This is a genomic window from Sphaerisporangium sp. NPDC049002 (assembly GCF_040649355.1).
GTDB lineage: Bacteria > Actinomycetota > Actinomycetes > Streptosporangiales > Streptosporangiaceae > Sphaerisporangium.
Genome location: NZ_JBEZFH010000023.1, coordinates 1 through 52015 on the forward strand (window position 1 = coordinate 1; position 52015 = coordinate 52015).

Consider the following 52015-nt stretch of genomic DNA (forward strand, 5'->3'; position numbering starts at 1 on the left):
AGGCCGTACGCGGGGGTGCTGGGGCAGGACGCGCCGACCAGTGTGCTGGCGATGGCGGTGGTCCCGGCGGTGGGGTACATGCTGACCTGGACCGGCTGGTTCGCCACCGCGTACGGGTACGGCCGCAACTGGGCCCAGGCCACCTCCAGCGGCTGGGCCTACTGGGTGTTCAGCTCGCTGCGATCGTGGGTCGACTACCACATGCAGGTGCTCGGGTTCCACACCGGTCTGGCCGAGCCCCACTCCTACCAGTCGTGGCCCTGGCAGTGGCCCCTGCTCATGCGGCCGGTCGCGTTCTACTACCCCCCGGACGCGAAGGGTTGCGGCGCCGCGTCGTGCTCGCAGGCCGTGCTCGGGGTGGGCACCCCGGTCATCTGGTTCGGCGCGGTCCTGGCGTTGATCGCCCTGATCGCCTGGTACGGGTCCACCCGCGACTGGCGGGCGGGGGCGGTGCTGCTGACCTTCGCCGTGGGATGGCTGCCGTGGTTCTACTACGCCGTGGCCGACAAGCGCACGATGTTCCTGTTCTACATGGCGCCCATGCTGCCGTTCATGGTCCTGGCGCTGGTGCTCGTCGCCGGCCTGCTCATCGGGCCCGCCAGGGTGGGCACGACGCGCAGGGCCGTCGGCGCCGCGGTCGTGGGGGCCTTCATGCTGCTGAGCGTGGTCAACTTCGGCTGGCTGTACCCCGTGCTGTCGGCCGAGCTGATCCCCTACGACGACTGGAACCGGCGCATGCTCTTCCGTAGCTGGATCTAGACGGCCGCCTCCTTCGCGGGCGCGACGGCGGGCCTGCGACGCGGCCGTACCCCGTGGCGGAGCACGACGGCGGCGGCCAGGAACGCCAGGGGGGCCGCGGGCAGCAGGTAGCGGTAGTCGAACTCCGCCGTGGCGGCGGGGGCGACCACCAGGGCGGCGGACGCGACCAGCGGCAGGAGCGCGGGGCCGCCCAGCCGGCGCCAGCGGGCCACGACGCCGGCGATGCCGACCAGCAGGGCCAGGCCCACGCCGAGGCCGGGCAGGTAGAAGACGCGCTGGTAGCGCTCCATGAAGGTCGCCCAGGGCCAGTAGACCCTGGTGCTGGCCCGGCCCTGCTCGTAGGCCACCACGTCGCGGTCGGTGGTGCCCCGGTAGCTGGGCCACTTGGGCACCGACGACATCAGCCGTACGGGATCCTTCCTGCTGACGCCCTTGTTGAAGAACTGGTACTGGTTCCAGGTGTTGGCGTCGGGGAAGACCGGCCGGTCCCAGCGGAAGCTGCGCAGCAGGTCGCCGGTGACCGCCGAGAGGTAGTCGCCCGGCTGGGCCAGGATCGCGCGCTTGGCGAACTTGCCCGCCGCGTCGTTGATCGACCTGTCGAACTTGTCGGTGCCCCAGCGGTGCAGGACCTCGCCGAGGCCGCTGTACCAGAGGTAGAGCTGGGAGAACTCGCTGCGCTCGATGCTCGGGTTGTTGCACAGCGGGATCAGGTCCTGCTCGCGCTGGAGGTCGGGTTTGATCTTCTTGCAGTCGGCGAACTTCGCCGTGCGCATGTAGAGGATGAGCCCGTCGCTCTGGGTCATCGCGAACTGGCCGTTGGCGCTCGCGAACCACCCCATGTACGCCACGACCGGCACCGCGCAGGCCGTCACGACCGCCAAGACCGGCTTCCAGCCGGTGCGCTTGATGAGCAGGAACACCACGACCACGGCGAGGATGGGCAGGCCGATGCTGCGGGTGAGCGCGGTGAGCGCCAGGAGCAGGCCGACGGCCGCGCCCGTCCTCCACGACATCTTCCTGTGCCACAGGACCACCGTCACAAGGCCCACGATCAGCAGCGTGAACATGGTGTCGGACATGATCATCTGCTCAAGCTGGATCTGGTACGCGTCGAACAGCACGGGCACGGCGGCGATGGTCGCGCCCCAGTCGGGCAGCCCAAATTTGCGTCTCAGAAGCACATAGATCAGCACCGCCGTCGCCAGGCCCATGAGGTGCTGCGTAAAGACCACCAGCGCGAAGCTGTGAAAAGGCTTGAGGATCAGGAGCCAGAACCCGTACCCGTCGGGACGGATGGGATGCGGGCGCGGGTGCAGGGCGACCGAGACATACTCGTAGGAGTCGTTGAACCACATCGCCGGCCGGTAGCCGAGCATCGCGACCACTCTGAGCAGTGAGCCCAGTGTGAAGGCGATCACGAAAAGGCGCCGCCGCCTCAGGAACCCGAGAAGGCGCGCACCCTTGCTCGGCGTCGGCACATCCGCCTGCGCCGGTTCGGCAACGGTCACCATGGTTTACAGGATGCCAGCCCTTTCACGGACTTGACCCGAGCATCTGGGGGCAGAGGGCATCATGGTCTAACTACGCACCGGATGATCGAGGCGCAAACGAGGGGTTTCGACGTGGAACTGACCGTGGTCATGCCATGCCTGAACGAGGCGGAGACCGTCGAAACGTGTGTCCGCAAGGCGCTGGCCTGCATGGCGGAGCATGGCATCGAGGGCGAGGTGGTGATCGCCGACAACGGCAGCACCGACGGATCCCAGCAGCTCGCCCGCGACGCGGGAGCCCGCGTGGTCCACGTCGACGCGAAGGGGTACGGCAACGCCCTGATCGGCGGCATCCGCGCCGCGCGCGGCCGCTACGTGATCATGGGCGACGCCGACGACTCGTACGACTTCACGGCGCTGCTGCCCTTCGTCGAGGAGCTGCGCGCGGGCGCCGACCTGGTCATGGGCAACCGCTTCCGGGGCGGCATCGAGCCGGGAGCCATGCCCCCGCTCCACAAGTACCTCGGCAACCCCGTGCTCTCGTTCATCGGACGGCTGTTCTTCCCCAGCGCCATCCGCGACTTCCACTGCGGCCTGCGCGGGTTCCGCCGCGACTCGATCCTCAAGCTCGGCCTGCAGACCGGCGGCATGGAGTTCGCCAGCGAGATGGTCGTCAAGGCCACCCTGCAGGGCCTCGACGTGCGCGAGGTCCCGACGACCCTCGCCCGCGACGGCCGCTCCCGCCCGCCGCACCTGCGCTCGTGGCGGGACGGCTGGCGTCACCTGCGCTTCCTGCTCCTCTACAGCCCCCGCTGGCTGTTCCTGATCCCCGGCGCCGTGTTGATGGCCCTCGGCCTGGTGGCGGGCGCCGCGCTGACCTTCGGCCCGGTGTACATCGGCAAGCTGGCCTTCGACGTCGACACCCTCGTGGGCGCGTCGGCGATGGTCGTGATCGGCTTCCAGGCGGTGCTGTTCGGCCTGTTCACCAAGGTGTACGCCGCGGAGGAGGGCTTCCTCCCGGAGGACCGCCGCATCAAGCGCCTGGTCGACGTGGTCACGCTGGAGAAGGGCCTGGTCGCGGGCAGCCTGCTGGCGATCGGCGGTCTCGCGGGCATGGTCGCGTCGCTGGCCCACTGGCAGGTGCGCAACTTCGGCGAGCTGATCCCGGCCGAGTCGCTGCGCCTGGTCGTGCCGTCTGCGACCGCCCTCATCATGAGCTTCCAGACCATCTTCGCCGCGCTGTTCATCAGCATCCTCGGCATCCGCCGCACCAAGGAGACGCCGGTCGACGTCGCCGCCTCCGCCGCCGAGGAGGCCGCCGAGGCCGTCAAGCGCGAGGCCACCCCCGCCGCCTGACGTCCCGCGGACCGGCGGAAGATCGGCTCAACCTTCGTAATCTGTTCGAGACGCCATTCCCGGCCGTCTAGGCTTGTCCCATGTCCCAGCACATTTTGACCGCCGTCGCCTGGCCCTACGCCAACGGCCCCCGCCACATCGGGCACGTCTCCGGGTTCGGGGTTCCGTCCGACGTCTTCAGCCGCTACCAGCGGATGGCGGGCAACAAGGTGCTGATGATCAGCGGGACCGACGAGCACGGCACGCCCATCCAGGTGCAGGCCGACAAGGAGGGCGTGAGCGCCCGCGAGCTGGCCGACCGCTACAACCGGGTGATCACCGACGACCTCACCGCCCTCGGCCTGTCGTACGACCTGTTCACCCGCACCACGACGGGCAACCACTACGCCGTCACCCAGGAGATCTTCAAGGGTCTCTACAACAACGGCTACATCTTCCCGAAGACCACGATGGGCGCGGTCTCCCCGTCCACCGGCCGCACCCTCCCCGACCGCTACATCGAGGGCACCTGCCCCATCTGCGGGTACGACGGGGCGCGTGGCGACCAGTGCGACAACTGCGGCAACCAGCTCGACCCGATCGAGCTGATCAACCCCAAGAGCCGGGTCAACGGCGAGACGCCCAAGTTCATCGAGACCGAGCACTTCATGCTCGACCTCCCCGCCTTCGCCGAGGCGCTGGCCGGCTACATGCACGCGAAGCAGGGCGAGTGGCGGCCGAACGTCCTGAAGTTCGCGCTCAACCTGCTCGGCGACATGCAGCCCCGCGCGATCAGCCGCGACCTCGACTGGGGCGTGCCGATCCCGCTCGACGGGTGGAGCGACCGCGGCGACAAGCGCCTGTACGTCTGGTTCGACGCGGTCATCGGCTACCTCAGCGCGTCCATCGAGTGGGCGCGCAGGTCCGGCGACCCCGACGCCTGGCGGCAGTGGTGGCAGAACCCCGACGCCCGCGGCTACTACTTCATGGGCAAGGACAACATCGTCTTCCACGCCGAGATCTGGCCGGCGATGCTGCTCGGCTACAACGGCGAGGGGGCGCGCGCCGGCACGCCCGGGTCGCTCGGCAAGCTGGCGCTGCCGTCCGAGGTGGTCTCCAGCGAGTTCCTGACGATGGAGGGCCGCAAGTTCTCCTCCAGCCGCCAGGTCGTGATCTACGTCCGCGACTTCCTGGAGCGCTACGACGCCGACGCCCTGCGCTACTACATCTCGGTGGCGGGCCCCGAGAACCAGGACACCGACTTCACCTGGTCGGAGTTCGTCAACCGCAACAACGGCGAGCTCGTGGCCGCCTGGGGCAACCTGGTCAACCGGTCGATCTCGATGGCGGCCAAGAACTTCGGCGTGGTGCCGGAGGCCGGCGAGCTCACCGACGCCGACCGCGCGCTGCTCGCGCGGAGCCGGGCCGCGTTCCCGGCCGTCGGCGCCGAGCTGGGCAGGTCGCGGTTCAAGAACGCCATCACCGAGGCCTTCGACGTCGTGCGGGACGCCAACCGCTACCTCGCCGAGCAGGAGCCGTGGAAGATCAAGGACGACCCCGACCGGGTGAAGTCGATCCTGCACGTCTCCCTCCAGATCGTCGACGACGCCAAGACCCTGCTCACCCCCTTCCTGCCGGCCTCCTCGAACAAGATCTACTCGATGCTCGGCGGCGAGGGCGTCTGGTCCGGGATGCCCGAGATCCACGAGGTCGACGAGGACGGCGGCACCCCCTACCGCGTCATCACCGGGCAGTACGACGGCGCTGCCGTGTGGGAGTCCAGGCCGATCCGGCCGGGCGTCCCGCTGGCCCCGCCGACGCCGCTGTTCCGCAAGCTCGACACCAAGGTCGTCGACGAGGAGCTCGCACGCCTCGCCGAGTGAAGCCGTTGACGCGAGCCGTTCACGCGAGTCGTCTACGCGAGTCGTTCACGCGAGCCGTCCGCACGATGGGGAGTCGAAAGTGACCACCGTTCCCGCCCCGCCGCCCCTGGGCGCCGAGGTGTTCGACAGCCACTGCCACCTGGACATCATGGTCGGCGACCGCAAGGCGTCGTCGGGCGATCAGGTGGCGCTGGCCGCCCAGGCGTCCGAGGGCACCGTCGGGCGCATCCTCGGCGAGGCGCGGGCGGTGGGCGTCACGAGGCTGGTGACGATCGGGTACGACCTGCGGTCGTCCCGCTGGAACGCCGAGGCCGCGCGCGACCACGAGGGCGTCTACGCGGGGGTGGCGATCCACCCCAACGAGGCGCACGCGGCCACGCCCGAGACGCTCGCCGAGATCGAGAAGCTCGCCCGCGAGCCGCACGTGCGGGCCGTGGGCGAGACCGGCCTCGACTACTACCGCGACTGGGCCTCCCGTGCCGACCAGGAGGCCTCCTTCCGCGCGCACATCGAGATCGCGAAGCGCACGGGCAAGGCGCTGGTGATCCACGACCGTGAGGCCCATGACGACGTGCTCCGGGTCCTGGCCGAGGAGGGGGCTCCGGATGTCGTGGTGTTCCACAGCTACTCCGGCGACGCCGCCATGGCCCGCAGGTGCGTCGACGCCGGATACTTCATGTCCTTCTCCGGGCCGGTCACGTACAAGAACGCCGCCGACCTCCGCGAGGCCGCCCGGGTGGCGCCGCGGGAGCTGATCCTCGTCGAGACCGATGCCCCCTACCTGCCGCCCACGCCCCACCGGGGAAAGCCCAACGCGCCCTACCTGATCCCGCTCACGATGCGCTGCCTCGCCCAGGTCAAGGCCATGGACGTCGACGACCTGGCCCGTGCGATCAGCGCCAACGGCGAACGGGTATTCGGCTCCTGGTAAACGGCGCCGCTCGTGATCGTCATGGCGGTGCCCCCTCCCCGGCAGGCGAAGGCCGATGAAGCCTGGTGACCCAAAGCGACCGTCAAGTGACCGACTGTTTTCGGTGATCCGGTTGAGGCGTCCGGAAGGCGGCGCTAGCGTCATCAGCCGGTCTACCCCGAAGGACGCGCAGTGGATTCATCACCGGCCCCGAGACCCGCCGCCCGGCGTGCGGGGTCGCGTCGTGCCCCACGCCGCCGCTCCCGCCTCGTGGCCGGCATCCGTTCGCCCTGGACGGCCGTGGCCTGCGGCCTCGTGGCGGGCGTCTCGCTCGGCCTGCTCACCGGGGTCGTGCTGACGAAGGAGGTGCGTCTCGCGGTCGACGGGGGCGAGACGACGGTCCGCAGCTTCGGCGGCACCGTGCGCGACGTGCTCGCCGAAGCCAAGGTCCGGGTCGGCCCGTACGACAAGGTGTATCCCCCGGGGTCCGCGGAGGTGCGCGACGGCACCTCGATCGTCGTACGGCACGCCAGGCCGCTGGTCCTCACCGTGGACGGCAGGAAGAGCACCCACACGGTCACCGCGCTCAACGTGGGCGAGGTCCTCCAGCAGTTCAACCTGAGCGGGCGCAGGGCGATGCTGTCGGCGTCCCGCATGCGGCAGATCCCCATGTCGGGCTTCTCGCTCGACGTCCGTACCGAGCGCCGGGTGACCGTCGTCAGGGGCGGGGTACGGCTGGACGCGGTGACCACCGGCCGCACGGTGCGGGCCGTGCTCGCCCAGCAGAAGATCACCCTCGCCAAGGGCGACAGGGTGCGCCCGCCGATGGGCGCCTTCCCCGAGGACAGCGAGGTGATCCGCATCATCCCGGCCGCGCCGCCGCGACCGGTCCACCTGGTGGCGGTCAACCCGTCGGTCGCCTCGCTCAACTGGACGGCGCTGGCGCGGTGCGAGACGTTCGCCAACCCCAAGTCGTTCAACCCGCGCGGGCCCTACTACGGCATGTACCAGTTCAGCCTCCCCATGTGGCAGGCCGTCGGCGGCAGCAGGACCCCGCTCGACTGGTCGGCGCCCGAGCAGACCTACCGGGCGCAACTGCTCTACCAGAGGGTCGCGGGCCGATGGCGCGGCCAGTGGCCGAGCTGCGGCGCCCGCCTGTTCACCCGCTGACGCGCCGGGTCACCGGCCCGGGCGGACGACCGGCATGGGCGGTCAGCCGCTGACGGAGGCGCCGAAGTCGGCGGGCGAGCCTTCTGGCACGCCCGGCACCCCGCCGCGTCCGGGCCCCAGGAGCCGGATGGGCCTCCCTTCTCGCATGATCGCGACGGCGCCGCCGGGGGACGAGTGCTCGTCGGGCACCCCGGCCAGCAGTCCGGTCCCGGCGCCGAACGGGTCGGTCGCGCCGAAGGAGGCGAGGGACCAGCCGAGGTGGTCGTGCGCGTGCGGCTCGTCCAGCCGGGCGGGCGGGGCGCCCTGGTCGCCCGTCAGCAGGACCCCTCTGATCACCCCCGCCTCCGTGCCGTCGCCGGAGTCGAAGGGGCTGCCGATGGCCAGGGAGAGGGAATCCGGGCCCGCGACCATGGCGAGCGACCAGCCGAGTGCGGCCTTCGCCACGGCGGGCTGGTCAGCGAGGCCCTCGGCGCCGAGCCGGACGGTCCTCGCCGGGCGCAGGTTCCCCGCCTGGTCGGCCTGGAACGTCTGCACCAGCCCGGAGTCCGCCACTCCTCCCACGTCGGCGAGGGGAGCGCTTGCCGCGAGGTATGGCCTGCCGTCGAACTCCGCGTAGGCGAGTGCGTAGCCGTACCGGTCTCCCGGGTGCTCCTCGACACCCTTGACCGAGTCCGGGATGCCCCACTTCACGCTGGTGTAGGTCTCGCCCGCCTCGGCGACGTCGAAGATGACCTCCACGGCTCCGGTGTCCGCCTTGCCGGAGTCCGCGCCCTGCTGGCCCGCCCCGTCGTCGTTCTCGTACGGAATGCCGATCGCGAGGTCGGCGGAGCCGGCCTGTCCGCCGAGGTGGCCGAACACCAGCGACCAGCCGAACAGGTCGCCTTCCTCGCTGTTGCCCACGACGCCCTCGCCCTCCTGGGTGACGCGCTTGGGTGTGCGGGGCCCGGTGTCCGCCTGGGCGGGGTACACGTAGACCGCGCCCGCGTCACCGGTGCTGTCGGCGTCCTCGTACGGCGCTCCGACCGCGATCACGCCTCCGGGGCCGTCCTTCGGCCCGGCGGCGGCCAGGGCCCAGCCGAAGTGCGCGTTCACCTCCGGCTGCGGAGGCGGGAGCTTCTCGACGGCCTCGGGAGGCACCTGGCCGCCCTTGGCCCCGCCATGGATCACGTACACGGCTCCCGCGCCGGCCGTCCCGTCGACCTCCGCGTAGGGGGCGCCCACGACGACGTCCAGGCATCCGTCGCCGTCGACGTGGGTCGTACGGACCGTCCAGCCGAAGGCGGCCCCGGCGCCCGCGTCGGGTGCGGTGACCACGAAGCCGCCGCCGCTCCCGTCGGCGGGCAGGATGTGGACGGTCCCGGCCCCCGGCACGCCGGCGGCGTCCGCGAGCGGGTCGCCCACGGCCACGTCGTCACGGCCGTCGCCGTCGAAGTCGGCGGCGCCGGCCTTGGAGCAGTCGGCCGCCGCGTCGGCGCGCGAGGGGGCCGCCCCGGTCAGGGAGGCCGCCAGAAGCCCGGCGACCAGCGGGGACACCAGCAGCGGGCGCCAGGTCACAGCCGTACCTCGATCGTTTTCGTGTCGGAGATCCGCAGCTTGAGCACGGCGGCGTCGCGTGCCGGGGGCACGTCGTAGACGAACACCCCGTCGATCTTGTCGCCGGGATAGAGGGTGTCGGGCACGGCCGTGGAGGACTGGTCCACCTCGTGCTCGCCGCCACGGTCGTCCACCAGGACCGGCGGTTCGGCGGGGGGTGTGGCGGAGACCCCGCCGGAGTTCATGAGGGTCCATCCGATCACGCAGAAGCGGCCCTTCGAAGGCGTGGCGTCCTCGTACGAGGTCAGCCCGCACCTGGCGGGCCTCGGGATGACGAACTGCGCGTCCTCGACGAACGAACCCGTCGTGAAGCGCCTGCCCACGTCGGTTTCGGGCGCGGCGGGGGTGGTGACGGCGGCCGCGCCGGTCGCGCGTACCTGTGAACGGCCGTGGAGCACCATCGCCAGCACCCCGCCCGTGACGACGAGCCCCGCGAGCACGGTCAGCGCCGGCAGCAGCCACCTGCGGGACCGTCTCGGCGCCTCCTGCTCAGGATCGGGCACCAGGGACGGCACGGTGGCGGCGGTCGTGCCGGTCTGAGGATGGGTGTCGTCCGCCCGCGCGCCGGAAAAGGGCGGTTCTGCGAGGACGGAGGTGGCCGGGACCAGGGTCTCCTGAACCGGAGCGCCGGGCGGGGAAGCCTCGGGGGAGGGCGCGGCTCCGGAGCCGCTGCTGGGGACGCTGTCGGCGGCCGCCGCGGTGACGGCGGCGGCGACGTTCGCGGGGGGCTCCCACGACTCGCTCAGCATCTCGGTGGCCACGAGCGTCGGAGGATCCGCCGGCGACACCGGCGAGGGCGCCGGTCCCGGCCGCGCGATGTCGCCGCCGACCAGCGCGATCAGCAGGTCCTGCGCGGAGGGCCTGCGCCGGGGATCGGGATCGGTGGCCAGCCGCACCAGACGGTCGAGCGGCGCGGGGAGGGTGCCCAGGTCGGGCCTGCCGGTCAGCACGCGGGACGCGAGGGTCATCATGTCGCCGCGCCCGTACGGATGCCGCCCGTTGCCGGCGTAGGCGACCAGGCACCCCCAGGCGAACACGTCGGCCGCGGGGGAGATCTCCTCGCCGCGCACCTGCTCGGGGGCCCACCAGCCAGGGCTGCCCAGCAGCTCGCCGGACTTCGTGACCCCCTGGGTCGCGTCCAGGGCGCGGGCGATGCCGAAGTCGATCACGCGGGGGCCCGACATCGAGAGGATCACGTTGGCGGGCTTGAGGTCGCGGTGTACCAGGCCCGCGACGTGGATGGCCGCCAGGGCCGCGGCCACGCCCAGCGCGACGCCGTGCAGCGTGCCGGCCTCCAGCGCGCCGTAGCGGGAGATCTGCGCCGACAGCGGGGTCCCCGCGATGTACTCGGTGACCATGTACGGCCGGCCGTCCGCGGCGTTGCCGTTGTCGAGCACCTGCGCCGTGCAGAACGACGCGACCCGGCGCGCGTTGGCCACTTCGGAATGGAACCGCACCGCGAAACCCTCGTCGACCGTGAACTCGGCCTTGACCACCTTGACGGCGACCGGTCTCCCGGTGGGGGCCTCGGCGAGGTACACCGTGCCCATGCCGCCCTGACCGAGCCGGCCGAGTAATCGGTACGGCCCGATCCGTGGTGGATCGAACGGTTGTAACGGTTCCGCACCGGCACGGTCCACTGACGACGCCTCCTCGCTTCCGGGCGCGGCCAAACTACCCATGCCCACTTTCCTCCTGCTTGAAGATCAGTTACGGCTGGTGGGGCGCTTGAGGCGATTTGCCGCCTTCCGCTGGAGACCATTCGGTGCGGGACACTGGGTGGATGGGGAGTTCAATTGTTAGCCTGCTCGGTCCAGTTGAAATACGTAATTTGGCGGACAAGCTCGACCTTCGTCCGACCAAGCGGCTCGGGCAGAACTTCGTCATCGACGGCGGCACCGTGCGGCGCATCGTCAGGGTGGCCGAGGTGTCCTCCGACGACGTGGTGATCGAGGTCGGGCCGGGGCTCGGGTCCCTCACTCTCGCACTTCTCCCCGAGGTCCGTGAGGTGATCGCGGTCGAGATCGACCCCGTCCTCGCCGGTCAGCTCCCGCTGACGGTCGCCGACCGCGCCCCCTCGCTGGCCGGCCGGCTGACGGTCGTCGAGGCCGACGCGATGCGCGTACGGCCTGAGCAGCTCGGCCGGGAGCCCACGGCCCTGGTGGCCAACCTGCCGTACAACGTGGCCGTGCCCGTCGTGCTCCACCTGCTGGAGGTGCTCCCCTCGCTGCGCCGGGGGCTGGTGATGGTCCAGTCGGAGGTGGCCGACCGCATGGCCGCGGGTCCCGGCTCCAAGGTGTACGGCGTGCCGTCCGTCAAGGCCGCCTGGTACGCCGACGTGCGCCGCGCCGGGCCGGTGGGCCGCACCGTCTTCTGGCCGGCGCCCAACGTCGACTCCGGGCTCGTCGCGATGTCGCGCCGGGAGCCGCCTGCGACCACCGCCTCCCGCGAGGAGGTCTTCGCGGTGGTCGACGCGGCGTTCGCCCAGCGCCGCAAGACCCTCCGCGCCGCGCTGGCCTCCTGGGCGGGCACGGCCGCGGCGGCGGAGACGGCGCTGCGGGCGGCGGGGGTCGATCCGTCGGAGCGCGGGGAGCAGCTCCGCGTCGAGGACTTCGCCAGGATCGCCGAGAGCCGCCCTTCTCCCAAGTAGCCGCGACCCGGCGGACGGTAGCCGCTACCCGGCGACGGCCGCGCCGAAGTCGGTCCCCTTCCCGGGGCCCGGGAACGGAGTGATCCTCCCGTCGCCGGGGCGGAGCATCCGGACGTCGCCGCCCGAGGCCGGGACGAGCGCGACCGCGCCGATCCGCTCCCGGTCGGGGACGCCGATGACCAGACGGCCGCCGCCCGCGCCGCTGACCGACCAGCCGAAGTGGTCGTAGGTCTGCGGCGTCTTCGCCCGGATCAGGCGCCCGGGCGGCCGGGGCGGGTCCTGACCGCCGCTCGTGCCGGCGAGACCGGGTTCCGCGAGGGGGATCACGTGGACCGCGCCCGTCTCCGGGCGCGTGCCGTCGCCGTCGAACGGCACTCCGACCACGAGGTCCCCTCCCGAGAACGCCAGCGAGAAGCCGAACGCGTCGTGCGGCTCGGAGACCTCCGCGACCCCGCCGGCCCCCTGCCACAGCGTCCCGGCGGGCTGTGGGTCCTGGCCAGGACGGCCCCGCCGCATGAGCTGGACGATCCCGGCGTCCCGCACGCCGAGCGGATCGGCGTGGGGGGCGCCGGCCGCGAGGAATCCCACGCCGTCCTTCTCCCCGTAGGCCAGGGAGTATCCGAACAGGTCGCCGGCCCGCGCCTGCTGGGTGAGCTCGGACAGGCTCCATCCCCTTCCGCGGTAGCCCGTCCCGGTCCCGGGGTCGTACAGGACCGTCACCGCTCCCGCGTCGGGAGTGGCCGTCGACCCGCTGCCGGTGTCCTCGTACGGGGCCCCGACGGCGAGGTCCGGAGCGGGCCCGCCGCCCAGCGCCCCGAGGGCGACCGACCATCCGAACAGGTCACCGGCCTCGCCGTCGCCAGGAACGCCGGGCGACTCCTGGGTGACGCGACGGGGCGCCTCGGGGGTGCGGCCGTCGGCGCCGCCGAATCGGTACAGGTAGACCGCGCCGGAGTCGGGGACGCCGTCCGCGTCCTCGTAGGGCGCGCCCACGGCGAGGGCGCCGGAGGACCCCGAGGACCCCGAGGACCCCGAGGACCCTGAGGACACGGCCAGCGACCAGCCGAAGTGCGCGCCGTTGCGCTGCTCGGGCGCCCGCAGCTCGACGCGGCCCGCGTTCGTACGGCCGAAGCCGGCGCCGCCCCAGTAGACGTAGACGTTGCCGGCCCCGGGAACCGAGGTGGCCCCGCCGCCGGAGCCCTCCGCGGCCGAGCCCGTCCAGTAGGGGTTGCCGACGACCAGGTCCAGGCAGCGGTCGCCGTCGATGTGGCCCGCGCGGACGACCCAGCCGCCCAGGCCGCCGCTGCCGTCGAAGGGCGTGCCGCGTACGGCGGGGAACCCCTCGCGGGTGCCGCGCAGGAAGAACAGGCGCCCCCCTCCCGTCCACGTGCCAGGAGGGTCGCCGAGCGGGTCACCAGCGACGACGTCGTCGAAGCCGTCGCCGTCGAAGTCGGCGGCACCGGCGTTCGCGCAGTCATCAGGGGCGCCGTACGCGGGGGCGGGGCCGAGGACGCCGAGCAGCAGGGCCAGCACGGGCAGGATCCGTCTCACACGCGTACCTCGATGCTCTCCCCGCCGCTGACGACCTGTCCGACGAGCGCGACGGCCACCCGTCCTTCGGGGACGGCGTACTCCCCGCCGAACGCGAGCACCTGGCCGGGCTGGATGTCGACGGCCCCGCCCCGGGGCACCGGGCCCGCGCCGGCGGGCAGGCGGTCGTCGGCGCGCAGGACGCGGGCGACCTTGTGCCGCCGGGCCTGGTCGTCCACGAGGTCGAGGAAGCCGGCGAGCTTGATCGTCGTCCCTCCCATGTTGAGGACGAACCAGGAGGCGCGGCACGACCACGGCTCCGCGCCGCGCCCACCGTTCGCGCCGGGCGGCCCGCCGCAGTCGGGAGCCTCGGGGACGACGATCTGCAGGCCCTGGTCGCCGACGAGGATCCGCCGCCCGACGTCGTCCGCGCGGATGGGGGTGTCCGCCTCTCCCGTCCAGGTCGCCTCGCCCGTGGCCGTACGGTCCCACCGGGCCACCACGACGGCGCCGGTAACGGCCAGCGCGGCGGCCAGCGCGGCGAACGCCCACGCCCTCCGCCTCCCGCGAGGACCGCTTGGACCGCTTGGACCGCGCTTCCCGCGTAGACCGTGCGGGAGCTTACCGGGGGCGGCCTCCGGACGGGCGCGCAGGTTGTCCGGGGGCTCCCACATCGCCTCCAGCACGCGCGTCGAGGGGCCGTCCGAGTCGGTGCCGCCGGCGATGAGGGCGAGCAGGAGTTCCTGCGCCGTCGGACGGGCGGCCGGGTCGCGGTCCAGGGCGCGCGGGACCAGACGGTCGAGCGGCGCGGGCAGGCCGCGCAGGTCGGGCTCCTCGTGCAGGACGCGGTAGGCCACCGTCATCGGGTCGCCTCCGCCGAAGGGATGACGCCCGCTGCTCGCGTAGGCGACCAGGCATGCCCAGGCGTAGACGTCCGTCGCCGGGGTGACCGGCCGCCCGTCGATCTGCTCGGGAGCCCACCATCCGGGCGTGCCGACGACCTCCCCGGTCAGGGTGGGGCCGGTGAGGCCGTCCAGCGCGCGGGCGATGCCGAAGTCGATCACACGCGGCCCGGTCGTCGAGAGGATCACGTTGCCGGGCTTGAGGTCGCGGTGCACCAGCCCCGCCGCGTGGATCGCCGCGAGCGCGGCGCAGACGCCGAAGGCCAGGCCGACCAGCGGGGACTCCTCCAGCGGGCCGTACTCGGCTATCTGCGCCGACAGGGGGGTGCCGGCGATGTAGTCGGTGGCCATGTACGGGCGCCCGTCCTCGGCCACGCCGTCGTCGAGGACCCTGGCCGTGCAGAACGACGCCACCTTGCGCGCGCTGGCGACCTCCGAGCGGAACCGCGCCGCGAACCCGGCGTCCTCGGTGAACTGCCGCTTCACGACCTTGACCGCCACCTGCCGCCCCGTGGCCGACGTGCCCAGGTAGACCGTGCCCATGCCGCCCTCGCCGAGCCGTCCGGTCAGCGTGTACGGCCCGATCTCGGCGGGATCGTCCTTTCCCAGAGGGGAGGCGATGTTCTGGCCGTCGATCGATGCTCTCCTTCACCGTCACCCCGAATCCCCCAAACGGTCACCGTACAGACATTCGATCCGCCTTGTCCGAGCGTTCGTCCGAGCATTCGGGACATGTCGTTCATGGTTGAGGGGTCGTTCGCCGGATCGGGCGGGCCGGAGCATTACGATCGGGTTCCGTGACTTCCGTGACCGTCCGCGTGCCCGCCAAGGTCAACCTCCAGCTCTCCGTGGGCCCGCCGCGCGACGACGGCTACCACGACCTGGTGAACGTCTTCCACGCCGTCTCCCTGTTCGACGAGGTCACGGCCTCGGACGACCTGTCGGTGCTGCCCGGTGACCTGGTCGGGGGCGTCGTCTCCGAGCAGGTCACGATCATGGTGGGCGTCGAGGGCGAGTCCGCCGACCAGGTGCCCGTCGACGCGAGCAACCTCGCGGTGAAGGCCGCGTTCGCCCTCGCCGAGCGCGCGGGACGGCCGGTGAGCGCCCGCCTGCTGATCCGCAAGGCCATTCCTGTCGCGGGCGGCATGGCCGGGGGCAGCGCCGACGCCGCCGCCGCGCTGGTGGCCTGCGACGAGCTCTGGGGGCTCGGCCTGCCCAGGCAGGAGCTCATGGAGATCGCCGCCGGCCTCGGGAGCGACGTGCCCTTCGCCCTGCTCGGCGACACCGCCGTGGGCACCGGCCGGGGCGAGATGCTGGTGCCCGCCCCGGTCACCGGCCGCTTCCACTGGGTCTTCGCACTCGCGGAGGGCGGCCTGTCGACCGCCCGGGTGTACGCCGAGTGCGACCGGCTGCGCGAGGCCACGGGGGAGCAGGTCGCGTGGCCCCAGGCCGACGAGGGCCTCATGGAGGCGCTGAGCGCGGGAGACGCCGAGACGCTCGGCAAGACGCTCTCGAACGACCTTCAGCCCGCCGCGCTGATGCTGTGCCGCCCGCTCGCGCGCACCCTCGAAGCGGGCCGGGAGCACGGCGCCCTGGGCGCGCTGGTCTCCGGATCGGGCCCCACCTGCGCCTTTCTCGCCGAGTCCGACACCCATGCCGCGAGTCTGGCGATGGCCATGGAGGTCGCGGGCGTCTGCCGCTCGGCCGTCACGGCCTTCGGCCCGGTCCCCGGTGCCACGATCGTGCGCCCCCTGCCCTGACTCGCGCGTGGCACGGCGCGCATGGGCTGCCGATAGGCTTGAGAGGCGATGAATCTGGTAAACCTCGAATCGGTCTCCCATGCCTACGGGCCGAAGCCACTGCTCGGTGACGTCTCCCTCGGCATCGAGGCGGGCGACCGCGTCGGCGTCGTCGGGCGCAACGGCGACGGCAAGACCACCCTCATCTCCGTGATCTCCGGCACGGTCAAGCCCCATGGCGGCCGGGTGACGCACACCCGCGGCCTGCGCATCGGGTTCCTGTCCCAGCGCGACGACCTCGACGCGGCGCACACCGTGCGGCAGGTCGTGCTCGGCGACCGCGCCGAGCACGAGTGGGCCGGTGACCAGGGGGTCAGAGAGATCCTGGCCAACCTTCTCGGCGACATCGAGCTGTCGGCCAAGGTCGGCGAGCTCTCCGGCGGCGAGCGGCGGCGCACCGCCCTCGCGCGCATCCTGATCGAGGAGCACGACCTGGTCATCCTCGACGAGCCGACCAACCACCTCGACATCGAGGCCATCGCGTGGCTGGCGGGCCACCTCTCGGCCCGCAGGTCCGCACTGCTCGTCGTCACCCACGACCGGTGGTTCCTCGACGCGGTGTCCACGCGCACGTGGGAGGTCGTCGACGGCACCGTCCAGCGCTACGACGGCGGCTACGCGGCGTACGTCCTGGCGAAGGCCGAGCGGGCGCGCGTCGCCCAGGCCACCGAGGAGCGCCGCCAGAACCTCATGCGCAAGGAGATCGCCTGGCTGCGCCGCGGCCCGCCCGCGCGCACGTCCAAGCCCAAGTTCCGCATCGAGGCGGCCCAGGCGCTGATCGCCGACGAGCCCCCCGCGCGCAACACCGTCGAGCTGGTGAAGTTCGCCTCCGCCCGCCTCGGCAAGACCGTCTACGACCTCGGCGACGTCACCCTGCACGCCGGTGGCCCCGGCCAGGGTCCGCTCGTGCTCGACCGGTGCACCTGGCAGTTCGGCCCCGGCGAACGCGTCGGGCTGATCGGGGTGAACGGCTCGGGCAAGTCGTCGGTGCTGCGGCTGCTCGCCGACTCGGTGAAGCCCGACTCCGGCACGGTCGTCAGGGGCAAGACGGTGCGGCTGGCGCACCTGTCGCAGGAGCTGGCCGAGCTCGACCCCGGCCGGCGCGTGCTGGAGACCGTCGAGGAGATCCGCAAGTTCATCCAGGTCGGCAAGCGCGAGTGGACCGCCTCACAGCTGCTTGAGCGGCTCGGCTTCCGCGGCGACGCCCAATGGAAGGTCGTCGGCGACCTGTCGGGCGGCGAGCGGCGGCGGCTGCAACTGCTCCGGCTGCTCATGGACGACCCGAACGTGCTGCTGCTCGACGAGCCCACCAACGATCTCGACATCGAGACCCTCAACGAGCTGGAGGACCTGCTCGACGCCTGGCCGGGCACGCTGATCCTCGTCAGCCACGACCGCTACTTCCTTGAGCGGGTGACCGACCGGTGCGTGGCCCTGCTGGGCGACGGGAGCCTGTCGCTGCTGCCCGGAGGCGTCGACGAGTATCTCCAGCGCCGCTCGACGGGTGCCGCCCTCACCGCGCGTGCCGGTTCCTCCACGCCTGGCACGGCTCCCGCCGCCGAGGCGCGCGAGGCCGCTCCCTCGGGGCCGTCCGCCAAGGAGCTGCGCGAGTCCCAGAAGGAGCTGTCCAGGCTCGAACGCCAGCTCGACAAGATCAGCGGGCGCGAGGCCACGCTGCACGCCGCCATGGCCGACGCGGCCTCCGACTACGGCCGGCTGGCCTCCCTCGACGCCGAGCTGAAGGACCTGAAGGCGCAGAAGGAGTCCATCGAGCTCGAATGGATGGAGCTCGCCGAGAAGCTCGGCGAGTGACCCTCCGCAGGGGGGTCAGGTGCCGTTCCCTGCGGAGTCGAAGGGCACCAGGATGGTGCGGAGCAGCCCGGCCAGCGTCCGCTGGTCGCCCGGGTCGATGCCCGCCAGCAGGGCGCGCTCGCGCCGGAGCAGGTCGGCGAAGGCCTCGTCGACGCGCTCCCGTCCAAGCTCGGTGAGCGACACCAGCACGCCGCGCCTGTCCTCCGGATCGGGGCGCCTGCGCACCAGCCGGGCGGCGGCGAGCCGGTCGATGCGGTTGGTCATCGTGCCCGAGGTGACCAGGGTGGCCCGCAGCAGGGCGCCGGGGCTCAGCTCGTACGGCTCACCGGAGCGGCGCAGCGTGGTGAGCACGTCGAATTCCCAGGGCTCCAGGCCGTGCTCGGCGAAGGACGCCCGGCGGGCGCGGTCGAGGTGCCGCGCGAGGCGGGACACCCGGCTCAGCACCTGGAGAGGCGACACGTCGAGGTCGGGACGCTCCTGCCCCCAGGACATGACGAGCTGATCCACCTCGTCCCGCAGGGAGTCTTCGGCGGCCCCATCGCTTCGGCGCGTCGTCATGCGGCCGAGTCTATCTCTCTTGACATCGAGACATCTCACCTTATAAGACTTATCTTGATGTCAAGAGATATTTGGGACCCCACGGTCTACGGCCGGTACGCCGACGAGCGTGCCCGCCCCTTCTTCGAGCTGGTCGGACGCGTGCGCGCCGACAGTCCCGGCCTGGTCGTCGACCTCGGCTGCGGGACGGGCGAGCTCACCGCCGAGCTCGCCCGCCGCTGGCCGGACGCCTCCGTCCACGGCGTCGACTCCTCGCCCGCGATGATCGCCAAGGCGCCGGAAGGGCCTGCCTTCAGCGTGGTCGACGTGCGTGCCTGGCGTCCCGAGCGGCCCGTCGACGTGATCGTCTCCAACGCCCTGTTGCAGTGGGTGCCCGAGCACCGTGAGCTGCTTCCGCGCTGGGCTCGGGAGCTCGCCCCCGGAGGGTGGCTGGCCTTCCAGGTGCCGGGCAACTTCGACGCCCCGAGCCACAAGATCGTCAGACGGCTCTGCCGCACGGCCGCCTGGGAGGACGAGCTGGGCGACCTGATGCGCCAGGACCCCGTGGACGGCCCCGAGGGCTATCTGGCGCTGCTCGCCGGGGCCGGCTGCGAGGTCGACGCCTGGGAGACCACCTACGTCCACCTGCTCCAGGGTGAGGACGCCGTGCTCAACTGGATCATGGGCACGGCGCTGCGGCCGATGCTCGACCGTCTCGGGCCCGGCGACAGGCGCGAGGCGTTCCTGGCCGACTGCGCGCGGGAACTGCGCGAGGCATACCCGCGCGAGCCGTACGGCACGGCCTTCCCGTTCCGTCGCGTCTTCGTGGTGGCGCGCTCACCGCGATGATCGTCGTGCCGCGCGGGGCTCACTTGAGCACGCGCAGCCAGAGGTTGGTGGCACCCGGCGAGTGGGTCAGGCTGACGCGTTCGAGCTTGATGTTGGTCCCGCCTGGGTGGTCGAACAGCCGGACGCCGTCGCCGAGCAGGACCGGCGCGATGAGCACGAGGATCTCGTCGAGCACGCCCGCTTCGAGGCACTGCCGGGCGACGTCGGCCCCGAGGATGTTGACGTACTTGCCGCCCGCGGCGGCCTTGGCCGCGGCGACGCCGCTGTGGAGGTCGCCGACGAAGGTGACGTCCGGCGGCGAGACGTCCGGGGCGTGATGGGTGAGGACGAACTGCGGTCCTTCCCACCCTCCGCCGAACGGCTTGCCTTCCTTGTCGGTGCCCCTGTGGGGGTCGTCGCCGCCGAAGGTGCGGTTGCCGACCAGAAGGGCCCCGATCCGCTCGATGACCTCGCCCACCAGCGGGTTGGGCCCGAGATGCTCGGTGAGCCAGGACATGTCGCCACCTGGGCCCGCGATGAAGCCGTCCAGCGACATGGTGACCGAATAGAGCAACTTACCCACGATCTGACCTCCATCGAGGAGTGGATCTTCCTTCGTCCGCCCGCCACGACCTCTGGTGCATCTCAAAGTGACATTATGGTCGAAAGTCGGCTAGCTGCGGGGTACGCATGGCGATCGAGATCGAAGACAAGTTCGATGTTCCGCCGGAGTTCGAGACTCCCGAGTTCACCGGCGTTCCCGGGTGCGCGGAAGCGGTCGACCTGGTGAGCCACCGGCTGACCGCCCTCTACTTCGACACGCCCGACCTGCGGCTCGCCGCCCGGGGGATCACGCTGCGCAGGCGGCGTGGCGGCGAGGACGCCGGCTGGCATCTCAAGCTGCCGAAGGCCAAGGGTGTGCGCGACGAGATCGCCCGGCCGCTGACCAGGAGCGCCAAGATAGTTCCCCCGGAGCTGGCCGACCTGGTCCAGGCGTACACCAGGGGAGAGCCGCTCGTCCCGGTCGCCGAGCTGGAGACCCTCCGCAAGGTGACCAGCCTGCGCGACGCCGGGGGACGGCCGCTGCTGGAGGTCGCGGACGACCACGTCAAGGGCACGGTGTTCGGCGCTGTGTTCGGCGAGGACCGGCACGTGGACCGCTGGCGCGAGGTCGAGGCCGAGCTCGTCGGCGGGGACGCCGACGTGCTGAAGCGGGTCGGCAAGATCCTGCGCAGGGCCGGCGCCACCCCGGCCGGCTCGGCGAACAAGCTCGCCCGCCTTCTCGGCCCCCGCCTCCCGGTCACGGCGCTCCCCGAGGCCGACGACGGTACGGCCGGACGGGTCGTGGTCGGCTACCTGAAGTCCCAGGTGGCCGCGCTGGTCGCCCAGGATCCGCAGGTGCGCAGGGCGGGCCCCGACGCCGTGCACCAGATGCGGGTGGCGAGCCGCCGCCTGCGCAGCGCGCTGAAGTCCTTCTCCGGAGTGGTCGCCGAGACCTCCGGCCTGCAGGACGAGCTGCGGTGGATCGCGAACGTCCTCGGCGAGGCGCGCGACCTGGAGGTCATCCGCGAGCGGTTCGCCGGGCACCTGGACACGCTCGACCCCGGTCTGGTCGTCGGCCGGATCCGCACCCGCCTCGGCGACGACCTCGCCGGCCGCGAGCGGGAGGCGCTCGCGCGCGTCACCGAGGTGATGAGCGGGGAGCGCTACTTCGCCCTGCTCGACAGGCTCGACACGCTGGTCGCGAACCCGCCGCTCACCCCGCTCGCCATCAAGGACGCGGGCAGGACGCTCTCCAAGGTCGCCGCCAAGAGCTGGAAGCGCGTCGTCGGCAAGTACGACAGGGCCCAGGCCATCGAGGACGCCGAGCAGCGCGAGATCGCCATGCACGACGTGCGCAAGGCGGCCAAGCGCGCCCGCTACACCGCGGACGCGCTGACGCCCCTGCTGGGAGACCCGGCGTCCGTGCTGGCGAAGCGGGCGAAGGCCGTGCAGGAGGTGCTGGGGCTGTACCAGGACGGCATCGTCGCCCAGCAGATCCTGCTGGAGGAGGCCCAGCGGGCGCGGGAGGCGGGCGAGGACACCTTCACCTACGGCCTGCTCCTCGGCATCGAACGCGCCGACGCCGAGCGCTCCCACTCGGAGTTCCCCGCCGTCTGGGCCGGCGTCACCGGACCGGGCAAGTCCTGAAAGGACGGGCCTGAGAGGACCGTCCTGAGAGGACCGTCCTGAGAGGACCGTCACGAGGGGACCGTCACGAGGGGACGGGCCTCCGGCTTCTCGCGTCAGGTGAGGTAGCGCTCGACGGCCACGACGCGCCCGCCCGTGTGGTGCAGGACCGCGATCGCGCCCTTGCGGAGGTGGGTGTCCTCCGCGTGGCCGTCGAAGCGGTGCTCGCACATGCCGGTGATCAGCTCGGGCAGCACCTTGCCGTGGCCGCACACCGCCGTCGGCCTGCCCTCGTCCAGGATGGACAGCACGAGCGACAGCGACAGCGAGGTGTCGTACTCGGTCTCGGTCAGCAGCCGCTCCGTGCGGATCTTGAGGACCTCCCTGGCGGCGTACGGCAGGAGCGTCTGCACGCACCGCCTGCTCGGGGAACTGACCAGCGACGCCGGCCGGTAGCCGTACAGGATGTCGGCGATGGTCCTGGCCTGCGCCTCGCCCGCCTCGTCCAGGGGGCGCAGGTCGTCGTCGCCGGTCCAGTCCTGGCGCGTGCCCGCGTACGCGTGCCTGGCCACGACGAACGGCGTCGTCGCAAGGGGCGCCGCGCCGAACGCCCGCAGCAGCCCGGCGTCCCACTCGTACGTCAGCCGGGCGCGCGCCTCCTCGACGGGAAGCCACACCAGCGCGTCCACCTCGTCGGAAGGCTCCTGGGCCACCTCCTCGATGGCCCGCGCCACCCAGTAGTCGACCCGCTTGAGCCGGCCGCCCTTCATGTAGTGGACGGGGGGCAGGTGGCGGCCGAGCGCGACGCTGAGCCCGGTCTCCTCGGCCACCTCGCGCAGGGCGCCCGCGATCACGTGCTCGCCGGGCTTCAGCTTGCCCTTCGGGAAGGACCAGTCGTCGTACTTCGGGCGGTGGACCACGGCGACCTCGGGATCGCGGCTGTCGCCCCGCCACACGACCGCCCCGCCGGCGCGGATGAGGTCGGTCGGATGCTCAATGCATTCAGTCATCGATGGACCTCCACCGGCGGGTTCCGACTAGATGGGACTGGAGGTCGAGCAGGGGCTCGCCGTTCTCGCCGAGGTGGTGGCGCACCCACGTGCCGTCGCCGTTGAGCCACCAACTGCTGGTGGTGTCGGCCATGGACAGGTCGAGGAGCTCTGAGAGGTACGCGCGATGCTGCGCGCTGCTGACCTTCACCAGCGACTCCACCCGGCGCTCGATGTTGCGGCGCATCAGGTCGGCGCTCCCGATCCAGATCTCCGGCCGGCGTCCGCCGCCGAACTCGTAGATCCGCGAGTGTTCGAGGAACCGTCCAAGGATGCTCCTGACCCTGATGTTCTCCGACAGACCCGGAATGCCCGGCCGGAGCGTGCACACGCCTCTCACCACGAGGTCGACGGGCACGCCGGCCTTCGACGCCGCGTACAGGGCGTCGATCAGCGGCTCGTCCACCAGCGAGTTGGTCTTGACCCGGATCCGGGCGGGGCGGCCGGCCACGTGGTGGGCGATCTCCCTCTCGATCCGGGTCAGCAGCCCGCCGCGCATGGAGTGCGGGGCGACCAGCAGCCGCCGGTAGGCCGAGTGGTGGGAGTAGCCGGTCAGGTGGATGAACAGGTCGGTGAGGTCCTCGCCCACCAGCGGGTCGGCCGTGAGCAGGCCGAAGTCCTCGTACTGCCGGGCGGTCTTGGGGTTGTAGTTGCCCGTGCCGATGTGGCAGTACTGGCGCAGCTCGCCGGAGGGCTCCTGCCGTACGACCAGTGCCAGCTTGGCGTGGGTCTTCAGGCCCAGCACGCCGTAGACCACATGGCAGCCGGCGCGCTCAAGCTTGCGCGCCCAGGTGATGTTGGCGTGCTCGTCGAACCTCGCCTTGATCTCCACCACGACCACGACCTGCTTGCCGGCCTCCGCGGCGTCGATCAGCGCGTCCACGATGGGCGAGTCGCCGCTGGTGCGGTAGAGCGTCTGCTTGATCGCCAGCACGTTCGGGTCGGCCGCCGCCTGCTCGATGAACCGCTGCACGCTCGTCGAGAACGAGTCGTACGGGTGGTGGACCAGGATGTCGCGCTCCCGCAGGACCGAGAAGATGTCGTCCTCGGCGTGGACGGCCTCCGCAGGGACGAACGGCGTGAAGTTCAGCTCTCCCCGGTCGAGGTCGGCGATCGCGTGCAGGCCCGTCAGGTCGAGCGGGCCGGGCAGCCGGTAGATCTCGTGGTCCGAGACGTCCAGCTCGTCGACGAGGAGGTCCAGGACCGCCTGGCTGATCGTGTCCTCCACCTCCAGCCGTACGGGCGGCCCGAACCGCCGCATCAGGAGCTCCTTCTCCAGCGCCTGCATGAGGTTCTCGGTGACGTCCTCGTCCACGTCGAGATCCTCGTTGCGGGTCACCCGGAAGACGTGGTGCTCGACCACCTCCATGCCCTTGAAGAGCTGGCCGAGGTGGGCGGCGATCACGTCCTCCAGCGGGACGAAGCGTTCCCTGGAGGCGGAGACGAAACGTGGAAGCTGTGAGGGGACCTTGACGCGCGCGAAAACGGTGTGCCCGGTGCTCGGGTTGCGCACCGTGACCGCGAGGTTGAGTGAGAGGCCCGAAATGTACGGGAATGGGTGGGCGGGGTCCACGGCGAGCGGGGTCAGCACCGGCCTCACCCGCTCGCGGAACAGCTTGCGCATCGCCGTGCGCTCGTCCCTGTCGAGGTCGTCCCAGCGCACGACCTCGATCCCCACGTTCGCGAGCTGAGGGCAGACCTGCTTGTGGTAGGCGGCCGCGTGGCGCTGCGCGAGGTCGTCGGCGATGGCGGCGATCCTGGCCAGCTCCTCGCGCGGCTTGAGCCCGCTCTTCGTGCGAAGCAGCAGGCCGGTCGCCATCCGGCGTTTCAGCCCCGCGACGCGTACCCGGAAGAACTCGTCGAGGTTGCTGGCGAAGATGGAGAGGAAGCGCACCCGTTCCAGCAGCGGCACGGAAGAATCTTCGGCAAGCTCCAGGACCCGTTCGTTGAAGTGGAGCCAGCTCTCCTCACGATTGAGGAAGCGCTCTTGGGAAAGAGGCAGGTCATCGTGTCCTTCAGGGGTCGGTGGCACGATCTCGGCGGACATATGTCCAAAATGCCCTACTTAATTGAACGGCACGTTAACTTTTTAGCAACGACGGTTTTACTTACCCGGATGCCGGGTCCCCGTCCTGCCGCCGTCCCCCGCCCTGCGCCTGTTCCGCGCCCTGCTCCCCGCCCGCCGCGAGCTCGGCACGTTCCACCAGGGGGACGCGCTCCACCAGATCGACGCGCTCGACCAGCTCCACCCGCTCGGCGCTCCCGGAGGCGAGCCGGGCCCGCCGCTCGGCCTCCCGTTCGGCCTGCTTGGCCTTCTGCTCCAGCAGCTTGAGCTCCTGCGCGCGGATCTTCTCCTGTTCGCGGCGCTCCTGGGTCAGCAGCCTCTCGTGCTCGCGCTGCTCGCGTGCCCGGATCTTCTCCTGCTCGCGGAGGATCTTCTCCTGCTCACGCTGCTCGCGCGCGCGGATCTTCTCCTGCTCCTTGAGCTCCTTCTCGCGGGCCTTCTCCTGCTCCTTCAGCTCCTTCTCGCGAGCCTTCTCCAGCTCTTTGAGCTCCTTCTCGGAGGGCCGGGTCAGGCTCCGGAGCTCGATGACGGGAGGAACCTCAAGCCGGCCGCCGCGCGTGGAAGCGGCGGTGAGGCCGGGACGCGGCTCCAGCCCCGTGAGACCGTTCCAGGCGAGGTTGACCAGATGGGCGGCCACTTCCTCGCGGTCGGGCTTGCGGGCGTCGAGCCACCACTGGCCGGTGAGGGCCACCATGCCGACGAGCATCTGCGCGTACATCGGCGCGAGCGTGGGCGCGTACCCCCGCTCGGCGAACTGGTCGGCGAGAACGTCCTCGACCTGGCTGGCGATGTCGTTGATGAGGCTCGCGAACGTGCCGGTGCCCGAGGCGGCGTGGGAGTCGCGCACCAGGATGCGGAAGCCCTCGCTGGACTCCTCGACGTACTGGAGCAGGGCAAGGGCGGCGCGTTCGAGGCGGATCCTCGGGTGGCCGGCGTTCAGGGCGACGCCCACCAGGCTGAGCAGCCGCTGCATCTCTCTGTCGACGACGACGGCGTAGATGCCCTCCTTGCCGCCGAAGTGTTCGTAGACGACCGGCTTGGAGACCTTCGCGCTGGCGGCGATCTCCTCGATGGAGGTGCCGTCGAACCCCTTCTCGGCGAACAGGGTGCGGCTGACGCGGATCAGTTGTTCCCTGCGCTCCTTACCGGTCATGCGTACGCGCGATCGCGGTTCGGTCATGGGTCTAATAATGGCTGGCCCGGTGGGCCCGGCAACCGCCAACGTCCCAGTTTGCCCGGATATATCGTGATTTGAAGGGTCGGACGCGGCGGAAAAGGGGGTTCGGGCCGCCGACCGGCGGCCCGACATAGGGGCTGAATCACCCAAGCCGCTTCGCCGCCAGACGCTCAGGGGTCGGCCACCTGACGTCGGTCGCCCAGCCGGCCTGCTCGCACCAGCGGATCACGCGGGCGCTCGGGTCGAGTTGGCCCTTGAGCGCGCCGTGACGGGCGGAGGTCGGGTCGCAGTGGTGCAGGTTGTGCCACGACTCGCCGAAGGACGGGATGGCCAGCCACCACACGTTGCGGGACTTGTCGCGAACCTCGAAGGTCTCGTCGCCGAACACGTGGCAGACCGAGTTGATCGACCAGGTGACGTGGTGGAGCAGGGCGATGCGCACCAGGCTGCCCCAGAAGAACGCGGTCAGGGCGCCGGTGAACGACCAGGTCACGAGGCCGCCGATGACGGCGGGCAGCACCAGGGACGCGAAGACCAGCCACGGGAACGCGCGGTGGATGCGGGCGACGTCCTTGTCGTTCATCAGGTCCTTGGCGAAGCGCTCCTGGTTCGTGCGCTCGGAGGAGAACATCCAGCCGATGTGCGCGAACAGCAGGCCCTTGGTCAGCGCCTTCCAGTCGTTGCCGAAGCGCCACGGCGAGTGCGGGTCGCCCTCCTTGTCGGAGTACTTGTGGTGGCGGCGGTGGGTGGCGACCCAGTCGATGACGCCCATCTCCAGTGACATGCTGCCGGCGATGGCGAGCACGATCTTGAGGGGCCTGTTCGCCTTGAAGGACCCGTGCGTGAAGTAGCGGTGAAGTCCGACGGTGACGCCGAGCCCGGTGAACACGTAGAAGAACGCGCTGATCGCGACGTCGCTCCAGCCGAGGAAGTGTCCCCAGGCCATGGGCACGGCGGCGAGCAGCGCCAGGAACGGGACCGTCACGAAGACGACCAGCAGGACGCGTTCGAAGTTGCTCTTGGGCTCGGGTTCGAGATCGGGCCGCGGGGGTGGCGGCGGCGTCGAACGGTCTACGACGACGGTCATGGGCTACCTCACGTGATTCTCGACGAAGTACTGACGATCTGTAGCTACGTAACCGTAACCTACGCCATCGTAAGTTAGGAATCCCTAAGCTCGGAATGTGGAGAAGATGACGCTTCGGGCGTCATCCGGTGGCGGATCCACGCCTTGCGCATACATGCCCGTATCTGTTAGAGGAACGCGCGCGGCAGGCCAAAAGGGGGGCCTGGATGTCCCAAGGATGCGTGCCCGTCCCACGGCGCGCCCGCGCCGTGACCGGCGCCCCACGAGGTTGGGGGAAATGCGTTGAGCGCCGAGAGGCTCTGATGGGTATCCTTGTCACCGCGGTTTGGGAAGGTCTCGAATCGATCCGGCGTGGGGTAATTGGCAGCCCACCTGCCTTTGGAGCAGGGTTGTCCTGGTTCGAGTCCAGGCGCCGGAACTCTTCCCGCACAAGTCAAGCGCGGACCCTGCCAGAAGGCGTCCGGCCCCTTCGCCGAGGGGGCTGGATCGCTCCGGGGAGGCGGCGGGTATTCTCACGGTGTCGGGCGGATGGCCGTGCGGTGCCTGGGTGATGGCCGTACGTCGTACCCGTACTGACATGTCTCAGCCGCGACGCCGAGGGAGCCTCAGTCCGTGAGTGTGCCGCGCCCGGCAGCCGTCATCGTCCTCGCAGCCGGCGAGGGAACCCGGATGAAGTCCAGCAAGCCCAAAGTCCTCCACGAGCTATGCGGTCGCGCCCTTGTCGACCACATGCTCACCGCCGCCAGAGGCCTCGCGCCCGAGCGCCTGATCGTCGTGCTCGGCCACGCGCGTGAACAGGTCCAGGCCTACCTCGCCACGACCGGCCCGGACGCCCACGCGGTCGTCCAGACCGAGCAGAACGGCACGGGCCACGCGGTCCGCACCGTCCTTGAGTCGGTCGGCACGATCAACGGCACGATCCTCGTGACCTACGGCGACACACCGCTGTTGCGCACCGAGACCCTGGCCGAGCTGCTCGCCACCCACGGGGCCGAGGGCAACGCCGTCACCGTGCTCACCGCCGAGGTGCCCGACCCCACCGGGTACGGCCGCATCATCCGCGACACCACAGGTGCCGTTCTCGCGATCGTCGAGGACAAGGACGCCTCGCCCGAACAGCGGGTGATCAAGGAGATGAACTCCGGCGTCTACGCCTTCGACGGCCTGCTGCTGGCGGACGCCGTGAAACGGGTCTCCACGGCCAACTCCCAGGGTGAGGAGTACCTCACCGACGTGCTCTCGATCCTGCGGGAGGACGGCCACCGGGTGGGCGCGTACGTCGCCGGCGACCACGTCGAGGTCGAGGGCGTCAACGACCGCGTGCAGCTCGCCTTCGCCCGCACGGTCCTCAACACCCGCGTCCTCGAAGCCCACATGCGCGCAGGGGTCACGATCGTCGACCCCGCGACCACCTGGGTCGACGTCGAGGTGACCATCGAGCCCGACGTGGTGGTCCAGCCGGGCACCCAGCTGCGCGGACGTACCGCCATCGCCTCCGAGGCGGTGGTCGGGCCCGCGACGACCCTCACCGACACGGTGGTGGGCGCGGGGGCCGTGGTGCGCAACTCCGTCTGCGAGGGGGCCGAGATCGGCGACGGGGCCACTGTGGGCCCGTTCGCCTACCTCAGGCCCGGCACCGTGCTCGGCCGCGGCGCCAAGGCCGGCACGTACGTCGAGATGAAGAACGCCCGCGTCGGCGAGGGCTCCAAGGTGCCGCACCTCACTTATGTGGGCGACGCGACCATCGGCGAGGGCACCAACATCGGCGCCGCGAGCGTGTTCGTCAACTACGACGGCGTCGAGAAGCACCACACGACCGTCGGCGACCACGTCCGCGTCGGCAGCGACAACATGCTGGTCGCTCCGATCACCATCGGCGACGGCGCCTACACGGCCGCCGGCTCGGTCATCACCAACGACGTTCCTCCGGGGGCGATGGCGGTGGGCCGGGCGCACCAGCGCAACATCGAAGGGTGGGTCGCGCGCAGGCGCGCGGGCACGGCTTCGGCGGAGGCCGCGCTGCGCGCGACGGCCCAGGCCGATGAGGCGGAACAGGACGACCCGGTCACGCAGTCCGGGGAACAACAGCGGGGGAGCACCAAATGAACGAGCACGCTGAGCCTGCCGAGAGGCACGGCGGTGCTTTCGCGGACGCGTCGGGCCACGCGCCCGGCGAGGAGGGAAGCATGACCGGCAAGAAGACCACCGGCGAGAAGCACCTGATGTTCTTCTCCGGCCGGGCCTATCCCGAGCTCGCCGAGGAGGTGGCGCAGCACCTCGGCATCGACATCACTCCCACCAGGCTGCACGACTTCGCCAACGGTGAGATCTACGCCCGCTACCTCGAATCCGTACGGGGCAGCGACGCGTTCGTCATGCAGAGCCACACCGAGCCGATCAACAAGTGGATCATGGAACAGCTGATCATGGTGGACGCCCTGAAGCGGGCGTCGGCCAAGCGGATCACCGTGGTCCTGCCGTTCTTCGGCTACTCCCGTCAGGACAAGAAGGGCCGTGGCCGCGAGCCGATCACGGCGCGGCTGATGGCCGACCTGTTCAAGACCGCGGGCGCCGACCGGCTGATGTCGGTCGACCTGCACACCCCGCAGATCCAGGGCTTCTTCGACGGGCCTGTGGACCACCTGTTCGCCCTGCCGGTGCTCCACCGCTACCTCAGCGGCAAGCTCGACGCGGCGAACACCACGATCGTGTCGCCGGACACCGGTCGTGTGCGCCTCGCGGAGCGCTGGGCCGACCAGCTCGGCACCGCGGTCGCGTTCATCCACAAGCGCCGCGACCTCGACGTGGCGAACCAGGTCAAGGTGCACGAGGTGGTCGGCCAGGTCAGGGGCCGCACCTGTGTGCTGATCGACGACATGATCGACACCGGCGGCTCGATCTGCAAGGCGGCCGACGCCCTGTACGAGCAGGGGGCGACGAACATCATCGTGGCCGCCACCCACGCGATCTTCTCCGACCCGGCCGTCGACCGCCTGAAGAACTCCCGCATCTCCGAGGTGGTCGTGACCAACACGCTGCCCATCCCCGAGGAGAAGCGCTTTGACAAGCTGACCGTGCTGTCGATCGCCCCGCTGATCGCCCGCGCCATCAGCGAGGTCTTCAACGACGGCTCCGTGACCAGCCTCTTCGAGGGCGACAGCTGACCTCACCGTCGCCGTACGGCCCCCGGCCAGATGGCCTGCCGGGGGCCGTACGGCTTCGACGCGGCTCTCTCTCGCCCTGTCCGCCGGCGGTGGACCGTCGCATCTGGCGGACAGGTAGTCTTTGAGGGTTGTTCGCGCTCGTAACGCCTTCCGCTAGGGCGGGTGAGGGTGAGCGCCTTCCATTCCTGAGACTCCCTAGGAGATACGCCGTGTCCGAGGTACGCATCGCCGCCGAGCCCCGCACCGAGTTCGGCAAGGGCGCCGCGCGCAAGATCCGCCGCGAGAGCAAGGTCCCCGCCGTCCTGTACGGCCACGGCATCGAGCCCAAGCACCTGACCCTGCCGGGCCACGAGCTGCTGCTCGCCCTTCGCACGCCGAACGTGCTGATCCGCCTCGAAGGTGAGGGCGTCGACGAGCTCGCGCTGCCCAAGGGCGTCCAGCGTGACCCGATCAAGGGCTTCTACGAGCACGTCGACCTGCTCCTCGTGAAGCGCGGCGAGAAGGTCACCGTCGACATCCCCGTCACCCTGACCGGTGACATCGCCCCGGGCGGCCTGCTCGACCAGCAGCTCATCACCGTCTCGGTCGAGTCCGAGGCCACGCACATCCCCACGGGCGTCGAGGTCGACATCGAGGGCCTGGAGGTCGGCGCCGTCGTCACCGCCGGCGACCTGAAGCTGCCGAAGGGCACCTCCCTCATCGCCGAGCCCGAGACGGTCGTCCTGCAGGTCATCAACGTCCCGACCTCCGCCGAGGCCGAGGGGGCCACGGAGGGCGAGGCCACCGAGTCCGCCGAGGCCGCCGAGTAGTCTCCCGTATCGTCGGCAGGGCAGCCAGGAGGCCGGTCACCGGTCACCGGGCTGCCCTGTCCTGTATCAAGAGCATTCGAGGGCAAGGCGCCGAAGTGGAACGGAGAGGTCTGTCGTGGACCGCTGGTTGATCGTCGGGCTGGGCAACCCCGGGCCCGAGTACGCCGGTAACCGGCACAACGCCGGGTTCATGGTGCTGGACGAGCTCGCCGCCCGGGTGGGCGGCCGGTTCAAGGCGCACAAGGCCCACGCGGAGGTCGTCGAGGGGCGCCTCGCGGGCGCCCCCGCCGTGCTGGCCAAGCCGCGGACCTACATGAACCTCTCCGGCGGGCCCGTCAAGGCCCTGGCCGACTTCTTCAAGGTCGCCCCGGCGAACGTCATCGTGGTCCACGACGAGCTGGACATCCCGTACGGGGCGCTGCGCGCCAAGCTCGGCGGGGGCGACAACGGGCACAACGGCCTGCGGTCGATCAGCAAGTCGCTGGCCACCAGGGACTATCTGCGGGTGCGCTTCGGCGTCGGGCGCCCGCCCGGCCGCATGGACGCGGCCGACTTCGTGCTGCGCGACTTCGCCACGGCCGAGCGCAAGGAGCTGCCGCTGCTGGTCGACCGCGCCGCCGACGTCGCCGAGTCGCTGATCGTGTCGGGCCTTGAGGCCACGCAGAACACCTTCCACCCCTCCGACCTGAAGCCGGTCAAGCCGCCGCGCTAGCCCGGGTTCCGCGGAGTTTCCTGATTTCCCCAAGATTCGCTCATGGGGCCGCTAGCATCCCTCACGGACAGTGTCCGATCGGTTGCGGGGAGGATGCCTGGTGGACGGCGAGCGGCCGGCGGTCACCGTCCAGAAGGCGTCCGCGGCTCCGGGCCGTGCCGCCTCACCCGGCCGTCCGTCCCTTCCCGGGTGGGCGCTGCGCTACCGCCTCCAGGCCATGGCGGCCGACCTCGGATGCGGCCTGCTCGCCGGGGCCGCCGCGGTCGTCGTGCGCTTCGGCGAGGTCACCCCGTATGTCACGCCGTATCTCCTGCTCAGCCTGGTCCTGCCGGTGCTCTGGGTCGCCATGGTGGGGCTCAACCGTGCGTACGAGGCACGGCTGATCGGGGTCGGGTCCGAGGAGTTCCGGCGCATCACCCAGTGCGGCTTCTTCCTCACCGCCGGAGTGGCGATCACGGCGTACGTGACCAAGACCGACCTCGCCCGTGGTTACGTCGTGCTGGCGCTCCCGCTGATGACGGCCCTCACCCTCTCCTGCAGGTACGGCCTGCGCCAGCGGCTTCACGTGATGCGGGCCAGAGGGCTGTGCATGCGGCGGGTGGTGGCGGTGGGTCACCACGCGTCCGTCGCCGATCTGGTCCGCCTGTTCCGGCGCGAGCCGTACCACGGCATGGAGATCGTGGGAGCGTGCCTGCCGCGCCACGACGTCACAGAGGACGTGGACGGCGTCCCCGCGCTCGGGGACTTCTCCGACATCCCCCTGGTGGTCTGCCAGGCCTCGGCGGACACCGTTGCCGTGCTCGCCTGTCCCGAGCTCGACGGCACCGCCCTGCGCCGTCTCGCCTGGCGGCTGGAGAAGACCCGCACCGACCTCGTCGTCGCCCCGGCGCTCATGGAGGTCGCCGGGCCGCGCACGACGATCAGGCCGGTGGCGGGGCTGCCGCTCCTTCACGTGGAGCATCCCGAGCTGTCCGGGGTCCGCCAGTTGCTCAAGAACGTCTTCGACCGCACGGTCGCGGCCGTGGCGATCGCCGTCCTCGCGCCCGTCCTCACCGTGCTGGCGCTGGCCGTACGGGCCACGAGCCCCGGGCCGGCGCTGTTCCGGCAGACCCGCGTCGGCAGGGACGGGGTGGAGTTCACGATCCTGAAGCTGCGCACGATGAGCCGCGACGCCGAGCGCCACAAGATCCACCTCGTCAGCGACGGCGACGGCCTGCTGTTCAAGATCCGGGGCGATCCGCGCGTCACCCCGCTGGGTGGCTGGTTACGGCGCCACTCCCTCGACGAGCTGCCGCAGCTCCTCAACGTCCTGCTGGGCCACATGTCACTGGTCGGGCCCCGGCCTCCCCTTCCCGAGGAGGTGGCCGGGTACGGTGACGATGTCAGGCGGCGGCTGGTCGTCCGGCCGGGCATGACAGGTCTGTGGCAGGTGAACGGCCGGTCTGATCTCTCCTGGGAGGAATCGGTACGGTTGGACCTACGTTATGTCGAGAACTGGTCTCTCATGCTGGATCTTCAGATCCTGTGGAAGACCTGGTCCGCCGTGGCACGCGGCTCGGGTGCTTACTGACCCGGCGCCAGAAAACTCGGGGTGCGGCATCAGGAAGGGCAACGTGACGATACGCGACGACCACGTACTGGCCAGGGATCTGGCGGCCGAGGCCGGCGAGAGGCTGCTCGCGCTGCGCTCCCGCCAGGGGTTCGACGATCCCGTGGCGTTGCGCCAGGCGGGTGACCGCGAGGCCCACGCCTACCTGGCCGAGTCGCTGTCGCGCCTGCGCCCGAGCGACTGCGTGCTGTCCGAGGAGGGCACGCGCGAGGAGCGGCTCGACCCGCGCCGCCAGTCCGCCGACCGCGTATGGATCATCGACCCGCTCGACGGCACGCGCGAGTTCGGCGACACGGGCCGCTCCGACTGGGCCGTCCACGTGGCCCTGTGGCAGCGCGCACCACGCTCGGGTACGGCCGCGCCGGTGCGGGGGGAGCTCGTGGCGGGGGCTGTGGCGCTGCCGGCCCAGGGCCTGACGCTGTCCACCGTCCAGCCGCCCGCACTGCCCGTGCCGCCTGTGCCGCCGTCCGGGGGCCCCGAGAGCAGGGTGCGCATCGCGGTCAGCCGCACCCGGCCGCCCGAGTTCGTCAGGAAGCTGGCCTACCTCGTCGGCGCCGACCTCGTGCCGATCGGCTCGGCGGGTGCGAAGATCGCGGCGGTGCTCACCGGGCAGGTGGAGGCGTATATCCACGCCGGAGGCCAGTACGAATGGGACTCGGCCGCGCCCGTGGCCGTGGCGCAGGCGGCGGGAGCCCACGCGAGCCGCATCGACGGCTCTCCGCTGATCTACAACCAAGGCAACCCCTCGTTGCCGGATATCCTGGTCTCCCTACCGGATCTGGCGCCAACGTTGCTCGCCGGCATCCGCGACGTGCACCGCTAGGGCGAGACTCCCGGAGGAAGAGTAGATGCTTCAGAGCGACTACACGACGTCGCAGCTCGACGTCCTCGAAGCCGAGGCCATTCACATCATGCGTGAGGTCGCGGCCGAGTTCGAGCGCCCCTGTCTCCTCTTCTCGGGCGGCAAGGATTCGATCGTCATGCTGCGCATCGCCGAGAAGGCGTTCTGGCCGGCGCCGATCCCCTTCCCGCTGATGCATGTGGACACCGGGCACAACTTTCCCGAGGTGATCGAGTTCCGCGACCGGCGGGCCACCGAGTTGAGCGCCCGCCTTGTCGTCGCGTCCGTACAGGAGTCGATCGACGCGGGCCGGGTCACCGAGGAGACCGGGCGGCGCGCGAGCCGCAACCGCCTCCAGACCACCACTTTGCTCGACGCCATCGAGGAGAACGAGTTCGACGCCGTCTTCGGCGGCGCGCGGCGCGACGAGGAGAAGGCCCGCGCCAAGGAGCGCGTGTTCTCCTTCCGCGACGACTTCGGCCAGTGGGACCCGAAGAACCAGCGTCCCGAGCTGTGGAACCTCTACAACGCGCGCATCCGCAAGGGCGAGCACATCCGCGTCTTCCCCCTGTCCAACTGGACCGAGCTGGACATCTGGGACTACATCCGCCGCGAGGGCATCGAGATCCCGTCGATCTACTTCGCGCACACCCGCAAGGTCTTCGAGCGCGACGGCATGCTGCTCGCCGACGCCGACGTGGTCAACCGCGACGAGGACGAGCCGACGTTCGAGACCGTCGTGCGCTACCGCACCGTGGGCGACATGACCTGCACCGGCGCCGTCCAGTCGAACGCCGCGACGGTCGAAGAGATCATCGCCGAGATCGCCGCCACCCGCATCACCGAGCGGGGCGCGACGCGGGCCGACGACCGCGCCTCCGAGGCCGCCATGGAGGACCGCAAGAAGGAGGGCTACTTCTGATGCCCCTTCTCGCCCCTGTCCCGGGTCCGTTCCCCCGCCGCGCCGGCCGCACAACCGATGGAGAGCAGTTCTGATGGACATCCTGCGTTTCGCCACGGCGGGTTCGGTCGACGACGGCAAGTCGACCCTCATCGGACGACTGCTCTTCGACTCCAAGGCGATCTTCGAGGACCAGTTGGAGGCCGTCGAGCGCACCAGCCGTGACCGCGGCACCGAGTACACCGACCTGTCGCTGCTCACCGACGGCCTGCGGGCCGAGCGCGAGCAGGGCATCACGATCGACGTGGCCTACCGCTACTTCGCCACGCCGAAGCGGAAGTTCATCATCGCCGACACCCCGGGCCACATCCAGTACACCCGGAACATGGTCACCGGCGCGTCCACGGCCGACCTGGCGATCGTGCTGATCGACGCGCGCAAGGGCGTGGTGGAGCAGTCCCGCCGCCACGCGTTCCTCACCACGCTGCTACGGGTGCCGCACCTGGTGCTCGCGGTCAACAAGATGGACCTGGTCGACTACTCCAAGGACCGTTTCGAGGAGATCCGCGAGGAGTTCACGGCCTTCGCGGCGAAGCTGAACGTCTCCGACCTGACCTTCATCCCGATCTCGGCGCTGCACGGCGACAACGTGGTGTCCCGCTCGGAGAACATGCCGTGGTACCAGGGCACGTCGCTGTTGCACCACCTGGAGAACCTCCACATCGCCTCCGACCGCAACCTCGTCGACGTCCGCTTCCCCGTGCAGTACGTCATCCGTCCCCAGCGGGCCACCGACCCGGCGTTCCACGACTACCGGGGGTACGCCGGCCAGGTCGCCGGGGGCGTGATCAAGCCGGGGGACGAGGTGATGCACCTGCCGTCCGGCCTGTCGACGCGCGTGGCCGCGATCGACACCTTCGACGGGCCCGTCGAGGAGGCCTTCGCGCCGATGTCGGTCACCCTCCGCCTGGAGGACGACATCGACATCTCGCGCGGCGACATGATCTGCCGGCCCAACAACCGGCCGCAGGTCGCCCAGGACCTCCAGGCGATGGTCTGCTGGATGACCGACGGCCTCAAGCTGGGCCCCCGTTCGAAGCTCGTCATCAAGCACACCACCCGCACGGCTCGCGCGCTGGTGCGCGACCTGCACTACCGGCTCGACGTGAACACCCTGCACCGCGACGAGGCGGCCACTTCCCTCGGGCTCAACGAGATCGGCCGCGTGTCGCTGCGGGTCACCCAGCCCCTGTTCGTGGACGACTACGCAAGGAACCGCCTCACCGGCGGTTTCATCCTGATCGACGAGACCACGAACGGCACCGTCGGCGCCGGCATGATCGTCGACGCCCGGTGAGAACGGTCGGCTGATGCCCGGTGAGAACCGTCGGCACCGGCATGGGCCTCAACGGCCGGTGAGAACTGTCGGTGCCGGCTGGCAGACTCGCCCGGCATGAGTGATGACGTGCGGCTGAGGGCCGTCGGAGAGGCCGATCTGGAAGTGTTCCTGGCGCAGGAGCACGACCCCGAGGCCGTCCGGCGGTCCAAGTTCCCTCCCCGCGAGCGAGAAGCCTTCATGACCCACTGGAAAACGAGGGTCCTCGGAGACCCCACGGTCCTCGTGCGTGCGGTCATCGTCGGCGGGGAGCTCGCCGGCAACATCGTGTCCTGGTGGGAGCAGGAGCGGCGCTTCACCGGCTACTGGTTCGGCCGCGCGTTCTGGGGCCGGGGCATCGGCAGCACGGCGATGACGCTCTTCCTCCAGGAGGAGAAGACCCGCCCGCTCTACGCCGACCCCTACATCGGCAACACCGGCTCGGTGCGCCTGCTGGAGAAATGCGGTTTCCAGCGCACCGGCACCATCATGCACGGCGAGAACGAGCACGTCATGCTCGTCCTGTCCGAGAGCTAGCCGCTGCTCCGGAGGCACGGCGCAGCGGCCTCGCCGGGCTCATCGGTGAGCGAAGGCGCGGCCGGGATCTCGCACCGTACGGTCCAGCCGGGGCCGTCGGGGTTGGAGCGGAAGTCCCACCGCCCACCCGAGAGCATGTCGACGATGGCCAGCCCCCGCCCGCCCTCCGCGAGCAGAAACGCCGGCTCCGTACGGCCGCGCGGGCTTTCGGCTGCCAGGCCCGTGTCCCTGACCTCGACGCGCAGCCGGTCGTCGTGTGCCGACAACTGGAGGACCAGTGGCTCGGACACGGCGGGCCCATGGGCTGCCCCTGCCAACTGGTGCCGGGCGTGCCTGAGGGCGTTGGTCACCAGCTCGGAGACGGCCAGGCGCACGGGCTCGTACGCCGGATGCTCGGCTCCGAGCCAGTCGCGTACCTCGGCACGGGCGCGAGCCGCCGATTCGGGATCACTTGGAAGACGAATCTCTTTGAGAGTGTCCGGCGTCATTGATATGCCTTCCCAGTCCGTATCGGCTGAATTCCTGTTTCACTCGGCTCGCCGGCCGAGGCGCCGCCGTGTCTTCGGCGTGTGCCCCATACGGTGGCAAACAATCGGGGGAGTGAAACGATTATTCGGGTTCGCAATGTGTTCACAATCGCGTGAACCCTCTCGACCGGCTTTGTGAATGCCCAGCATGATGGCCGTGACGCGGTATCAGGCGGCACGAGAGGAGCCCGGAGATGACGGTAAGCCTGGAGCCGGATCCGTCCATATCCCCGCGTATTCAGTTCGGGACAGAACTACGTAAATTCCGACTTTCCGCAGGTTTCTCCCAGCGGAAACTCTGTGATGCGATCCACGTGTCGATCAGCCAGCTCAGCATGATCGAGAACGGTCACCGGGCGCCGACCATGGACCTGGCCCGCCAGGTGGACGAAACCTTGGGACTGGGAACGACGCTCACCGGCCTCCTCGACCGCCTGAACCGCGCGGCGGCCCAGCTTCCCCGCTGGTTCCGCCCCTGGCTCGACTTCGAACGCGAAGCCGAGGCCCTGCGAATATGGGCGCCGTTGATAGTTCCCGGTCTCCTGCAGACCGAGGACTACGCGCGAGCCATCCTGAGCCGCAAGCCCGGCATCACTGTCGAGGAGGTCGAGGAGCAGGTCACGGCCAGAATGGATCGGCAAAGCATTCTGAGACGGCCGATGCCGCCGATGCTCTGGGTCATCCTGGATGAGAGCATTCTCCACCGGCCCATCGCCGGACCGGAGGTCATGAAGGGCCAGTTCGAGCACCTGCTAGAGAGCGGTGAAAACCGTCGTATATCCCTTCAGGTGCTTCCCTACCGGGCGTGTAGCGTGGTTGGGTTGCTGGGCGGATTCGTCATCGCCGAAATGCCCAAAGGTGCACCTCCGGCGGCCTACATCGACTCACAAAGCACGCAAGACCGAGTGAGCGACAGATCCGAGGAAGTGAAAGGCCTGGCATTCCTGCACAACATGATCGGCCCGGACGCCCTGCCTCGGCGAGCTTCGCTTGAAATGATCAAGGAGACGATACGGAGATGGACTTGATCCAGGAACTTCGCGACGCCCAGTGGCACAAGTCCAGTTTCTCCGGTCACGACGGAAGCGACTGCGTCGAGGTTGCCCCCCTGGCCGACGGCCGCCGGGCCGTACGCGACAGCAAGGACCGCAACGGCCCCGCCCTCGTCTTCACCCCTGTGGAGTGGACTACCTTCCTTGACCACGTGAAGACCCTCCACTCCGTCTGACCCAGGACATCGGGTAGATCCTTTACTGTTTCAGCACCCGGTGATTACTCTCCGCGATAATGTCGGCACGTTTCGTGTTGACCGTCCCGGGGGGCCGTGCCAGTGGCTGTTCGTGTGATCTTCATAGGTGGGCTGGGGCGCAGTGGCACGACCCTGCTGGAGCGATTGCTCGGCGAGGTGCCCGGCATCGCACCTCTCGGTGAGCTGGTGCATCTGTGGGAGCGTGGGGTCACCGCCCGTGAGCCGTGCGGGTGCGGGGAGGCGTTCACCGCCTGTCCCTTCTGGCGCAGGGTCGGCATCCGGGCGTTCGGAGGATGGTCGCCCGGCCTGGCCGACCGCGTGCTCACCCTGCGCCACAGGGTCGACCGCACCCGCCACATCCCCTCCATGGCGGCGCGGCAGTGCCGCGTCGGCCTCAGCGGGTACACCCGGGCCTACTCCCGGGTCTACGAGGCGGCGGCGCAGATCGCCGCGTGTCCCGTGGTGGTCGACTCCAGCAAGCACGCGTCCCTGGCCTTCTGCCTGAGCACATCCCCGGTCGTCGATCTGAGCGTCGTCCACGTGGTCCGAGATCCGCGCGCGGTCGCCTACTCCTGGCGTCGGCGGGTCAGAAGACCCGAGGACGGCACCCCGATGACCCGCTGGAGACCCCTCCGCACCTCCGTTCACTGGGTAGTGCAGAACCTCGCTTTCGAGCTGCTCGCCCGCCGGGGCGGCACCGTGATCCGCATCCGGTACGAAGACCTGCTGGCCGACCCCCACGCGGTCCTGTCCGCCCTGCTGGTCCGGCTGGGGTTCGGCCAGGCCGACGGCGGTGGGCTGGCGTTCCTCCGTCCCGGTCTGGCCGAGCTGTCGGTGGCGCACACCTGCGCCGGCAATCCGATGCGGTTCACCGCCGGGTCCCTTGAGCTCACCAGAGACGACTCCTGGTGCGACAGCCTGTCCCGCCGTCACCGATGGCTGGTCACCGCGCTGACCTGGCCGCTGATGATCCAGTACGGCTACCGCGTACGCGATCGGCGGGCACCGGAGGCGGCTCCCTCCCCGCTGCTCGCGGCAGGGCTTCCCGCCTCGGAGTGCAGATGAGCCCGACCGTCGGTGTGGTCGTCCCCACGCGAGGAGACCGTCCCGGCCTCCTCCGGGCCGCGCTGCGTGCGGTGCTGGGCCAGCGTCATCCGGGCGGCGTCGACGTCGTCGTGGTGGTCGACGGCGGCCCCGTGGAGCCGGTGGTCGCGCAGGTGGCCGGGGTCGTCACCGAGGCACCGGGGAGGGTCCGCGTCCTGCCGAACCGTTTCAGCCCCGGGCTGCCCGGAGCCCGCAACACCGGCATCGCCGCGCTCGCCACCGACCTGGTGGCCTTCTGCGACGACGACGACCTGTGGCTGCCGGGCAAGCTCGCCGCCCAGCTCGCCGCGCTCGCCGCCGACCCGGCCGCCGAGTTCGCCGGCTGCGCCATCGAGGTCGAGTACGACTCGCGGCGCGTCGCCCGGCTCGCCGGCACGAGCCAGGTCACCACGCGGCACCTCACCCGCTCGCGCATGGTGATGGTCCACTCCTCCACGTTCCTGTTCAGGCACGGGTCCGTCTGGCCGGACGAGAGCGCCCCCGCCGGGCAGAACGAAGACTGGGACCTCGCCCTCCGCGCCGCCGGTCGCCACCCCCTGGCGTACGTCGACCGTCCGCTGGTGCGGGTCCGCTGGGGAGCTTCCGCGTTCGTGGCGCGGTGGGCCGACCGCATCGCGGGCCTTGAGTGGATGCTCGCCCGGCACCCCTACCTGGCCGCCGACCCGCGCGGCGCCGCGCGGATCTACGGGCAGCTCGCCTTCCACAATGCCGCGCTGGGCCGCCGCCGTGAGGCGGGCCGCTGGGCCGCTCGCGCGTTCGCCGCCCGCTGGGGGGAGCCCCGCGTCCCGATCGCGCTGGCCGTCGCGCTCGGCATCGTGCCGGCCCGCGTGGTGCTCAGCGCACTGCACACCCGAGGGCATGGAATCTGATGGCACCTCGGACACAGACCCGTGAGGGCGCCGCGCCGGCGATCATCGGGAGCCGCCCCCGAGTGACGGTCGCGGGCGTCGAGGTCGACGCTCTCACGGAGGGGGAGGTGGTAGGCCACGTGGTCGCCGCCCTCGCGCGGGGGGAAGGCGGACACGTGGTCACCCCCAACGTCGACATCTGCCGCGCCTGCTCGCACGACCCCGAGGTACGGGCGCTGGTGGCGGCCGCCGACCTCGCCGTGCCCGACGGTATGCCGCTGGTGTGGGCGTCCAGGCTGCTCGGCACGCCCGTGCCCGAGCGCATCACCGGAGCCGATCTGATCTGGTCGCTGTCGGAGGCGGCGGCGTCCTATGATCTCCCGGTCTACCTGCTCGGCGGGCCTCCGGGGGTGGCCGTACGCGCGTCCGAGGTACTGGCCGACCGCTATCCCGGCCTGCGGGTGGCGGGGGTCATCTCCCCTCCGCAGGGGTTCGAGACCTCGGAGGAGGGCCTGATGGCCGTTCGTGAGGTTCTGTTCGTGGCGCGTCCCCGCCTGGTGTTCGTCGGGCTCGGCTTCCCCAAACAGGACCGCCTGATCGCCGCCCTGCGCGACGATCTGCCCGGGGCCTGGTTCGTCGGCTGCGGCGCGGCGATCGCCTTCACCGCGGGATCGGTCCGGCGGGCCCCCGAGTGGATGCGACGCTCCGGCCTCGAATGGCTGTTCCGCCTCGCCTGCGAGCCCGGCCGGCTCGCGCGCCGCTACCTCGTCGACGACCTGCCCTTCGCGCTCCGCCTGCTCACTGTCTGCCTGCTGAAGCGCCTGATCAAGAGCGCGATGTCGCCTTCGGCGTGATCACGCGACGCTTCGGGTCCGTCCTTCGACGTACGCGGGTGCGGGTCGGTCCTCAACCTCCGTGGGCGTAGGTCGGCTCCTCAACGTACGCGGGTGCAGGTCGGCTCGAAGTGGAGGCTCCGGGTCACGCCGTCCTCCGACAAAGATCGCTTTATGGGGAGCGGGTCAGGTGGCGGATGCGGGTGATCTCCTCGGGGGTGAGCTGATCACGATAACGGTCCAGGGCCTGGCGCGAGTCCATGGGCCGGTAGGCGGTGCGTGACAGGCCCGACCAGGCGAAGCCGCCGTCCTCCGTGCCGCGCGGCGGGCCGCCTCCGTTCGAGCCGTCCGCCGGGACGTGTCTCGTCCCCGCCGCGTCCGTCCGGCCGTCTCCCGCCGTGCAGGCCCGCTCGATCCGCCTTTCGGCCGAGGCGGACCAGGTGAGCCCGCACCACTCGTACAGATCCCGGTAGCCCGTAACCGGGTCGGTGGCGAGGTGCTCGTAGCGGGCCAGGCGGATGGACGGGTGCCGTCCGGCCAGCGTCTCGGCGACGGACCGCGCCACCCGCCACAGGGCGGCGGCCTTGGCGAGGCGGTCCTGCGAGCCGACGAGCGGGCGGAGCGCATCGACGGACGGGTGGTCGCGCACCAGGAGCGGCTGTTCGAGCAGTTCGTGGAAGTAGACGGTCCACCCGAGCCGCTGCCAGCTCGCCACGAAGGACACAGGTTCGCGCACCAGCAGGACCACGCGGCAGCCCAGGCGCTCGGCGAACCAGCCCGCCGAGAACAGCGCGAACGGGTCGTCCAGCAGCGCCCGGCGCCCCAGCAGCCTGCCCAGCGTGAAGGCGGCGGCGTTCTTCGCCAGGCGTGCGAGGTCGCCGGGCGACCTGTTGCGGCGCAACTCGGCGGCGTAGCGGTAGCGCAGGGCCACGGTGTCGGCGAAGGCGCGCAGCCAGGGCCCCTCGTTGTCGCGGCAGATGTACTGGAACCGGTGGCTCACCGTGGCGTTGAGGATTCCGGGAGAGCGGCCGGGCGGGCGCTGCGGGTTGAGCGGCTCGTTGACGTAGATCACCTCGCCACCGGCGGCGAGCATCTTCCCGGCCCAGCTCGTGCCGCTCCTCGGCAGCCCGGTGACCAGAATGGGCCCGCTGCCTCTCACCGGGATGGGCACCGGGATGGGCCCGTCGTTCACGTGGCCTCCTCGACGCGCGAGGGCCGCAGGGAGGGCAGGCTGTGGACGCCGAACGGGCGCAGCTCGTACAGGCGGGCGATCTGGAGCAGGGGGAGCACGTTCTTGGCGAGGACCCCGCCCGACCAGCCGAGAACGGCGCCGAAAGCGCCGTGGGCGGGCACCAGGAGGACGTCGAGGGCGACGGTCACCGCGATCGCGCCGAGGATGTTCATCATGCTGGAAGCGGTGTGCCCGGCGGCGATCAGCACGACGTCGACCATGCCGCAGGAGGTGGCCAGCATCATGGTCGCGGCGAGCACGGCCGCCACGGCGGCCCCGTGCCGGTAGCCGTCGCCGAACACCCGCAGCAGCCATGGCGCGAGCGCCGCGTACGCCAGCCACAGGGGCCAGGTCAGGACGACCAGCCACATCGTGGTCGTCTGGTACAGCTTGCGGGCGAGGGAGAGATCACCCTCCGCCAGGGCGCGTACGAGCCGTGGTTGCACGGCCTGGGCGAGCCCCTGGTTGACGAGCTGGCCGACCACCTTGAACCGCGTGGCGGCGGTGTACAGCGCGGCCTCCTCCGGCCCGGCGAGCATCGCCACGATCACGATGTCGAGCCGCTGGAACACGGCCTGGACCGCGCCGCCGAGCGCACGGGGCGCCGCGTAACGCCAGAACTCGCCCGCCGTTCCCGAGACGTACGGCCCGGAGGGCACCCGCCGGCGTAACCAGAGGGCGCTCAGTACCAGCACGGGCAGCGCGGGCACGGCCCAGGCGGCGGGGAGCGTCCAACTCAGGCCGGAGGCCGCGCCCGTCAGGGCCAGGCCTCCCACGAGGACGAACTGCGCCCCTGGCTGGAGCACCCCGCTCAGCAGCGCGGTCGGGCGCATCGAACCGAGACCACGGGTCGCGGAGACCAGGACGTCGGCGCAGACGATCACAGGAAGCGCCACCGCGAGCGTCCGAATCGCCGCGCCGAGCATGACCGTGACCGCGCCGGACCCGGCCATGACCCCGCCGGACCCGGCCGTGACCGAGTCCGGGCCGGGTGCGGCTGTGACCGCGCCGGACACCGCCGGGGCCGGGTTCGGTAGGAGGACCGCTGTGATCGCGTCTCCCCAAACGATCACGATGATCGCCGTGAGGATGGACAGCACGATGACGGGTGCCAGCGCCGCACGGAAATATCGGGAAATGTCCTGCTCGCCGTGCCTGCGGGACCGGGCGATGAAGTAGATCAGCCCGTTGCCCGAGTCCAGCCGGAGGATTCCGGCGACCATCAGGCAGAGCGTCGTCGCGGTGAAGACGGCGCCCGCCGTGCCCGTGTCGAGGCCACGGGTCAGGGCCACCACGATCAGGAACTGCGACCCCGCGTTGACGACCGCCCCGGCGAGCCCCGCCATACCCCCCTTGACCAGCGAACCAGCCCCACCGGCCACCGGGCCCGGGACCTCTGGTGAGGAGATCGCACCGTCGCCGGTCATCTGCGCCAGGAGGGGTCGCCGCCCAGCCAGGGGCGGAGTCGCTCGTCCCACGGGGCGAAGTGGTCGGACAGGGAGTCTCGCAGCGAGGCCGGCATGTCGGCGGGCCGGGGGCGGGCGTTGTGGCGCTCGAAGACCGGGTCGTCGAGGCGGGGGAGCCCGAGGAACTCCAGCACCTCGTCGTACACGCACTCAGGCGAGGTGAAGAACCGCCCGCTGTCGATCACCAGGATCCGGTCCCGGCCGACCAGAGGCTCCAGCCGGTCGAGTTGCTCGGCGTACCGGCCGCGGGCGAGGTAGGCGTGGTGGCGGTGGGCGTGGCTCAGCGCGTACGGGTGCTCACACAGCCGCTCCGCCTCCCCGGCCAACCGGTGGGGCTCCAGCTCGATCGCGCGCTCGAACGCCGGCTCGGTCTCGAAGCCGCGTGCCACCTCGTGCGCGTGAGCCGAGTAGGCCCGTTCGACCGGATCGCGGACCAGCACGATCAGCTTCGCCCCCGGCAGGTCACGGGTGATCCGGGAGGCCGCCAGCGGGTGGAACATGTAGTACGGCGAAGATTCGAAGGCGAGCGGGCGTATGCCGTACCTGCGCTCAAGGCGGTGGGCCGTGGCCTTCAGCGGGAAGTGCGCGCGGTACCACGACAGCCCCTTGCCGTACGCCGTGTCGAAGTAGTGGACGCCCTTGCGGAGCACCGGTTTGAGCATCAGGGGATGCTGCGAGAGAGCACGGTAGAGGGAGGTCGTGCCGCTGCGTTGCGCACCGACGATCATGAACGTCGGGAGGAGGCGCCCGCTGACGGTCAGCCGCCCCGCCGTATGGGAGACGACGTGCGCGGACATCTTCACAGTGCGGTTCATGGCAGGACCTCCTGGTGATCGACGAGGGGATTGAGCCATTGGGAGGGAGGCCCGAGCGGCTGGTGACCGTCCCGCTCATACCGGTCGGTCAGGGCGATCAGGTAGCGGACCGCCGTCTTTCTCGCCTGGGCCGCCGACACCCCGAAGGGCGCGAGCGTCCGTACGGCCTGCGCCAGGCACGCCTCGGCGGCGACCGGGGGTGACATCCGTCGCAGCGCCCTCTGGAAGAAGAGGTGGAGTGCGTCGAAGCCCAGGGGCACGCCGGTGGCGAAGCGTTCCCAGTCCCAGACGAGCAGGCGGCCGTCGGGAGAGGGCGCCATGTTCCACGGGGAGAAGTCGCCGTGCCAGGCGTGATCGCCGCCTCCGCCCGGCTCCGGCGAAAGGCTCGGTGGACCCTGGCACGGGTCCCGCCGGCCGGCTCCCGCGTGGTCCGCGCGCGCCAAGCCCAGCGCGGCGATCTCCGCGACCGTGCGGTCGAGCAGAGCCGGAGAGACGCGGCCGCCTCTCACCGGCAGGGGGGAAAGGACCAGCACCTCCAGGCCGTTCCAGATGCCGTGGTGCAAGACGGTGGGGCTCACCACGACCTCCAGGGGCGTGGCCGCCAGCAGTCCAAGCGTCGCGCTCTCGTGCCGGATCAGCGCCCGCGATCGGTCGGTGTCGCCGATCTTGACGAAGGCGAGCGGCTCCCCGGTGGCTCCGTGGATCTCCAGGACGGGTTTGCGGTTGGCGCGCAGGGCCGGTCGTACGTAGGAGGTGGCCCTGACAGGCTCCCCGAGCACCTCGCTGAGGTGACCCTCGATCGTGCCGGGCCCGTGGGGAAGGAGCCGCCGCCCCGGCAACCATCGCGACCGGGGCACGAGGCGGCGCGGCAGGAACCTGCTCGGAACCAGGGCGTACGCGGTGTAGGAGGCGTGCCCTGCGGAACCCCGGCTGGGAACGGGACCGGAGGCGGGGTCCGAGGGCGGAGGGGGGTAGAGCTGGGGGAGCACCTCGTCGAGGTAGTGGAGGCGGGCGCGGTAGTCCCTCATGGGCGTGCCTCCACCGCCGGAGCTCCGGCGCTCCGGCCGTTGCGCCAGAGCAGCGCGAACGAGATCAGATAGAGGCTCAGCGCGGTAACCAGGCCGTCGTAGACGAACATGTAGAGCAGCACGAGGATCATCACGAGCGTGCCGGCCTGGCCGATCGGCGTGCGGTCGCGCCAGAAGCGGCGGATGGCTCCCGTGAAGAACGCGACATACAGCGCCGCCCCGGTGAAGCCCTGAGTGATCAGCAGCAGCCAGATCTGCCCGTCGCTCCCCAGCGGGGGATGGCCGCACTCGGCGCACCAGCCGGTCCTGCCCGTGGTGATCGTCTGGTAGTTGCCGAAGGCGTTGCGGGTGTTGCCGTACCCGATGATCGGGGAGTGGGTGGCCGCCTCCAGCGTGCTCGCGACCGTGAACGCCCTGATGGCATTGCTGTGCGGGCTTTCCAGGCGCTGGGCCACGATGGTGTTGAGCGGACCGGCGGCGAACACGAGCGCCGCCGCCGCGAGGGCCGTGCCGATCGCGAGCCCCGTGCGCGGACGGGCGCGCATGAGGACGTACGCGACGGCGACGGCGAGGCCGATCCACAGGCCCCGGTTGAGCGAGTAGACGATCGGGATCGTGGCCAGCCCGGCCACGGCCACGCACACCACCCGTCGCACCGGCCCCCCATAGGTCCACCAGCCGACGACGAACCAGATCAGCAGCACGGAGATGTTGCTGCCCCAGGCGTTGGCCCACTCGAACGGCGCCTCAGGGCGCGGCGAGGCGTGCCCGAGGACGTGCTGGACCTGGGCCGCGGTCGGGTGGATCAGGTTGCGGACGAAGGAGTTGCCGCTGATCCAGTCGGGGAGGAGCATCTCTAGGGGCGAGGTGAACTCGAAGCGCGGGGCGACCACGCCGAGCAGCCCTCCGGCCACCGTGGTCACGAACAGCACGCCGAGCATGGCCACCAGCGTGCGCTGAGGCAGCTCGCGATCGGTGAGGTTGCCCAGGTAGAGCACCATGATCAGCAGGGCGACGTAGAGGGCGAGCCGCATGACGTAGCCGAGGACGCGGCCGGTGCCGAGCTCGCCGTACGTGCCGGGAGGCGTGTCGCCGAGCATGAGCGCGCTCACGAGGTAGCCCGCGAGGAGCAGCATCCACAGGCCCATGCCCTTGGGGACCGTGATCGGCCGCCGCTTCCAGAGCACGAACGCCATGGGCACCGCGACGACGATGATCGACAGCCCGCCGAAGCCGAGGGCCCACCAGATGGGGTATCCGACCAGAAGCGCGGCGATCGGCCAGGTCACGGGGGGAGGCATCTTCACGACGCCCGTGCCGTGGGATCGGTGGGACGGCGGCAGGTTCACGACGCCCGTGCCGTGGGGTCGGTCGGATGGCGGCGGCCATGACCGTGGTGGGACTCGCCACGCGGGAGCGAGGCGGGCGTGGTCAGCAGGATCACGCCCAGCGCCGCCGTGTCCGTGCGCCGGAGCTGCCGTACGGCCTGGGCGAGCTGTTTGGAGCGCGCCGCGCGGCTCTCGACCACCAGCAGGGCGGCGTCGGCGCGTGCCGCCTGGTCGGTGCGCACCCAGATCGGCGCGAGGCCGGTGAGCGCCACCCGCAGGTCGTCGGCGATGGGCTCGGGGTCGGTGCCCGGCGACACCCCCCGTACGAGCAGCTCGCCGCCGTCGCGCAGGTGCCGTGCCACGGCGATGGCGAGCTCGCGCAGCTCACGGGCGTTCTCGCCCTCGCAAAGGACGGGGAGCCCGGTGAGGCGCTCGACGTCGGCCGCGGTTCTGAGCCGGGTGTCGAAGCGGTCGCGGACCATGGCGGCCCCGGCTCCGGCCAGCAGGCCGAGGAACAGCCCGCTGCCGAGGTAGAGCGACGGGCTCGGCTGTGCGGGCGAGGCGGGCGGGCGGGCGTCGCTGATGACGCTGCCCGGGGTGATCGCGATGGTCCTGAGGGCGTCGTACTTCACGGTGAGGTTGTAGACCTGCTTGCTCAGGACGTTCTGCCGCTGGGCGGCGATGGTGCGCGCCGCCGAGCCCGGCGCCGTGCGGGGCAGGCCGGTGACGGTCGTGCCGAGCGCCGCGTCGACCTCGCGCAGCTTCCCGGCGAGCACCTTGAGCTGGGCGTCGAGCGCGCGCTTGGCCGTCGCCTCGCGGTTGGCGAGGTACGCCTTCGCGAACGCCTCGGCGCCAGCGGCTGCTGTGACCGGGTCACGGGCGGTGTACGACACGGCCAGCACCGCGGAGTTGGGCGGCACGGTCACCGTGACCTGGTCCCTGAGCGTGTCGGGGTCCTTGACCTTCAGGGCGCGCGCGGCCCGGGAGGCGACGACGGCCGAGCGGGCGACCTGGGCCTCGGTGTCGAGGTTGAGCGGCTCGCGCTGGCGCTGGCTCGTCTGGTTCGTCTGGTCCTGGACGCCGGTGGAGGACACGAGCACCTCGGCGGTCGCCGTGTAGGACGGCGGGGTCATTGCGAGGACGATGCCGCCGCAGCAGAGGCCGGCGAGCAGGAATCCGGCGAGCGCGACCCTGCGCCGCAGCAGCATCGAGCCGAACTCGGCGAACTCGCGCCCGGTGGCCGGGCCGGGGACTGAGGACGCCGGGTGGCTCATGGAAACGGCAGACCTCTCAATGCGGGATTGTTATGCATATCTGTCCCTATAAGTCGCGTGTGTTGCTCGGAGTCGTCGCCATGGACGCCGACCCCCTGGAACAGATGCTGTGAACTATAGGCACAACCCAAGATTCCTCGATCGCATACAGGCGTTTTTGAGGGTGGTGGATCCGCCCAGCCGGCGCACATAACCGGATATTTCCATAATTAGGAAGCCGCAGCTCGGCGCCGGGTATCCAGTTTCCGGCGGCCCGGCGCCGATTAGTGGGAAGGTGAATACCAGCCTTCAGGAGAATTGATTAGAAGGGGGTTTGACCGCCTTGCGCAAACTGACGGGGATGTGGGTTTTCGGCATGGGGATCGCCACCGGCTGCGGGCTGATCGTTTACGCCGTGTCGTCGGTGAGGCCGCACGAGGAGGTCGCGACCGGAGACCGCGCGCCCGCCGTCGCCATGACGGTCCCGAGCGGTGCCCCCGGCTGCGTCGCGACGGCCAAGCTCATCCCGAGTTGCGGCGCGTGGTGGGGCATGGCCCCCGACGTCTTCGGCGGCCGGCCACCGTCACTGGCCATCGCCGCCGCCGAGGAGCGCATGGGCCGCAGGGCCGACATCGTGCACGTGTACCACCGGGGCGGGGACCCGTTCCCCACGCCCGAGGAGCGGCAGCTCGCCAAGAAGCGGCTCCTGCTGATCAACTGGAAGCCGTCCGTCCACGACACCTGGGCCGAGATCGCCGACGGCGCGATCGACGCCCGCATCGACAGGGTCGCCGAGAGGATCAAGCGAAGGCTGCGCGTCCGGTTCTTCCTCACCGTCCACCACGAGCCCGAGAACGACGTGCGCGCGCACCCCGGGTCGGGGATGACCGCGGAGGACTACGCCGCGATGTACCGCCACGTGGTGCTGCGCCTGCGCGAGCGCGGCGTCAGGAACGCCGTCATGGTCATGACCTACATGGGCGCGCCCAACTGGGCGACCAAGCCGTGGTTCGAGCACCTCTACCCCGGTGACGACGTCGTCGACTGGATCGGCCTCGACCCGTACGCCGACCGCCGGGTGACCGACTTCGCCAACCTGGTCGACAAGACCCGTGGCGACCACGCGAGCTGGCCGGGGTTCTACCGCTGGACGCAGTTGCGCTTCCCCGGCAAGCCGATCATGGTGGCCGAGTGGGGGGCGTTCGAGCGGCACGACGACCCCGGGTTCAAGGTGACGTTCTTCAACTCGGTGCGCCGCCAGATCCGGGGATACCCGCAGATCAAGGCACTGGTCTACTTCGACTCGCCGCGCGCGCCGCGTGGCGACACGCGCTTCGACTCGACCGTGCCCGCCGCGCGCGCGTTCACCGAGCTGGCACGCGCGCCGTACTTCAGCTCGACACCGGTCCCCGACCACTGAGCCCCCGCCGCGCGGAGGAGGCCCGAGCCATCAGCGGATCCAGCCGCCCGAGCCGAGCACGCTCATCACGGAGTCGACGGCCCTCTCGATCGGCATGCCGGTCGTGTCGAGGGTCAGTTCGGCGTCCTCGGGCTCCTCGTACGGGTCGGAGATGCCGGTGAACTCCGGGATGAGCCCGGCCCGCGCCTTGGCGTACAACCCCTTGCGGTCGCGGCGCTCGCACTCCTCCAGCGGCGTGGCCACGTGTACCAGCACGAAGTCGGCTCCCACGGCCTCGACCATGTGGCGCACCTCGTCGCGCGTCGCCGCGTACGGGGCGATGGGGGCGCAGATGGCGAGTCCGCCGTGCCGGGCGACCTCGGCGGCGACGAAGCCGATCCTGCGGATGTTCAGGTCGCGGTCCTGCTTGGAGAACGTCAGACCCGCCGTGAGCAGGCGCCGCACCACGTCGCCGTCCAGGTACGTGACGGTACGGCTGCCGCGTTCGAGCAGCGCGTCGTGCAGGCCGCGGGCGATCGTGGACTTGCCCGACCCCGACAGGCCGGTGAAGAAGACCACCAGGCCGCGCCGGTGCGGGGGACCGGGCAGGGTGATGGGCTCCGGCCCCGCCAGGTGCTCGTCGGCGCCGTAGGCGGTGGCGACGTGCTCGCGGAGCTCCAGGTCGATCTCGGGCTCGCGGGGGGCGAGGGGGACCACGGCGACCTGGGTGCCGGACGGAAGCCTGTCGCGTGCCTTGAGCGCCGCGCGTACGACCGCGGGGCCGCCCTCGCCGAAGGCCAGGGGGAGCAGCAGGATCGTCGCGTCCAGCTCGCGGGCCGTGGCGGTGATCTCGTCCAGGTCGTCCAGGGGGCCCCGCATGGTGACGGCGAGGACGGAGCGGCCGCCCAGCTCGGCGCGGACCTGGGACGGGGAACGCCGGAGGCGTGCGAAGGGGCCGTGCTCCGACGCGCCCAGCGACTTCACCGGGCCCGCCACCAGGCCGTCGGCCGTGCGCTCGGTCACGGTGAGCGAGGCGAGCGCGGCGCCCTCAGGGTCGCGCAGCGTGAGCTCCTGCCCGGCGGACACGGGGTGGTCGTGCGGCAGCGTCAGCGTGACGGGATCCGGCCAGGGCGTGCCGTCGGCCAGGGTCCCGTTCTCGACGACCGAGTCGACGTCGGCCGAGCCGAGGAAGCCCGTGAGGGGGTCGAAGGCGCCGGAGAGCAGCAACTCCAGGTCGGCGAGCTCGCGGGCGTCGGGCACCCACTCGGGGGTCCACTCGGGGTTCGCCGTCATCTGCTCCACATTTCCCACTGGGCCAGGATATTTACGGTTGGTGGGGGAAGCCTGGCCTGCCTCGTCCCGCGCGGCACCCTACCTTTCCCGGAAGCCGCACCGGGAAGCCGCACCGGGAAGCCGTTCCGGGAAGCCGTGAGATCGGGAGGCATAGCGAAGCGGAGCCGGCGGCGTCCTAGAGGCTGACATCGACCCTTGGAGGTGATCGTGGACGTTGCCGAGGAGCGACGTTTCCGCGAGTTCGTGTCGGCGCGCTCGCCGGCGCTCATGAGGCTAGGGTTCCTGCTCACGGGCGGGGACCAGTACGCGGCCGAAGACCTGCTTCAGACGGTCCTGGCCAGGACCGCCGCCCGGTGGGCCCGTATCGACGAGCCCGAGGCGTATGTGCGGCGCGCGATGTACCGCCAGCAGGTGAGCTGGTGGCGCCTGGCCTCCCGGCGGCGGGAGACCGTGATGGCCGAGACCCCTGACGTCGTGGGACGCGACGACACGCACGCGGCCGACCTGAAGCTCGTCCTGCGCGGCGCGCTGGCCCGGCTCACCGCGCGGCAGCGTGCCGTGCTGGTGCTCCGTTACTTCGAGGACCTCCCCGAGGCCGAGGTGGCGCGCATCATGGGCTGCTCGGTCGGGACGGTCCGCAGCACGGCCCACCGTTCGCTCGCCCGGCTGCGCTCCGTCTCGCCCGAACTCGCCCCCTTCCGCCTGCCCGACCGCCCTTTTGAGGAGGCCACCTCGTGAAGTTGGAAACCCTGCTGCCGCGGACGTTCCGGGACTGGGCCGAGGAGGCCCGGGTCCCCCATGATCTCGCCGACCGGGCCCTGCGGGGGCGGCCCCGGCGCCCGATGACCACCGTGTCGTTCGCCGCGGGGGCGACCGCCGCCGTCGTGGTCGCGGGCATGCTCGTTCCCAGGCTGATCCCCTCGGAGGCGCCGGGGGGCGGTGTGGCCC

At 71.0% G+C, this 52015-nt stretch carries 45 protein-coding genes, 1 tRNA gene and 1 pseudogene; 28 read left to right on the forward strand and 19 right to left on the reverse strand.

All coding sequences use genetic code 11. From position 1 onward, the window contains the following. Window positions 1-759 (forward strand): annotated as a pseudogene (locus AB0B89_RS07745) (phospholipid carrier-dependent glycosyltransferase); the annotation flags it as partial. On the opposite strand, the gene AB0B89_RS07750 reads toward AB0B89_RS07745, so the two are convergent. Beyond that, entirely contained in the window at window positions 756-2270 is a 1515-nt protein-coding gene (locus AB0B89_RS07750; RefSeq protein WP_358549714.1) for a hypothetical protein, read from the reverse strand. The pseudogene AB0B89_RS07745 and the gene AB0B89_RS07750 overlap by 4 nt on opposite strands. Window positions 2271-2381: 111 nt before the next feature. Here AB0B89_RS07750 and AB0B89_RS07755 point away from each other — a divergent pair, with 111 nt between their 5' ends. The 4 genes from AB0B89_RS07755 to AB0B89_RS07770 all read left to right on the forward strand — a co-directional run bounded on the left by AB0B89_RS07755 (window position 2382) and on the right by AB0B89_RS07770 (window position 7547). Then, window positions 2382-3605, forward strand: coding sequence for a glycosyltransferase family 2 protein (locus AB0B89_RS07755; protein ID WP_358549716.1), 1224 nt, complete (start codon window positions 2382-2384; stop codon window positions 3603-3605). A gap of 80 nt (window positions 3606-3685) precedes the next feature. Further along, window positions 3686-5467: a methionine--tRNA ligase gene (metG, locus tag AB0B89_RS07760; protein WP_358549718.1), complete on the forward strand. Its 1782-nt coding sequence runs from the start codon at window positions 3686-3688 to the stop codon at window positions 5465-5467. Between the two features lie 79 nt (window positions 5468-5546). Continuing rightward, window positions 5547-6398, forward strand: a complete 852-nt coding sequence (locus tag AB0B89_RS07765) for a TatD family hydrolase (protein ID WP_358549720.1) — start codon at window positions 5547-5549, stop codon at window positions 6396-6398. Window positions 6399-6647: 249 nt separating this feature from the next. After that, entirely contained in the window at window positions 6648-7547 is a 900-nt protein-coding gene (locus tag AB0B89_RS07770; RefSeq protein ID WP_358549722.1) for a ubiquitin-like domain-containing protein, read from the forward strand. A 42-nt stretch (window positions 7548-7589) separates the two neighbouring features. Here AB0B89_RS07770 and AB0B89_RS07775 read toward each other — a convergent pair whose 3' ends face one another. After that, window positions 7590-9101, reverse strand: coding sequence for a VCBS repeat-containing protein (locus AB0B89_RS07775; RefSeq protein WP_358549724.1), 1512 nt, complete (start codon window positions 9099-9101; stop codon window positions 7590-7592). Further along, a complete protein-coding gene (locus AB0B89_RS07780) occupies window positions 9098-10822 on the reverse strand; it encodes a protein kinase (protein ID WP_358549726.1) in 1725 nt (574 codons plus the stop codon). Before AB0B89_RS07780 ends, AB0B89_RS07775 begins: the two co-directional genes overlap by 4 nt. 101 nt (window positions 10823-10923) lie before the next feature. Between AB0B89_RS07780 and rsmA the strand changes: the two genes are divergently transcribed. Next, window positions 10924-11790 (forward strand): 16S rRNA (adenine(1518)-N(6)/adenine(1519)-N(6))-dimethyltransferase RsmA, encoded by an 867-nt coding sequence (gene rsmA, locus AB0B89_RS07785; RefSeq protein ID WP_358549728.1) that lies wholly within the window; start codon window positions 10924-10926, stop codon window positions 11788-11790. Between the two features lie 24 nt (window positions 11791-11814). Here rsmA and AB0B89_RS07790 read toward each other — a convergent pair whose 3' ends face one another. Beyond that, entirely contained in the window at window positions 11815-13341 is a 1527-nt protein-coding gene (locus tag AB0B89_RS07790; RefSeq protein ID WP_358549730.1) for a hypothetical protein, read from the reverse strand. After that, window positions 13338-14858 (reverse strand): serine/threonine-protein kinase, encoded by a 1521-nt coding sequence (locus AB0B89_RS07795; RefSeq protein ID WP_358549793.1) that lies wholly within the window; start codon window positions 14856-14858, stop codon window positions 13338-13340. The genes AB0B89_RS07790 and AB0B89_RS07795 overlap by 4 nt, the downstream gene beginning before the upstream one ends. Window positions 14859-15028: 170 nt before the next feature. Between AB0B89_RS07795 and AB0B89_RS07800 the strand changes: the two genes are divergently transcribed. Together AB0B89_RS07800 and AB0B89_RS07805 are read left to right on the forward strand one after the other, a co-directional pair. Next, window positions 15029-15982: a 4-(cytidine 5'-diphospho)-2-C-methyl-D-erythritol kinase gene (locus AB0B89_RS07800; protein ID WP_358549794.1), complete on the forward strand. Its 954-nt coding sequence runs from the start codon at window positions 15029-15031 to the stop codon at window positions 15980-15982. Window positions 15983-16030: 48 nt separating this feature from the next. Continuing rightward, a complete protein-coding gene (locus AB0B89_RS07805) occupies window positions 16031-17833 on the forward strand; it encodes an ABC-F family ATP-binding cassette domain-containing protein (protein ID WP_358549732.1) in 1803 nt (600 codons plus the stop codon). A gap of 15 nt (window positions 17834-17848) precedes the next feature. On the opposite strand, the gene AB0B89_RS07810 is transcribed toward AB0B89_RS07805, so the two are convergent. Continuing rightward, window positions 17849-18391, reverse strand: coding sequence for a MarR family transcriptional regulator (locus AB0B89_RS07810; protein WP_358549734.1), 543 nt, complete (start codon window positions 18389-18391; stop codon window positions 17849-17851). Window positions 18392-18448: 57 nt separating this feature from the next. Here AB0B89_RS07810 and AB0B89_RS07815 point away from each other — a divergent pair, with 57 nt between their 5' ends. Then, on the forward strand, window positions 18449-19219 hold the full coding sequence (locus AB0B89_RS07815; RefSeq protein WP_358549736.1) for a trans-aconitate 2-methyltransferase: 771 nt from the start codon (window positions 18449-18451) through the stop codon (window positions 19217-19219). Window positions 19220-19238: 19 nt separating this feature from the next. Here the strand turns inward: AB0B89_RS07815 and AB0B89_RS07820 are convergent, their stop codons facing one another. Further along, on the reverse strand, window positions 19239-19781 hold the full coding sequence (locus AB0B89_RS07820; RefSeq protein ID WP_358549738.1) for a dihydrofolate reductase family protein: 543 nt from the start codon (window positions 19779-19781) through the stop codon (window positions 19239-19241). Between the two features lie 107 nt (window positions 19782-19888). On the opposite strand from AB0B89_RS07820, the gene AB0B89_RS07825 reads away from it, so the two are divergent. Next, window positions 19889-21388, forward strand: a complete 1500-nt coding sequence (locus tag AB0B89_RS07825) for a CYTH and CHAD domain-containing protein (protein WP_358549740.1) — start codon at window positions 19889-19891, stop codon at window positions 21386-21388. A gap of 95 nt (window positions 21389-21483) precedes the next feature. Here AB0B89_RS07825 and AB0B89_RS07830 read toward each other — a convergent pair whose 3' ends face one another. From AB0B89_RS07830 to AB0B89_RS07845, 4 genes are all read right to left on the reverse strand, one after another. Then, window positions 21484-22377 carry an NUDIX hydrolase gene (locus AB0B89_RS07830; RefSeq protein ID WP_358549742.1) on the reverse strand — a complete coding sequence of 298 codons (894 nt, stop codon included), beginning with the start codon at window positions 22375-22377 and terminating at the stop codon, window positions 21484-21486. Continuing rightward, complete coding sequence (locus AB0B89_RS07835; protein ID WP_358549744.1) at window positions 22370-24463, reverse strand: RNA degradosome polyphosphate kinase; 2094 nt, start codon at window positions 24461-24463, stop codon at window positions 22370-22372. Before AB0B89_RS07835 ends, AB0B89_RS07830 begins: the two co-directional genes overlap by 8 nt. 61 nt (window positions 24464-24524) lie before the next feature. Then, a complete protein-coding gene (locus tag AB0B89_RS07840; protein WP_358549746.1) occupies window positions 24525-25661 on the reverse strand; it encodes a TetR family transcriptional regulator in 1137 nt (378 codons plus the stop codon). Window positions 25662-25800: 139 nt separating this feature from the next. After that, entirely contained in the window at window positions 25801-26745 is a 945-nt protein-coding gene (locus AB0B89_RS07845) for an acyl-CoA desaturase (protein WP_358549748.1), read from the reverse strand. Between the two features lie 345 nt (window positions 26746-27090). On the opposite strand from AB0B89_RS07845, the gene AB0B89_RS07850 reads away from it, so the two are divergent. From AB0B89_RS07850 to AB0B89_RS07895, 10 genes are all read left to right on the forward strand, one after another. Further along, a tRNA-Gln gene (locus AB0B89_RS07850) sits at window positions 27091-27163 on the forward strand. Between the two features lie 194 nt (window positions 27164-27357). Beyond that, on the forward strand, window positions 27358-28851 hold the full coding sequence (gene glmU / locus AB0B89_RS07855; RefSeq protein ID WP_358549750.1) for a bifunctional UDP-N-acetylglucosamine diphosphorylase/glucosamine-1-phosphate N-acetyltransferase GlmU: 1494 nt from the start codon (window positions 27358-27360) through the stop codon (window positions 28849-28851). An 80-nt stretch (window positions 28852-28931) separates the two neighbouring features. After that, the gene (locus AB0B89_RS07860; protein WP_358549796.1) at window positions 28932-29909 is read left to right on the forward strand and encodes a ribose-phosphate diphosphokinase; all 978 of its coding nucleotides are present in this window, start codon (window positions 28932-28934) and stop codon (window positions 29907-29909) included. A 209-nt stretch (window positions 29910-30118) separates the two neighbouring features. After that, a complete protein-coding gene (locus AB0B89_RS07865) occupies window positions 30119-30718 on the forward strand; it encodes a 50S ribosomal protein L25/general stress protein Ctc (protein ID WP_358549752.1) in 600 nt (199 codons plus the stop codon). Between the two features lie 115 nt (window positions 30719-30833). After that, window positions 30834-31430 (forward strand): aminoacyl-tRNA hydrolase, encoded by a 597-nt coding sequence (pth, locus tag AB0B89_RS07870; protein WP_358549754.1) that lies wholly within the window; start codon window positions 30834-30836, stop codon window positions 31428-31430. Window positions 31431-31647: 217 nt separating this feature from the next. Beyond that, window positions 31648-33000, forward strand: a complete 1353-nt coding sequence (locus AB0B89_RS07875; protein ID WP_358549798.1) for a sugar transferase — start codon at window positions 31648-31650, stop codon at window positions 32998-33000. A 43-nt stretch (window positions 33001-33043) separates the two neighbouring features. Continuing rightward, window positions 33044-33862: a 3'(2'),5'-bisphosphate nucleotidase CysQ gene (locus tag AB0B89_RS07880; protein ID WP_358549756.1), complete on the forward strand. Its 819-nt coding sequence runs from the start codon at window positions 33044-33046 to the stop codon at window positions 33860-33862. Window positions 33863-33887: 25 nt separating this feature from the next. Then, window positions 33888-34802, forward strand: coding sequence for a sulfate adenylyltransferase subunit CysD (cysD, locus tag AB0B89_RS07885; RefSeq protein ID WP_358549758.1), 915 nt, complete (start codon window positions 33888-33890; stop codon window positions 34800-34802). A gap of 73 nt (window positions 34803-34875) precedes the next feature. Next, window positions 34876-36138, forward strand: coding sequence for a sulfate adenylyltransferase subunit CysN (cysN, locus tag AB0B89_RS07890; RefSeq protein WP_358549760.1), 1263 nt, complete (start codon window positions 34876-34878; stop codon window positions 36136-36138). Between the two features lie 96 nt (window positions 36139-36234). Next, window positions 36235-36693 (forward strand): GNAT family N-acetyltransferase, encoded by a 459-nt coding sequence (locus AB0B89_RS07895; RefSeq protein WP_358549762.1) that lies wholly within the window; start codon window positions 36235-36237, stop codon window positions 36691-36693. Here AB0B89_RS07895 and AB0B89_RS07900 read toward each other — a convergent pair. Then, window positions 36690-37181 carry an ATP-binding protein gene (locus tag AB0B89_RS07900; RefSeq protein WP_358549764.1) on the reverse strand — a complete coding sequence of 164 codons (492 nt, stop codon included), beginning with the start codon at window positions 37179-37181 and terminating at the stop codon, window positions 36690-36692. The two genes, AB0B89_RS07895 and AB0B89_RS07900, sit on opposite strands and share 4 nt — an antisense overlap. 233 nt (window positions 37182-37414) lie before the next feature. Here AB0B89_RS07900 and AB0B89_RS07905 point away from each other — a divergent pair, with 233 nt between their 5' ends. From AB0B89_RS07905 to AB0B89_RS07925, 5 genes are all read left to right on the forward strand, one after another. Next, window positions 37415-38248: a helix-turn-helix transcriptional regulator gene (locus AB0B89_RS07905; protein ID WP_358549766.1), complete on the forward strand. Its 834-nt coding sequence runs from the start codon at window positions 37415-37417 to the stop codon at window positions 38246-38248. Next, window positions 38239-38448, forward strand: coding sequence for a DUF397 domain-containing protein (locus tag AB0B89_RS07910; RefSeq protein WP_358549768.1), 210 nt, complete (start codon window positions 38239-38241; stop codon window positions 38446-38448). Before AB0B89_RS07905 ends, AB0B89_RS07910 begins: the two co-directional genes overlap by 10 nt. Before the next feature lie 102 nt (window positions 38449-38550). Beyond that, complete coding sequence (locus tag AB0B89_RS07915) at window positions 38551-39534, forward strand: sulfotransferase (RefSeq protein ID WP_358549770.1); 984 nt, start codon at window positions 38551-38553, stop codon at window positions 39532-39534. Continuing rightward, window positions 39531-40442: a glycosyltransferase gene (locus AB0B89_RS07920; protein ID WP_358549772.1), complete on the forward strand. Its 912-nt coding sequence runs from the start codon at window positions 39531-39533 to the stop codon at window positions 40440-40442. Before AB0B89_RS07915 ends, AB0B89_RS07920 begins: the two co-directional genes overlap by 4 nt. Further along, window positions 40442-41275 (forward strand): WecB/TagA/CpsF family glycosyltransferase, encoded by an 834-nt coding sequence (locus AB0B89_RS07925; RefSeq protein WP_358549774.1) that lies wholly within the window; start codon window positions 40442-40444, stop codon window positions 41273-41275. Before AB0B89_RS07920 ends, AB0B89_RS07925 begins: the two co-directional genes overlap by 1 nt. 151 nt (window positions 41276-41426) lie before the next feature. On the opposite strand, the gene AB0B89_RS07930 is transcribed toward AB0B89_RS07925, so the two are convergent. Genes AB0B89_RS07930 through AB0B89_RS07955 form a run of 6 tightly spaced genes read right to left on the reverse strand, consistent with a single transcriptional unit; the run spans window position 41427 to window position 48396 of the window. Next, a complete protein-coding gene (locus tag AB0B89_RS07930) occupies window positions 41427-42446 on the reverse strand; it encodes a sulfotransferase (protein ID WP_358549776.1) in 1020 nt (339 codons plus the stop codon). Then, window positions 42443-43912, reverse strand: a complete 1470-nt coding sequence (locus AB0B89_RS07935; RefSeq protein ID WP_358549778.1) for a polysaccharide biosynthesis C-terminal domain-containing protein — start codon at window positions 43910-43912, stop codon at window positions 42443-42445. The genes AB0B89_RS07930 and AB0B89_RS07935 overlap by 4 nt, the downstream gene beginning before the upstream one ends. Then, window positions 43909-44766 (reverse strand): sulfotransferase, encoded by an 858-nt coding sequence (locus AB0B89_RS07940; RefSeq protein ID WP_358549780.1) that lies wholly within the window; start codon window positions 44764-44766, stop codon window positions 43909-43911. Before AB0B89_RS07940 ends, AB0B89_RS07935 begins: the two co-directional genes overlap by 4 nt. Next, window positions 44763-45794 carry a hypothetical protein gene (locus AB0B89_RS07945; RefSeq protein ID WP_358549782.1) on the reverse strand — a complete coding sequence of 344 codons (1032 nt, stop codon included), beginning with the start codon at window positions 45792-45794 and terminating at the stop codon, window positions 44763-44765. The genes AB0B89_RS07940 and AB0B89_RS07945 overlap by 4 nt, the downstream gene beginning before the upstream one ends. After that, window positions 45791-47083, reverse strand: coding sequence for a hypothetical protein (locus AB0B89_RS07950; protein WP_358549784.1), 1293 nt, complete (start codon window positions 47081-47083; stop codon window positions 45791-45793). The genes AB0B89_RS07945 and AB0B89_RS07950 overlap by 4 nt, the downstream gene beginning before the upstream one ends. Window positions 47084-47139: 56 nt before the next feature. Then, window positions 47140-48396: a Wzz/FepE/Etk N-terminal domain-containing protein gene (locus tag AB0B89_RS07955; RefSeq protein ID WP_358549786.1), complete on the reverse strand. Its 1257-nt coding sequence runs from the start codon at window positions 48394-48396 to the stop codon at window positions 47140-47142. A gap of 340 nt (window positions 48397-48736) precedes the next feature. Between AB0B89_RS07955 and AB0B89_RS07960 the strand changes: the two genes are divergently transcribed. Next, entirely contained in the window at window positions 48737-49795 is a 1059-nt protein-coding gene (locus AB0B89_RS07960; protein WP_358549788.1) for a glycosyl hydrolase, read from the forward strand. A 30-nt stretch (window positions 49796-49825) separates the two neighbouring features. Here the strand turns inward: AB0B89_RS07960 and cysC are convergent, their stop codons facing one another. Further along, window positions 49826-51067, reverse strand: coding sequence for an adenylyl-sulfate kinase (cysC, locus tag AB0B89_RS07965; protein ID WP_358549800.1), 1242 nt, complete (start codon window positions 51065-51067; stop codon window positions 49826-49828). A 207-nt stretch (window positions 51068-51274) separates the two neighbouring features. On the opposite strand from cysC, the gene AB0B89_RS07970 reads away from it, so the two are divergent. Together AB0B89_RS07970 and AB0B89_RS07975 are read left to right on the forward strand one after the other, a co-directional pair. Next, window positions 51275-51805 carry a SigE family RNA polymerase sigma factor gene (locus tag AB0B89_RS07970; RefSeq protein WP_358549790.1) on the forward strand — a complete coding sequence of 177 codons (531 nt, stop codon included), beginning with the start codon at window positions 51275-51277 and terminating at the stop codon, window positions 51803-51805. After that, a partial coding sequence (locus tag AB0B89_RS07975; RefSeq protein WP_358549792.1) for a hypothetical protein occupies window positions 51802-52015 on the forward strand: 214 nt, incomplete at its 3' end. The genes AB0B89_RS07970 and AB0B89_RS07975, both read left to right, overlap by 4 nt.

Bases quoted from the DNA above. Each gene is read 5' to 3' on its own strand.
- AB0B89_RS07835 (WP_358549744.1), bottom strand. From the start codon at position 24,463: ATGTCCGCCGAGATCGTGCCACCGACCCCTGAAGGACACGATGACCTG.
- AB0B89_RS07780 (WP_358549726.1), bottom strand. From the start codon at position 10,822: ATGGGTAGTTTGGCCGCGCCCGGAAGCGAGGAGGCGTCGTCAGTGGAC.
- AB0B89_RS07845 (WP_358549748.1), bottom strand. From the start codon at position 26,745: ATGACCGTCGTCGTAGACCGTTCGACGCCGCCGCCACCCCCGCGGCCC.
- AB0B89_RS07875 (WP_358549798.1), top strand. From the start codon at position 31,648: ATGGCGGCCGACCTCGGATGCGGCCTGCTCGCCGGGGCCGCCGCGGTC.
- AB0B89_RS07920 (WP_358549772.1), top strand. From the start codon at position 39,531: ATGAGCCCGACCGTCGGTGTGGTCGTCCCCACGCGAGGAGACCGTCCC.
- AB0B89_RS07750 (WP_358549714.1), bottom strand. From the start codon at position 2,270: ATGGTGACCGTTGCCGAACCGGCGCAGGCGGATGTGCCGACGCCGAGC.
- AB0B89_RS07935 (WP_358549778.1), bottom strand. From the start codon at position 43,912: ATGACCGGCGACGGTGCGATCTCCTCACCAGAGGTCCCGGGCCCGGTG.
- metG (WP_358549718.1), top strand. From the start codon at position 3,686: ATGTCCCAGCACATTTTGACCGCCGTCGCCTGGCCCTACGCCAACGGC.
- AB0B89_RS07945 (WP_358549782.1), bottom strand. From the start codon at position 45,794: ATGAGGGACTACCGCGCCCGCCTCCACTACCTCGACGAGGTGCTCCCC.
- AB0B89_RS07895 (WP_358549762.1), top strand. From the start codon at position 36,235: ATGAGTGATGACGTGCGGCTGAGGGCCGTCGGAGAGGCCGATCTGGAA.
- AB0B89_RS07900 (WP_358549764.1), bottom strand. From the start codon at position 37,181: ATGACGCCGGACACTCTCAAAGAGATTCGTCTTCCAAGTGATCCCGAA.
- AB0B89_RS07815 (WP_358549736.1), top strand. From the start codon at position 18,449: ATGTCAAGAGATATTTGGGACCCCACGGTCTACGGCCGGTACGCCGAC.
- AB0B89_RS07840 (WP_358549746.1), bottom strand. From the start codon at position 25,661: ATGACCGAACCGCGATCGCGCGTACGCATGACCGGTAAGGAGCGCAGG.
- AB0B89_RS07805 (WP_358549732.1), top strand. From the start codon at position 16,031: ATGAATCTGGTAAACCTCGAATCGGTCTCCCATGCCTACGGGCCGAAG.
- AB0B89_RS07860 (WP_358549796.1), top strand. From the start codon at position 28,932: ATGACCGGCAAGAAGACCACCGGCGAGAAGCACCTGATGTTCTTCTCC.
- AB0B89_RS07940 (WP_358549780.1), bottom strand. From the start codon at position 44,766: ATGAACCGCACTGTGAAGATGTCCGCGCACGTCGTCTCCCATACGGCG.
- AB0B89_RS07905 (WP_358549766.1), top strand. From the start codon at position 37,415: ATGACGGTAAGCCTGGAGCCGGATCCGTCCATATCCCCGCGTATTCAG.
- AB0B89_RS07830 (WP_358549742.1), bottom strand. From the start codon at position 22,377: ATGACTGAATGCATTGAGCATCCGACCGACCTCATCCGCGCCGGCGGG.
- cysN (WP_358549760.1), top strand. From the start codon at position 34,876: ATGGACATCCTGCGTTTCGCCACGGCGGGTTCGGTCGACGACGGCAAG.
- AB0B89_RS07960 (WP_358549788.1), top strand. From the start codon at position 48,737: ATGTGGGTTTTCGGCATGGGGATCGCCACCGGCTGCGGGCTGATCGTT.
- AB0B89_RS07925 (WP_358549774.1), top strand. From the start codon at position 40,442: ATGGCACCTCGGACACAGACCCGTGAGGGCGCCGCGCCGGCGATCATC.
- cysD (WP_358549758.1), top strand. From the start codon at position 33,888: ATGCTTCAGAGCGACTACACGACGTCGCAGCTCGACGTCCTCGAAGCC.
- rsmA (WP_358549728.1), top strand. From the start codon at position 10,924: ATGGGGAGTTCAATTGTTAGCCTGCTCGGTCCAGTTGAAATACGTAAT.
- AB0B89_RS07810 (WP_358549734.1), bottom strand. From the start codon at position 18,391: ATGACGACGCGCCGAAGCGATGGGGCCGCCGAAGACTCCCTGCGGGAC.
- cysC (WP_358549800.1), bottom strand. From the start codon at position 51,067: ATGACGGCGAACCCCGAGTGGACCCCCGAGTGGGTGCCCGACGCCCGC.
- AB0B89_RS07955 (WP_358549786.1), bottom strand. From the start codon at position 48,396: ATGAGCCACCCGGCGTCCTCAGTCCCCGGCCCGGCCACCGGGCGCGAG.
- AB0B89_RS07910 (WP_358549768.1), top strand. From the start codon at position 38,239: ATGGACTTGATCCAGGAACTTCGCGACGCCCAGTGGCACAAGTCCAGT.
- AB0B89_RS07825 (WP_358549740.1), top strand. From the start codon at position 19,889: ATGGCGATCGAGATCGAAGACAAGTTCGATGTTCCGCCGGAGTTCGAG.